General features: G+C 27.4%; 52 protein-coding genes (1 of these 52 running past the window's edge). 43 read left to right on the top strand and 9 right to left on the bottom strand.

Going from position 1 to position 57,671, the window contains the following annotated elements; all coding sequences use genetic code 11:
• A protein-coding gene (locus AC11VW_RS04765) for a flagellar brake protein (RefSeq protein WP_484300252.1) crosses the window boundary here: on the top strand, nt 1-21 show its 3' portion. It extends 687 nt beyond the left edge of the window; the window shows 21 of its 708 coding nt (coding positions 688-708); the start codon falls outside the window, past its left edge; the stop codon is at nt 19-21.
• Nucleotides 22-76: 55 nt separating this feature from the next.
• Here AC11VW_RS04765 and AC11VW_RS04760 read toward each other — a convergent pair whose 3' ends face one another.
• Nucleotides 77-1,327, bottom strand: coding sequence for an amidohydrolase family protein (locus tag AC11VW_RS04760; protein WP_484300251.1), 1,251 nt, complete (start codon nt 1,325-1,327; stop codon nt 77-79).
• A 461-nt stretch (nt 1,328-1,788) separates the two neighbouring features.
• Between AC11VW_RS04760 and AC11VW_RS04755 the strand changes: the two genes are divergently transcribed.
• A complete protein-coding gene (locus AC11VW_RS04755; RefSeq protein WP_484300250.1) occupies nt 1,789-2,643 on the top strand; it encodes a YitT family protein in 855 nt (284 codons plus the stop codon).
• 51 nt (nt 2,644-2,694) lie between these two features.
• Here the strand turns inward: AC11VW_RS04755 and AC11VW_RS04750 are convergent, their stop codons facing one another.
• Nucleotides 2,695-4,293 carry a peptide chain release factor 3 gene (locus tag AC11VW_RS04750; protein ID WP_484300249.1) on the bottom strand — a complete coding sequence of 533 codons (1,599 nt, stop codon included), beginning with the start codon at nt 4,291-4,293 and terminating at the stop codon, nt 2,695-2,697.
• Nucleotides 4,294-4,655: 362 nt separating this feature from the next.
• Between AC11VW_RS04750 and AC11VW_RS04745 the strand changes: the two genes are divergently transcribed.
• The 15 genes from AC11VW_RS04745 (at nt 4,656) to AC11VW_RS04675 (ending at nt 21,417) form a co-directional block, all read left to right on the top strand.
• Entirely contained in the window at nt 4,656-5,513 is an 858-nt protein-coding gene (locus AC11VW_RS04745) for an FAD binding domain-containing protein (RefSeq protein ID WP_484300248.1), read from the top strand.
• An 88-nt stretch (nt 5,514-5,601) separates the two neighbouring features.
• Nucleotides 5,602-6,060, top strand: coding sequence for a (2Fe-2S)-binding protein (locus AC11VW_RS04740; protein ID WP_484300247.1), 459 nt, complete (start codon nt 5,602-5,604; stop codon nt 6,058-6,060).
• Nucleotides 6,060-8,204: a xanthine dehydrogenase family protein molybdopterin-binding subunit gene (locus AC11VW_RS04735; RefSeq protein ID WP_484300246.1), complete on the top strand. Its 2,145-nt coding sequence runs from the start codon at nt 6,060-6,062 to the stop codon at nt 8,202-8,204. The genes AC11VW_RS04740 and AC11VW_RS04735 overlap by 1 nt, the downstream gene beginning before the upstream one ends.
• 188 nt (nt 8,205-8,392) lie before the next feature.
• The gene (locus AC11VW_RS04730) at nt 8,393-9,697 is read left to right on the top strand and encodes an NCS2 family permease (protein WP_484300245.1); all 1,305 of its coding nucleotides are present in this window, start codon (nt 8,393-8,395) and stop codon (nt 9,695-9,697) included.
• 178 nt (nt 9,698-9,875) lie between these two features.
• Nucleotides 9,876-10,304 carry a MarR family winged helix-turn-helix transcriptional regulator gene (locus tag AC11VW_RS04725; protein WP_484300244.1) on the top strand — a complete coding sequence of 143 codons (429 nt, stop codon included), beginning with the start codon at nt 9,876-9,878 and terminating at the stop codon, nt 10,302-10,304.
• A gap of 95 nt (nt 10,305-10,399) precedes the next feature.
• Nucleotides 10,400-10,762, top strand: coding sequence for a carboxymuconolactone decarboxylase family protein (locus AC11VW_RS04720; protein ID WP_484300243.1), 363 nt, complete (start codon nt 10,400-10,402; stop codon nt 10,760-10,762).
• 288 nt (nt 10,763-11,050) lie between these two features.
• On the top strand, nt 11,051-11,977 hold the full coding sequence (locus AC11VW_RS04715; protein ID WP_484300242.1) for a chemotaxis protein: 927 nt from the start codon (nt 11,051-11,053) through the stop codon (nt 11,975-11,977).
• Nucleotides 11,978-12,544: 567 nt separating this feature from the next.
• The gene (locus AC11VW_RS04710; protein WP_484300241.1) at nt 12,545-13,564 is read left to right on the top strand and encodes a threonine aldolase family protein; all 1,020 of its coding nucleotides are present in this window, start codon (nt 12,545-12,547) and stop codon (nt 13,562-13,564) included.
• A 280-nt stretch (nt 13,565-13,844) separates the two neighbouring features.
• Nucleotides 13,845-14,759: a DMT family transporter gene (locus AC11VW_RS04705; protein ID WP_484300240.1), complete on the top strand. Its 915-nt coding sequence runs from the start codon at nt 13,845-13,847 to the stop codon at nt 14,757-14,759.
• Between the two features lie 154 nt (nt 14,760-14,913).
• Nucleotides 14,914-15,144 (top strand): YgjV family protein, encoded by a 231-nt coding sequence (locus AC11VW_RS04700; RefSeq protein WP_484300239.1) that lies wholly within the window; start codon nt 14,914-14,916, stop codon nt 15,142-15,144.
• Nucleotides 15,145-15,499: 355 nt separating this feature from the next.
• The gene (locus AC11VW_RS04695) at nt 15,500-16,636 is read left to right on the top strand and encodes a betaine/proline/choline family ABC transporter ATP-binding protein (protein ID WP_484300238.1); all 1,137 of its coding nucleotides are present in this window, start codon (nt 15,500-15,502) and stop codon (nt 16,634-16,636) included.
• Nucleotides 16,637-16,661: 25 nt separating this feature from the next.
• Nucleotides 16,662-18,146: an ABC transporter permease/substrate-binding protein gene (locus tag AC11VW_RS04690; protein WP_484300269.1), complete on the top strand. Its 1,485-nt coding sequence runs from the start codon at nt 16,662-16,664 to the stop codon at nt 18,144-18,146.
• Nucleotides 18,147-18,347: 201 nt separating this feature from the next.
• On the top strand, nt 18,348-19,796 hold the full coding sequence (locus tag AC11VW_RS04685) for a DEAD/DEAH box helicase (RefSeq protein ID WP_484300237.1): 1,449 nt from the start codon (nt 18,348-18,350) through the stop codon (nt 19,794-19,796).
• Between the two features lie 181 nt (nt 19,797-19,977).
• Nucleotides 19,978-20,631, top strand: a complete 654-nt coding sequence (locus AC11VW_RS04680) for a hypothetical protein (protein WP_484300236.1) — start codon at nt 19,978-19,980, stop codon at nt 20,629-20,631.
• 189 nt (nt 20,632-20,820) lie between these two features.
• Nucleotides 20,821-21,417 carry a hypothetical protein gene (locus tag AC11VW_RS04675; protein WP_484300235.1) on the top strand — a complete coding sequence of 199 codons (597 nt, stop codon included), beginning with the start codon at nt 20,821-20,823 and terminating at the stop codon, nt 21,415-21,417.
• Nucleotides 21,418-21,521: 104 nt separating this feature from the next.
• Here the strand turns inward: AC11VW_RS04675 and AC11VW_RS04670 are convergent, their stop codons facing one another.
• The 5 genes from AC11VW_RS04670 to AC11VW_RS04650 form a co-directional block, all read right to left on the bottom strand.
• Nucleotides 21,522-23,837 carry a putative bifunctional diguanylate cyclase/phosphodiesterase gene (locus tag AC11VW_RS04670; RefSeq protein ID WP_484300234.1) on the bottom strand — a complete coding sequence of 772 codons (2,316 nt, stop codon included), beginning with the start codon at nt 23,835-23,837 and terminating at the stop codon, nt 21,522-21,524.
• 307 nt (nt 23,838-24,144) lie between these two features.
• Complete coding sequence (locus AC11VW_RS04665; RefSeq protein WP_484300233.1) at nt 24,145-24,786, bottom strand: hypothetical protein; 642 nt, start codon at nt 24,784-24,786, stop codon at nt 24,145-24,147.
• 44 nt (nt 24,787-24,830) lie between these two features.
• A complete protein-coding gene (locus tag AC11VW_RS04660) occupies nt 24,831-25,388 on the bottom strand; it encodes a hypothetical protein (protein WP_484300232.1) in 558 nt (185 codons plus the stop codon).
• A 240-nt stretch (nt 25,389-25,628) separates the two neighbouring features.
• Entirely contained in the window at nt 25,629-26,342 is a 714-nt protein-coding gene (locus tag AC11VW_RS04655) for a glycosyltransferase (RefSeq protein WP_484300231.1), read from the bottom strand.
• Between the two features lie 6 nt (nt 26,343-26,348).
• Nucleotides 26,349-28,013 (bottom strand): leucine-rich repeat domain-containing protein, encoded by a 1,665-nt coding sequence (locus tag AC11VW_RS04650; RefSeq protein ID WP_484300230.1) that lies wholly within the window; start codon nt 28,011-28,013, stop codon nt 26,349-26,351.
• 203 nt (nt 28,014-28,216) lie between these two features.
• Between AC11VW_RS04650 and AC11VW_RS04645 the strand changes: the two genes are divergently transcribed.
• From AC11VW_RS04645 to AC11VW_RS04580, 14 genes are all read left to right on the top strand, one after another.
• A complete protein-coding gene (locus AC11VW_RS04645) occupies nt 28,217-29,476 on the top strand; it encodes a nucleotide sugar dehydrogenase (RefSeq protein ID WP_484300229.1) in 1,260 nt (419 codons plus the stop codon).
• Between the two features lie 42 nt (nt 29,477-29,518).
• Nucleotides 29,519-31,174, top strand: coding sequence for a CgeB family protein (locus tag AC11VW_RS04640; protein WP_484300228.1), 1,656 nt, complete (start codon nt 29,519-29,521; stop codon nt 31,172-31,174).
• A 64-nt stretch (nt 31,175-31,238) separates the two neighbouring features.
• Nucleotides 31,239-34,931 (top strand): glycosyltransferase, encoded by a 3,693-nt coding sequence (locus AC11VW_RS04635; RefSeq protein ID WP_484300227.1) that lies wholly within the window; start codon nt 31,239-31,241, stop codon nt 34,929-34,931.
• Nucleotides 34,932-35,372: 441 nt separating this feature from the next.
• Nucleotides 35,373-36,158, top strand: coding sequence for a G5 domain-containing protein (locus tag AC11VW_RS04630; RefSeq protein WP_484300226.1), 786 nt, complete (start codon nt 35,373-35,375; stop codon nt 36,156-36,158).
• Nucleotides 36,159-36,400: 242 nt separating this feature from the next.
• Nucleotides 36,401-37,474: a uroporphyrinogen decarboxylase family protein gene (locus AC11VW_RS04625; protein ID WP_484300225.1), complete on the top strand. Its 1,074-nt coding sequence runs from the start codon at nt 36,401-36,403 to the stop codon at nt 37,472-37,474.
• Between the two features lie 12 nt (nt 37,475-37,486).
• The gene (locus AC11VW_RS04620; RefSeq protein WP_484300224.1) at nt 37,487-38,164 is read left to right on the top strand and encodes a corrinoid protein; all 678 of its coding nucleotides are present in this window, start codon (nt 37,487-37,489) and stop codon (nt 38,162-38,164) included.
• Nucleotides 38,165-39,184, top strand: coding sequence for a methylcobamide:CoM methyltransferase MtbA (locus AC11VW_RS04615; protein ID WP_484300223.1), 1,020 nt, complete (start codon nt 38,165-38,167; stop codon nt 39,182-39,184).
• Nucleotides 39,185-39,195: 11 nt separating this feature from the next.
• Entirely contained in the window at nt 39,196-40,992 is a 1,797-nt protein-coding gene (locus tag AC11VW_RS04610) for an ASKHA domain-containing protein (protein ID WP_484300222.1), read from the top strand.
• 12 nt (nt 40,993-41,004) lie between these two features.
• Nucleotides 41,005-41,910, top strand: coding sequence for a GTP-binding protein (locus AC11VW_RS04605; protein WP_484300221.1), 906 nt, complete (start codon nt 41,005-41,007; stop codon nt 41,908-41,910).
• Nucleotides 41,911-41,921: 11 nt separating this feature from the next.
• Nucleotides 41,922-42,806 (top strand): uroporphyrinogen decarboxylase family protein, encoded by an 885-nt coding sequence (locus tag AC11VW_RS04600; RefSeq protein ID WP_484300220.1) that lies wholly within the window; start codon nt 41,922-41,924, stop codon nt 42,804-42,806.
• Nucleotides 42,807-43,031: 225 nt separating this feature from the next.
• On the top strand, nt 43,032-44,729 hold the full coding sequence (locus AC11VW_RS04595) for a phospho-sugar mutase (protein WP_484300219.1): 1,698 nt from the start codon (nt 43,032-43,034) through the stop codon (nt 44,727-44,729).
• Nucleotides 44,730-44,918: 189 nt separating this feature from the next.
• Nucleotides 44,919-45,653 carry a YihY/virulence factor BrkB family protein gene (locus AC11VW_RS04590; protein WP_484300218.1) on the top strand — a complete coding sequence of 245 codons (735 nt, stop codon included), beginning with the start codon at nt 44,919-44,921 and terminating at the stop codon, nt 45,651-45,653.
• A 216-nt stretch (nt 45,654-45,869) separates the two neighbouring features.
• Nucleotides 45,870-46,511 carry a lactate utilization protein gene (locus tag AC11VW_RS04585; protein WP_484300217.1) on the top strand — a complete coding sequence of 214 codons (642 nt, stop codon included), beginning with the start codon at nt 45,870-45,872 and terminating at the stop codon, nt 46,509-46,511.
• Nucleotides 46,512-46,679: 168 nt separating this feature from the next.
• Nucleotides 46,680-47,594 carry a YegS/Rv2252/BmrU family lipid kinase gene (locus AC11VW_RS04580; RefSeq protein WP_484300216.1) on the top strand — a complete coding sequence of 305 codons (915 nt, stop codon included), beginning with the start codon at nt 46,680-46,682 and terminating at the stop codon, nt 47,592-47,594.
• Nucleotides 47,595-47,795: 201 nt separating this feature from the next.
• Here AC11VW_RS04580 and AC11VW_RS04575 read toward each other — a convergent pair whose 3' ends face one another.
• Both AC11VW_RS04575 and AC11VW_RS04570 read right to left on the bottom strand, forming a co-directional pair.
• Entirely contained in the window at nt 47,796-48,920 is a 1,125-nt protein-coding gene (locus AC11VW_RS04575; protein WP_484300215.1) for a site-specific integrase, read from the bottom strand.
• Nucleotides 48,921-48,931: 11 nt separating this feature from the next.
• Complete coding sequence (locus AC11VW_RS04570) at nt 48,932-49,609, bottom strand: helix-turn-helix domain-containing protein (protein WP_484300214.1); 678 nt, start codon at nt 49,607-49,609, stop codon at nt 48,932-48,934.
• Between the two features lie 165 nt (nt 49,610-49,774).
• Here AC11VW_RS04570 and AC11VW_RS04565 point away from each other — a divergent pair, with 165 nt between their 5' ends.
• The 12 genes from AC11VW_RS04565 to AC11VW_RS04510 form a co-directional block, all read left to right on the top strand.
• Nucleotides 49,775-49,978 carry a helix-turn-helix domain-containing protein gene (locus AC11VW_RS04565; RefSeq protein ID WP_484300213.1) on the top strand — a complete coding sequence of 68 codons (204 nt, stop codon included), beginning with the start codon at nt 49,775-49,777 and terminating at the stop codon, nt 49,976-49,978.
• A 68-nt stretch (nt 49,979-50,046) separates the two neighbouring features.
• The gene (locus tag AC11VW_RS04560) at nt 50,047-50,925 is read left to right on the top strand and encodes an ORF6N domain-containing protein (RefSeq protein WP_484300212.1); all 879 of its coding nucleotides are present in this window, start codon (nt 50,047-50,049) and stop codon (nt 50,923-50,925) included.
• 21 nt (nt 50,926-50,946) lie between these two features.
• Nucleotides 50,947-51,402, top strand: a complete 456-nt coding sequence (locus AC11VW_RS04555; RefSeq protein ID WP_484300211.1) for a hypothetical protein — start codon at nt 50,947-50,949, stop codon at nt 51,400-51,402.
• Nucleotides 51,403-51,412: 10 nt separating this feature from the next.
• Nucleotides 51,413-51,721, top strand: coding sequence for a helix-turn-helix domain-containing protein (locus AC11VW_RS04550; RefSeq protein ID WP_484300210.1), 309 nt, complete (start codon nt 51,413-51,415; stop codon nt 51,719-51,721).
• A 15-nt stretch (nt 51,722-51,736) separates the two neighbouring features.
• On the top strand, nt 51,737-51,889 hold the full coding sequence (locus AC11VW_RS04545) for a hypothetical protein (protein WP_484300209.1): 153 nt from the start codon (nt 51,737-51,739) through the stop codon (nt 51,887-51,889).
• 36 nt (nt 51,890-51,925) lie between these two features.
• Nucleotides 51,926-53,887, top strand: coding sequence for an AAA family ATPase (locus tag AC11VW_RS04540; protein ID WP_484300208.1), 1,962 nt, complete (start codon nt 51,926-51,928; stop codon nt 53,885-53,887).
• 1 nt (nt 53,888) lies between these two features.
• A complete protein-coding gene (locus tag AC11VW_RS04535) occupies nt 53,889-54,770 on the top strand; it encodes a recombinase RecT (RefSeq protein ID WP_484300207.1) in 882 nt (293 codons plus the stop codon).
• A 1-nt stretch (nt 54,771) separates the two neighbouring features.
• Nucleotides 54,772-55,494 carry an MBL fold metallo-hydrolase gene (locus AC11VW_RS04530; protein ID WP_484300206.1) on the top strand — a complete coding sequence of 241 codons (723 nt, stop codon included), beginning with the start codon at nt 54,772-54,774 and terminating at the stop codon, nt 55,492-55,494.
• A 115-nt stretch (nt 55,495-55,609) separates the two neighbouring features.
• The gene (locus tag AC11VW_RS04525; protein ID WP_484300205.1) at nt 55,610-56,461 is read left to right on the top strand and encodes a phage replisome organizer N-terminal domain-containing protein; all 852 of its coding nucleotides are present in this window, start codon (nt 55,610-55,612) and stop codon (nt 56,459-56,461) included.
• A gap of 202 nt (nt 56,462-56,663) precedes the next feature.
• Entirely contained in the window at nt 56,664-57,050 is a 387-nt protein-coding gene (locus AC11VW_RS04520; RefSeq protein ID WP_484300204.1) for a hypothetical protein, read from the top strand.
• Nucleotides 57,051-57,209, top strand: a complete 159-nt coding sequence (locus AC11VW_RS04515) for a hypothetical protein (protein ID WP_484300203.1) — start codon at nt 57,051-57,053, stop codon at nt 57,207-57,209.
• Nucleotides 57,199-57,671, top strand: a 473-nt coding sequence (locus AC11VW_RS04510) for a dUTP diphosphatase (protein WP_484300202.1), incomplete at its 3' end; no start/stop codon positions are given. The genes AC11VW_RS04515 and AC11VW_RS04510, both read left to right, overlap by 11 nt.

Raw genomic sequence — 57,671 nt, 5'->3', positions numbered from 1 at the left:
AGAAATGCTGGAATGTACTAAAATTATGCTAATATATAGCAAAGTAGTCTAGGAATATATTTCCTAGACTACTTTGCTATATCAATTTTCCACTTACATATCTATGGTAAATATGTCTATCATCCCCTAGATAAATAAATCTTTCTAATCTTTCAACTAGACTATAATTATCAAAATTAAGTTCAGAATCATCTATAACAAGAGCATCAAATTCATAATCTTTTTCAAAACTTCCAACATTTCCAAAGAAAGAACCGCCACCTTTAGTAGCTATATAAAATGCCTCACTAAGGCTTAAAAAATCATATTCTTTATTTTGTGCCCATAGAAGCTTAGAAAACTCTATAGCATAAACCATAGTTTTAAATATTGAAAAACTATGACCACCGCTTATATCACTACCAAAGCCTAGTTTAACATTATGGTTTATAAGTTTTCTTATAGGCATTATTCCACTAGCTAAGTTAGCATTTGAAGTAGGGCAATGAATGCCATATACATTTTTATTTTTCATAAGCTCGATTTCATCATTTGTCAAATGAATGCAATGAGCCATAAGTGTAGGAGTGTCTCCAAATAAATTACACTTATCATAAATATCGCCATAAAACTCAGAATTTGGATGAAGCTCTCTTACCCAATTTATTTCACCTATATTTTCTGATAAATGAGATTGTACAGGTAAATTAAATTTAAGTGCTAAGTTACCAAGAGATTTTAATAAATCCTCGCTACAAGTAGGTACAAATCTAGGTGTTATTATAGGCTTAACTAAATCGGATTTGTTTAGATATTCTTTAATTATTTCCAAAGTATCATTAACAGATTCATTAGTTTCTTCACAGAGGCTAGCACATGAATTTCTATCCATATTTACCTTACCAACATAAGCACCAAGACCATACTCTATAAAAAGGTCCATTAACTTCATTGTAGATTCTTTATGTATAGTTGCAAATGCAGCTACTCTAGTGGTTCCATTTTTATATATTTCTTTGACGAATCTAGAATACATCTTTTCGCCATAATTAACATCTTTATATTTAGATTCCTCAGGAAATGTATAATCATTAAGCCAAGGAAGTAATTCCTTGTCCATGGCTAGACCAATATTTCTAAATTGAGAGGCATGGCAATGCAAATCATTCATGCCAGGGATTATTAATTTGTCTGTATAATCTATTAATTCATAATTTTTGAATTTCCTAGGAAATTTTTTGGAAATATCAACTATTTTGTTATTTGATAAAACTATGTATCCATTTTCTATAATTTCAAAATTATCATATGTAGGGGTGAAAATTATATTTCCTTTAATAACCTTCATAAAACACCTCTCTAAAAATATTAATATATTTAACATTAATATATATATGAATAATGCTAAATATATATTCAATTAGTAAATTGGGAATAAAGTATTTATTTATCAATATAGACTTTATATTCTATAAATATTCATACAAATATGATATTTATGTTTGAAATATTCGTATGTAGACGAAGAAATATATTTACATAGGCTACAAAAAAACATAAAGATTAATTTATTAGAGGAGATTTTGGAAAATATATTTATGCCGTTAATGAATTAACATAAAGGGGGTGTATTAAAAAAAAGTATAAATTAGAAAAATTGAATATTTTAATATATAATATAAAATAAAGGTGTATACTCGCCTATTTCATACATTAAAATCTTATAAAGTTGACTAATTAAAAAAATATTAAAAAAATAGTCTAATATATATATACACATATATAAATATTAAATAAGGAATGATGAATATGAACAAACAAAAAAATACCGCACTCAATATTAGTAAAGTTTTTTTTATGATGTTAGGTGCAGCACTTGCATCAGTTGGACTTGAAATCTTTTTAATACCTAATAATGTAATAGATGGTGGAATAGTAGGAATCTCAATAATAACTAGTTACTTTACTAAACTTCCTCTTGGTTTATTTACATTTATACTCAATATACCTTTCTTTATAATAGGGTATAAGCAAATAGGAAAAACATTTGCTATTTCGACTCTATTTTCTGTAATATGTTTTTCAATAGGAGTATCTATACTACATCCAATTCCAGGGATAACTGAAGATATATTTTTAGCAACAGTTTTCGGAGGTATTATATTAGGAATAGGGGTAGGACTTATAATACGTAATGGTGGATCTATAGATGGAACTGAAATTGTTGCAATAATGTTGGATAGAAAATCACCTTTTTCTATAGGAGAAATAGTAATGTTTTTTAATGTATTTATATTAGGTGGATCAGGATTTGTTTTCGGATGGGATAGAGCTATGTATTCACTTATAGCATATTTTATAGCTTATAAGGCTATAGACGTTACGGTTGAAGGATTAGATGAATCAAAAGCTGTATTTGTAGTTTCAGAAAAATATACTGATATAGCTTCTGCTATATCATCAAGACTTGGAAGAGGAGTAACTTTACTTGATGGTCAAGGAGCTTACAAAGGTGAATTGACAAAGGTAATTTATATTGTTGTATCGAGACTTGAAATTGCCAAATTAAAATCTATAATACATGGATTTGATGAGGATGCTTTGGTAACTGTAGGAAGTGTAGAAGCATCAGGTAAGAGATATGGAAAAAAGGCAATACATTAATGCATAAAATAAACCACGATGTGATATCGTGGTTTATTTTTATAATTAATTTTATAAAGAAGTTTCTCTTAAGACTAAATTTTTGTTTCTCTCAGTTATATGTCCAATAGACCATTCATTTTGGAATAATAATACTGGATTTCTATTTTTATCTTCAACTAGTATTGTATCCATTGTCATTGAAAAGTTATCAGATTTAAAAGTATCAGCTTCAATCCAACGTATATAACGGTAAGGTAATGTGCTCATTAGCATATCAACTCCATATTCTTGTTTTAGACGATATTCTAGAACTTCGAATTGGAGAACTCCAACTACTCCTATAATAGGTTCTTCCATACCAAAATTAGGTTGTTTGTATATCTGTATAGCACCTTCTTCTGATAATTGTGTAAGTCCCTTTAAAAACTGTTTTCTTTTAAGAGCATTCTTTGTAGATACCCTTGCAAAATGTTCAGGAGCAAATTGTGGTATACCAGTGTATTCTAAATTTGATTGCTTTTCACTTAATGTATCACCAATATTGAATATTCCTGGATCGTGTATCCCTATAATATCACCAGGGTAAGCTGAATCTATTATAACACGGTCTTGCGCTACAAACTGTTGAGGTTGTGCAAGCTTAACCTTTTTATTTCTTTGTACATGAGTTACTGTCATACCTTTTTCGAATTTACCAGAGCAAATTCTCATAAATGCAATTCTATCTCTATGAGATTTATCCATATTGGCTTGAATTTTAAATATAAATCCTGAGAAATTATTTGATTCAGGATCAATATCACCTAAATTACTGCTACGAGGCTTTGGAGGTGGTGTTATTTCTAGGAATGACTCCAAAAATGGCTCTATACCAAAGTTAGTAAGGGCACTTCCAAAGAATACAGGTGTCAATTCACCATTTAGTATTTGATCTAAATCAAAATTATCCCCAGCAATATCTAAAAGTTCAATATCATTTAGTAGTTGTTCATGAAGAGCATCACCTAATAAAGTATTAAATTTTTCATCAGATATATCTCCAGTTGTAGACTTAGCAATAGCTTGTCCATGGTTACCATCATTAAATAGCTCAACTTGATTTTTGTGACGGTTAAACACACCTCTGAACTCTTTACCAGAACCAATTGGCCAGTTTACTGGACAAGAGCGAATTCCTAGAACATTTTCAATATCTTCAAGTAGCTCAAATGGATCCTTTCCTTGACGGTCCATTTTATTGATAAAAGTGAAAATTGGTATTCCTCTCATTTTACAAACATGGAATAGTTTTTTTGTTTGATCTTCAACACCTTTAGCCGAGTCAATAACCATTACTGCACTGTCCGCTGCCATAAGGGTTCTATAAGTGTCCTCACTGAAATCTTGATGCCCTGGAGTATCAAGAATATTTATACAAAAGTTATTGTATTCAAATTGAAGAACACTTGATGCAACAGATATTCCTCTTTGCTTTTCAATTTCCATCCAGTCAGACACTGCATGTTTTTGAGACCTTCTTGATTTAACAGATCCTGCTTCACGAATGGCACCACCATATAATAGAAACTTTTCAGTTAATGTAGTTTTTCCTGCATCGGGATGAGAAATGATTGCAAAGGTTCTTCTTCTTCGAATTTCATTAATCAAACTTAAGTTTTGTTCTGTCATTTTTTATCACCCTTTATTTTAATTTTATAATTATCCAAATATAAAAAAGTCTTCAATTTAAAATTTATAAGGAAGACTTTCTTGAAGCACATATACGAAGATTATATTTATTAAAAGTTTTAAAATGAATATAATTTCCTATGTGCTATAAAAAAGCTCTAACCTATTGATATTATAACTTTATTGAACAACTGTCAATATAGAAGCTAACTAAATTATAGATAACAATATTTGGATTTATATGGTTTATAGTATATTAGATAACTAATTATATCTAATAAATGTAATAGACAAATTTAAAAATTCATATTATTAATTAAGTGAAAATTTAAAAAATACCTTTTTTACCTTGGAGGAAAAATATGATTAAAGAAGTATATAAAGCAAAAAACTTCGATGAAGCACTGAATATACTTGAGATTAAAAAATCAAGGGCAAAAGTCATAGCTGGTGGAACTGACTTAATTGTTGAAATCAGAAATAATAAATTAGAAAAAGAAGTTTTGATTGATATTAGCGATATAGAAGAACTTAAGATCATAAAAGAAAAAGGAAATACTATAAAAATAGGTGCATGTACAACATTTAATGACATTATAAACTCTGATATAATTAGTAGCAATTTATATGGATTAAAAAAATCATCAAGCCTTGTAGGTTCTCCACAAATAAGAAGTAGAGCAACTATAGGTGGAAATATATGCAATGCCTCTCCTAGTGCTGATTTAATACCACCACTTTTAGCTTTAGAGGCTATAGTGTGTATACGAAGTAAGAATTACAAAAGAAAAGCATACTTAAAAGATATACTATTAGACAAAAATCATATTGATTTACATACAAATGAAATTTTAACGTATATAGAATTTGAAAAACCAAATCAAAATCAAGCCTTATCATTTATTAAACTAGGATTTAGAAAGTCACTATCCATATCTAAAATATCAAGTAGCGTTTTATTAGAAATAGAAGAAAATAAAATCAAAAATATAAACATAGCACTAGGTGCTTTAAGTAAAACTGGGATAAGAGAATATGAAGTTGAAAAGTATTTAACTGGAAAAACTGTTGAAGATAAAAATATAAACAAAGCTTTAGATATGTTACAAGATAATATAAGTGAAAACTTAAAAAATAGAAGTAGTGGGGAGTTTAAATCACAGGCTGTAAAAGGTGTGGTAAAAGAAGCTATATATGAAGGAATAAAATTATTAAGGTAACCACAATGAAATTATTGTTATAAGAGAAAATACAAGAAATATTAAGATTTAATTACAAAATTGAGTAAATATATTGAGGGGGAACGTTTTGAAAAATATAAGTTTAAATATAAATGATATTATATACAATGTTGATATAAAAGAAGATGACAGGCTTATAGATGTACTTAGAGATAAGCTTAAACTAACTGGAACAAAGGAAGGCTGTGGTGAAGGTGAGTGTGGAGCTTGTTCTGTCATTATGGATGGTGATTTAGTTAATTCTTGCCTGGTACTAGCATTTCAAACAGATGGTAAAAAAATAACAACTATTGAAGGTGTAAAAGAAGAATATCTAAAACAAGCATTTATTGATGTAGGGGCTGTTCAATGCGGATTTTGCACACCAGGTATGATACTTAGTGGAAAATCTATATTAGATAAAAAAGTTTCTCCAAGTAAACAAGAGATAAGGCAAAGTATATCTGGCAATTTATGTAGATGTACAGGATACAATAAGATTGTTGATGCTATACATTTAGCATCTAAGACAAGGGGAGAGAATTAGTGAAAGTCGTTGGTAAAAATATAAAAAGAATAGATGCTTATGATAAAGTAAATGGTAAAGCTATTTATCCGCAAGATATATACTTTGAAGATATGCTTTATGGAGAAACTTTAAGGTCTAGCAAAGCTCATGCGTATATAGATATTGATATAAATAAAGCTAAAGAAATAGAAGGCGTTGTAAAAATATTTACAGCAAAAGATGTACCATACAATCATCATGGTGTTGTATTTAAAGACCATGAAGTATTTTGTGATAAAAAGGTAAGAAGGATAGGAGACCCTATAGCGTTTGTAGTAGCTAACTCTAAGGAAGCTGCAAAAGAAGCTATAAATCATATAAAAGTAAACTATCAAGAAATAGAGGGAGTGTTTGACCCTATAAAAGCAATGGAAAAAAATTCAATAAAAGTACACGACAATGATAGTAATATAGTACATCATTTTAAACTTAGAAATGGAGATGTAGATAGAGCATTTGAAGAATGTGATGTAATAGTTGAAAATGAATATAAAGTTCCTCAAGTTGACCATGTGTTTTTACAACCTGAAAGTGGAGTGGCAAAACTTGATGAAGAAGGCAATATTGTTTTATACACAGCAACTCAATATCCACACTTTGATCAAATAGAAATAGCAGAAGCACTTAAGATAGATAAAGAAAAAGTAAGAATAATAAATTGTGCTGTTGGAGGTGCCTTTGGAGGAAGAGAAGATATTACAATGCAAATACATTTGTCCCTTGCAGCCTACACTTTAAAAAAGCCAATCAAAACAACCTATTCTAGAGAAGAATCATTTATAGCACACTCTAAAAGGCATTCAATGATTATGAAATATAAAACTGGAGCAACTAAAGACGGAAAATTAAAAGCATTAAAAGCTACTATTATAGGAGACACAGGAGCTTATGCATCTTGGGCAATAAATGTACTTAGAAAAGCAGGAGTACATGCAAGTGGACCATATGAAATAAAAAATGTATGGGTAGATAGTTATGCAGTATATACAAATAATCCATTTAGTGGAGCTATGAGAGGATTTGGAGCAACACAAGTTCCAATAGCTCATGAGAGGCAGATGGATATATTAGCGAGTAAACTAAACATGGATCCAGTACAATTTAGACTTAAAAATATATTCAAAAAGGGAAGCAAAACAGCTACTAATCAAGTATTAACAGAAAGCGTTCCACTTGAAAGATGTATAGAAGCAGTTAATAAAAATATGGATCTTAGCAAAAAAGGATGCGGTATAGGAATAATGTTTTATGGAACGGGATATGGAAATGGATTCCCAGATGTTTCAAATTCAAAAGTTAAAATAAATAAAGATGGGAAGCTAGAAATATATGTTGGAGCAACGGAAGTAGGTCAAGGTGCAAAAACTATAATGAGCCAAATAGGAGCGCAAGTGTTAAGTATTAATGTAGAAGATGTAATATTTATAAATGAAGATACATCAATAACACCAGATTCTGGAACAGCTGCTGCAAGCCGTCAAACATACAATACAGGAAATGCTATAAAAATAGCTTGTGAAAAATTAAGAGATGAAATAAGCAAAGTATACGATATAAAAAATTGTGATTTAAGAGAAGTTTATAAAGCTATGGATAAAAAACTTTTAATGAAAGAAGCATCATTTACAGCATACTCAACAATGATGGATGAAGAAACTGGAATTGGAAATCCATACTGGCCATACACTTTTGGCGCATGTGGAGTACAAGTAGACGTAAATGAAGAAACAGGCGAAGTCAATATATTAAATGCAGTAGTAGCACAAGATGTAGGAAAAGCAATAAATCCTAATTTAATAGAAGGTCAGATAGATGGAGGATTTGCTATGGGTGTTGGATATGCTTTAATGGAAGATTTAAATGTTGTGAATGGAGCTATAAAACACAACAAGCTATCAAAATACCTTATACCAACATCACTAGATACAATTGATTTTAAAAAGATAATAGTAGAAGATGAAGAAAGCTCTGCACCTTTTGGAGCTAAAGGAATAGGAGAACCTGTTATGGTGTATGTAGCCCCTGCAATTTTAAATGCAATATACAATGCAATTGGAGTTAGAATAAACGAATTACCTGCAACACCTGATAAAATACTTAAAGCAATAAAATCTTCTATATAGATTTGACGGAAGTTTATGGATCCTAAAAAATTAATATTTATAGTTTCTTAGGATTATAAATAAAATACAAGTTGTTTAGTTAAATTTAAAAAAAGGAATCATATATATAAGTAAGCTAACTTAAATAATTCGTTTATAGGGGTTCAATAGAAGTATAGCAAAATAAAATGAGGAGGAATCTTGTGTATATGGAGCTTCTAGAGAAAAGATTTAAACTCACAGAATACAATACTAATGTAAAAACTGAAATACTAGCAGGAATTACAACTTTTATGACTATGGCTTACATACTTGTTGTAAATGCTAATATTTTAGGTGATGCAGGAATGGATAAAAGTGCAGTATTTGCAGCAACGGCAATCGCTGCATTTATAGGAACTATGCTTATGGGATTGCTTGCAAATTACCCAATAGCACTAGCACCAGGTATGGGACTAAATGCATTCTTCGCTTATACTGTAGTTATATCTATGGGACATAGCTGGCAATTTGCTTTATGTGCTGTATTTATTGAAGGTATAATCTTTATATTACTAACACTTACAAACATACGTGAAGAAATAATAAACTGCATACCTTCACTTTTAAAACATGCAGTTACAGCAGGTATAGGATTATTTATTGCATTTATAGGGCTTGTTAATACAGGAATAGTAACATCAGGTGGAGCAATATTAACTCTTGGAAGCATGAAAACACCTTTAGTACTACTTTCAGTATTTGGTCTTATAATAGCAGCAGTACTTATGTGTAAAAATGTTAAAGGTGCATTTTTACTATCTATGATAGTAACAGCAGCTGTGGGAATGTTTTTTGGATTAGTAGAACTTCCAAAAGCTGTAGTATCAAGCATCCCATCTTTAGAACCAGTATTTTTAAAGGCATTTTCAGTTGAAAAATCACAAATATTTAGTTTAGATATGTTTGTAGTGGTATTTACCTTCTTATTTGTTGACTTATTTGATACAGTAGGATGTTTAGTTGGAGTTGCATCAAAGGGAAATCTTTTAAATGAAGATGGAACATTGCCTCGTGCTAAGCAAGCTTTACTTGCAGATGCAATAGGAACAACAGTAGGAGCACTTCTTGGAACTTCTACAGTTACTTCTTATGTTGAAAGTTCAGCAGGAATAGCAGAAGGAGGAAGAACAGGACTTACTGCAGTTACTACTGGATTTTTATTCTTGATGTCTTTATTCTTTGCACCAATATTTACAGCAATACCTCCTCAAGCAACAGGACCAGTTTTAATATTAGTTGGGGTATTAATGGCAAGTTCAGTTCTTGAAATAAACTTTAAAGATCCAACAGATGCAATACCTGCATTTTTGACATTTACTATGATGCCACTTGCTTATAGTATAGCTGATGGTATTATATTTGGTATAATATCTTATACTATACTTAAGCTTATTTGTGGGCAAAGAGAAAAAGTAAATTTATCACTTATAATTTTAAGCATATTATTTGTACTAAAATTTGTATTCTTATAAGATAAATAAGTCTCCTTTAATATGATTTATATTGAAGGGGACTTTATTTATTTAATACAAATATAGAAAAAAATATCTTTATACAATATAATTAAATTATAAATTTAAAAAATAAGTTGATAAAAAATGCAAATACTTTTACATACATATAGTGAAGTTATAATAGGAAGGTGAACTTATGTTTAATTTAAATTATTGTGTGGGATTTATAACAAATAAATATAATAAAGAGATTACAGAAGCTTTTAATGAAAGAGTTTTAAATCATGGTATAACTAGAGTACAATGGATAGCTCTATATTATATAGGAGAAAATGAAGGTATTACTCAAAAACAATTAGCTCAAATAGTAGACTCAAAAGAATCTTCAATTGTTAGATTAATAGATAGAATGGAAAAAGAAGATATAGTTAAAAGAGAAAAAGATTGTAGTGATAGAAGAATTACAAAGCTATATTTAACTGAAAAAGGAGTACAAAAAAGAGAAGAAATACTTCCTATAGGAAAGAAATTTTCAGATGATAGCATAAAAGGAATAAAAGAAGAAGATTTAGAAATTTTGAAAAATGTATTAAATAAAATAGTAAAAAATTTAAAAAATAATTAAAAATAAGTTTACATAAGCACTGTAAGGTGCTACACTTTAATTAAATAGTTGCTATGCTAATTATATGTATAGCATATAATTAAGGGGGATTAATCATGAAAAAAGATGTAAGAGGAATGTTAAACGAATTTACACAGGGATTAGAAGCTGTAAGTGAAACTAATAAGGCGAATGTTAATGCATTTATGCGCCTTTTAAGCACTGGATATAAAGAAGGAGCTTTAACTACTAAGACTAAAGAGCTTATGAGTGTTGCAATAGGAGTATACAACCGTTGTGAATACTGTATAGTTTATCATGTTTATAAATCTTTAGAATTAGGGGCTACAAGAGAAGAAATAATGGAAGCAGCTATGGTTGCAGTTGGATTTGGGGGAGGTCCTTCCATGGCATATAGCGTAACTTTATTAAAAGACAGTATAGATGAATTTGAAAATGATTTCAAAGAAACTAATTAATATTATAATAAAAAAAACAATCAAGTAATGATAAAGCTAGGCAATTTGCCTAGCTATTTTTGTTTGTAAACATTAGACCAACGGAAATCCTGTAGGTATTATATGAATTAGTATAGGTTTTGGACATATCTAGTGTACTTACTGAAACAGGAATATTAATATGTCAGTAAATATAAATAAAAAATAACTAATTAAAAAGAATCCTATAGGTTTATCAAGATGGTCCGTATATATAAATAAGTAAGGACATTTTGATATTTATAAAATTTATAGCACAGGAGGACGATTATGGAAATTTCAGAAAGTACAAGTCAGACAAAAATACTTTTAGAATCGGGAACTAATGAACTTGAAATTATGGAATTTACCATTTCAGGTGAATTGTTTGGTATAAATGTAGCAAAAGTTCGTGAGATTATGAGAGCTGAAACGGTAAAAAAAATGCCTAATTCACATGATGTTGTAGAAGGGGTATTTAAGCCGAGAAATGAAATTACTACTGTAATAGATCTAGGAAAATATTTAAATCTTCCTAAATCTGAGAATTCGGGTAATGATATCTTTATTGTTACTCACTTTAACAAGTTAAACGTTGCTTTTCATGTGGAAACAGTCGTTGGTATTGACCGAGTTTCGTGGGAGGCAATAAAGAAACCTGATAGAGTTATTTATGGCGGAGAAGAAGGAGTTGCAACAGGTATTGCAGAATATAAAGATAGGCTTATAACCATTTTAGATTTTGAAAAAATTGTTGCAGAAATCAGTCCTGAATCAAGTATTCAATTTGAATCTATAGAAAAATTGGGTGAACGTAAAATCAATGATAAAACTATTTTAATTGTAGAAGATTCAATGTTACTTTCAAAAATGATTGTTGAGTGTTTACACAAAGCTGGTTATAAAAATACGGTTAAAGTAGACAATGGTCAAGAAGCATGGGATTATTTAGAGGAAGTAAAAGCTTCTCGTGATCCAATTAAAAAGCATGTTTCGTGTATAGTATCAGATATTGAAATGCCGCTAATGGACGGACATCGATTAACAAAACTTGTTAAAGAAGATAGTGTTCTTAAAGAGATTCCACTAATTTTATTCTCTTCTTTAATAAGTGAAGAAATACGTATTAAAGGTAACTCAATTGGGGCAGATGAACAAATAACTAAACCTGAAATAGCCAATCTTGTTAGTATAATTGATAGATTAACAGATAATTAAAACAAAAAAGCCACTCTTTCTAAGAATTAAAGCGTCCCCTTTGTCAAGGGCGTTTAAAAAAAATAACTAGCTAGCAAGATGATTTCTGTATTTAACATGAGTCATCTTGTTTAAATTTCATCTATATTTATAATTATTATAGTAGTCCATGTAACTATCTATTTCTGACTTAACTTCATCAAGAGCATAACCAGATTTAAAATTAACCCTATCTTTAAAATGACCAAAGAAGCCTAATTCTTTTACTTTCTAGTATCCTTAAACCTAACCGTTCTACCATCTTTATAAGAAGTACACCATATATTTTCGGCAAATCCACTCTCTTTGTTTCTAGAATATCTATATTAAATCTACATTCTTCAAATATCTATCTTGGAACTTTACCTGTTTTATTTTGCTTAGCTTTTTTGTTTATGATAAAGCATTTATAATTTGTAGATTTAAATATGATTTTGATAATATCAGAAAAAATTAAAATTTTATAGAAATAAACATAGCAAAAGTGATACCATTAGTTTAAATATAATATTAAAAAGTATAATTATTAGTTAATATGGAGGAAAGTAAATGTATAGCTTAAAAAATGATTATAGTGAAGGAGCTCATCCACAAATACTTGAAGCTTTGTTAAAAACAAATTTAGAACAAAGTGAAGGATACGGAGAAGATAAATACTGTAAAGAAGCTAAAAAATTAATAAAAGAAAAGTTACAAAACGACAATGTGGACATTCATTTTATTCCAGGTGGTACTCAAACAAACTTGACTTCTATATCTGCATTTTTAAGACCACATCAAGCATCTATTGCTGCAAATACTGGTCATATACTTGTTCATGAAACAGGTGCAATAGAAGCCACGGGTCATAAGGTTATTTCTGTAAATGTAGAAGATGGAAAATTAAGAAAAGAGCATGTACTATTTGTTCTTAAGGAACATACTGATGAACATATGGTAAAACCAAAGCTAGTGTATATTTCTAACTCAACAGAAATCGGAACTATATACAAAAAAAGTGAGTTAGAAGAATTAAGTCAAGTATGTAGAGAAAATAACTTATTATTATATATGGATGGTGCTAGACTTGGATCTGCTTTATGTTGTAGAGAAAATGATTTAAACCTTTCTGATTTTGTAAATCTTACAGATGCGTTTTACATAGGTGGAACTAAAAATGGAGCTTTTATGGGAGAAGCACTTGTAATTTGTAATGATAACCTTAAAGAAGATTTTAGATATCATATAAAACAAAGAGGGGCACTACTTGCTAAGGGAAGATTATTAGGAATACAGTTTATGGAGTTATTTAGAGATGACTTATTCTTTGAAATAGGTCAACATGCAAATGATATGGCTGATATTTTAAGAAATGGAATAAGTGAACTAGGGTATAAATATTTGGTAGATTCACCTTCTAATCAAATTTTCCCAATATTGCCTAACATAGTGATTGGAAAATTACAAGAAAAATATTCATTTATTATATGGGGAAGTGAAGATGAAGATAATTCATCTATTAGACTTGTAACTTCTTGGGCGACAAGTAAGGAAGCTGTTTTAGGGTTTATAGAAGATTTAGAAATTTAGTTATTTGATGATATTAGGGAACTATAGAAAATAATAAGCACATTACTTTAAAATATTTAAGTAATGTGCTTATTACTTTAAAATGTTTAAAAAATAAATCATTAATTTATCTTTTTCTAAGATTTGGCGAAAGTTAGCATACATTGTGGGAGAGTGTACTTAAACTATAGTATAATAATATCATAGATGATAAAAATTAAAAAACAAAAAGTGGGAAAAGGTTTATTTAAAATCTATATATAGTATCATAAACCTAATTATAAAAAAGGGGGACAGAAGAATGAAAGAAAAACTTAATAAATACATAATGCTATTAGCAACCATATTTTGGGCGGGTGCATTTATAGCTGGTAAATTTTCAATATCAGAATTTCCAATATTCTCTTTAGTATTTTTCAGATTCTTAATAGCAACAATAATAGTATTTACAATAATGATTAAAGTAGAAGAAAATTGGAAAATAACTAAAAAAGATTTAAAAATGTTTTTAACACTAGGTATTGTAGGGATGGTAGGTTATCATGTGTTTTTCTTTTTAGCACTTAAATATACAACAGCTACAAATGCATCATTAATAGGTGCAACAAACCCTATAGTAACTACAGTACTAGCATGTATATTTTTAAGAGAAAAGATAACATACAAAAGTATAATTGGTATAATGATATCATTATTTGGAGTCATGCTTATCACTACTAGTGGAAACGTTAATATATTACTTGATTTTAAATTTAATGTAGGTGATATACTAATGATCATAGCAGTTGTGTGTTGGGCAACATATGGTATAATATCAAAAAAAGCTTTGGAAATATACTCACCTATAAAAATAACTAGTTATGCATTTTTAACTTGTGTAATAATTTTGTTACCTTTAGTCATAATGGAAAAGCCATGGGTATACCTTCCTAATACAAGTATTAATGGTTGGATAGCTGTAATTTATATGGCAATTTTCCCATCTGTATGTGGATATTTAATTCAACAAATATCTATAAAAAAAATTGGTCCAACTAAAACATCTTTGTATATAAATTTAGTGCCTGTATTTTCTATGATATTAGCATTTTTTATATTAGGTGAATCAATATCTTTTATAAAAATATTAGCAGGATTACTTATAATCATTGGTATATGTATAAATATAATGAATAAAGATGTAAAAAATAAAGAAGAAGCAAAAACTGATAACTAAAACATACTTTAACCTAAAACCTTTAGCATAAGGTATTAGTATCTTTTATGTATTATTAGAAAAACCTTTGAACTATTTATAAAAAAATATCATAAAGTACTCAAAATATCAAATACTAAACATAACAAAATATAAAAAAAGGAGAAATTGTATTATGTTTGGTATCGAACCTATTGAATGGATAGGATATGCGGCATCTATTGTTATTGCAATATCACTAACTATGACAGCTATTGTACCACTTAGAATAATCAATTCTATAGGATGTTTATTATTTGTTGTATATGGGTTATATTTGAAAGCTTATCCAGTGGCTTTAGCTAATGCTGTAATTGTTTTAATTAATATATATAATTTATATAAACTTCGAAGTAGCAATAAATAGAAATATACTATTAATTTTGATGTTAAACTTGGAAGCGATAAATATAAGGTATACTAATATTCCAATACAAAAAAGCACCTAACTATGCATCAAAAAATGAATATGCGAAGCTTTTAGATGGATAGTATAATTGGTATTACTTATATAGATTAATGACTAGAGAGAGCCTATCTAAAAAGATAAAATAATAAAAGAAAAAACATCAATAGCATCGTAATTTACGATGCTATTATTTTATGCAAAATGAAGAAGAAATGAATTGAATTTTGCATTTTTCTGAATATATGTTATAATGAGTTGTAGCAACTTCAGATATTAAAGTTAAGTTGTTCGAAAATTAAGGGGATGATTATACATGATAGAAATAAAAAATGTAACAAAACAAATCGGAAATAAGGTAATACTAGATGATATAACCTTACAAATAGAAAAAGGTACATTAGTAGTTTTAATAGGACCCAGTGGATGTGGAAAAACAACCACACTTAAGCTTATCAATAAGCTAATAAAACCCACTTCCGGAGAGATTTATATAGATAACAAGCCTATATCAAAAGAAAACACCATTGAACTTAGAAGAAAAATCGGATATGTTATCCAAAACACAGGTCTATTCCCACATTTAACGATAAAAGAAAATATCGAATTAATTCCAAGATTAAAAAAAGAAAAATCAGTAGAAGAAATAGAAAAAGCAACGCTAGAGCTTTTACAAATGGTAGGTCTAGAATACGAAGATTATATAGACAAATACCCATCAGAACTTAGTGGAGGCCAACAACAAAGAATCGGTGTTGCAAGAGCTATAGCCACAGGTGCAGAAATAATATTAATGGATGAACCATTTAGTGCACTAGATCCGATCACTCGAACTTCTCTTCAAGAACAATTATTCACACTTCAAGATGAGCTAAAGAAAACAATAATATTTGTAACTCATGATATGGATGAAGCTTTAAAAATAGCTGATAAGATTTGTATTATGAACAATGGCGAAATAGCTCAATATGATACTCCTGAAAATATTTTAAGAAATCCAGCAAATGAATTCGTCCAAAATTTTATAGGTTTAGATAGGGTTTGGAATAATCCCGAATATATAAAAGCAAAAGATATTATGATAAAGGACCCAGTTTCTGCTAAACAATCAAGAACAATAATCCAAGGAATTGAAATAATGAGATCTAGCAAAGTAGATAGTTTATTAGTCATAGATAAAGAAAATAAATTAGAAGGAATTGTTACCGTAAAAGATATGAAGTCAAATATTAATAAAGGTACATCAATAGGAAAAATAATGTCAACAGAAGTATTATTTGTAAATGAAGAGGATAATTTAGTAGAGATACTAAGTGTTATGAATGAACATTCAGTAGGATATATACCAGTAGTATCAAATAATAATAAATTAGCAGGACTAATTACAAGAAGTAGCTTAATTTCAGTTTTAAGTGAGCAATTCTTAGAAATGGAGGTGAGTGTTCTTGGATAAAATAATACAATTATCAATACAACATATGAGTCTTACAATAACAGCAATATCAATAGCTATCCTAGTAGGAGTACCACTAGGAATAATTATATCTAGAGTAGAGTCATTTAGAAAAATAATATTAGGCTTTGTAAATTTAGTGCAAGCAGTACCATCAATGGCTCTACTTGGATTGCTTGTACCAATACTTGGAATAGGAAGTAGACCAGCAATATTTATGGTTGTTGTTTATTCATTACTACCAATAGTAAAAAACACATATATAGGAATTTCAACCATTGACCCAGTTATACTAGAATCATCAAAAGGAATTGGTCTTACTAAAAATCAAACCTTATTTAAAATACAATTACCACTAGCTTTACCGATGATAATGGGTGGAGTTAGGATATCAGCAGTTACAGCTGTTGGACTTATGACACTAGCTGCATTTATTGGAGCTGGAGGCTTAGGATATTTAGTATTTTCAGGAGTACAAACAGTTAATAATACTATGATATTACAAGGTGCAATACCAGCATGTATACTTGCATTAGCAGTAGATTATATATTTAGTAAAATTGAATTAGCAGTTACACCAAAAGGATTAGATCCTAAAGCTGTTAAAAAGAATTCTACAGGACTTAAAGTAATGGGAGCAATAGTTATAGTTGCACTATTATTTACAACTTTAAAACCAATGTTTACAAACAAAAAAGATACAATAACTATAGGTTCTAAAAACTTTACAGAACAACTTATACTTGGAAATATGTATGCAGAATTAGTAGAAGAACATACCGATTTAGAGGTAGATAAAAGATTAAACTTAGGTGGTACAACAGTTGCATTTAATGCAATTAAAACTAACGAATTAGATATGTATGTTGATTATACAGGAACTCTTTTAGTAAACATAATGGATGAGAAGCCAATGAAAGATGCAAAAAAAGTTTATGATTATACAAAAGAAAATATGAAAAATAAATATAATTTATCAGTGCTAGACCAAATAGGATTTAATAATACTTATACCTTAGCAATGATGCCAGATATAGCTGAAAAATATAACATAAACACTATATCAGATTTACAAAAACATACAGATGAATTAGTTTTATCTCCAACTCTAGAATTTGAAAATAGAGAAGATGGGCTAATAGGATTAAATAGACATTACAATATGAAATTTAAAAACGTTAAGGCAATGGATGGAGCTATTAGATACACTGCATTAGACAACAATGAATCTCAAGTTGTAGATGCATTTGCAACAGATGGGCTTATCAAAAAATTTGATCTTAAAGTGTTAGAAGATGATAAAAACTTTTTTGTTCCTTACTATGCAGTACCTTTAGTAAATAATGAAACTTTAAATAAGTATCCTGAGTTAAAAGGTGTATTTAATATGTTATCAGGAAAAATTGATGAAGATATTATGCTAGACCTTAATTATCAAGTAGATGAACTGGGTAAATCCCCAGAAGAAGTTGCACATAAATTCTTAGTAGACTTAAAGCTTATAAAATAATAAAGCTAGGCAATTTGCCTAGCTATTTTAAATTATAATGCAAACTACTAAATGGAGCAACAAAGCGGGTTTATAGATTGTTGTAAACACGAGCTAAAAGAAATTTTTTATAAAGGTAAACTTATAGTAGTAGTAAAACTAGTATTGCCTACTGTGGTATAATAGATAATACTATAATGAAGCAAAGAAAGAGATGACTAAATGACAAAAGTAAATTTTAAGGATTACAAATTAAACAGCGAGATATTAAAAGCAATTGATATATTAAACTTTAAAAGCCCAACGAATGTACAAGAACAAGTTATACCAGTTGCACTAGAGAACAAGGATATACTTGTTAAATCGCAAACTGGAAGTGGTAAAACAGCAGCCTTTGCAATTCCTGTATGTGAATTAGTTGATTGGGATGAAAATAAGCCACAAGCTCTAATACTTGCACCAACTAGAGAACTTGCAATTCAAGTTAAAGAAGATGTATTTAATATAGGAAGATTTAAAAGAATAAAAGTGTCTGCACTTTATGGTAAATCATCTTTTGCTCAGCAGGAAAAAGAGCTTAAGCAAAAAACTCATGTAGCAGTTGGAACTCCAGGTAGAGTAATTGATCATATTAAGCAAGGTACGCTTATAACAGAGAACATTAAATATCTTGTAATAGATGAAGCTGATGAAATGCTTAACATGGGATTTATAGAACAGATAGAAGAAATTATAAGTAGTTTACCAAAAGAACGTGTGACAATGTTATTTTCAGCTACTATGCCAGAAGATATAGACATGTTATCTAAAAAATACATGAACAATCCTCATAAAATAGAAATTCAAGCAAAAACTTTAACAGTAGATAAAATACAACAAGATGGGTATAAGGTAGAAGAAACTGGTAAATTAAACTTATTGAAAGATATAACAATAATAGAAAATCCAGATAGCTGTGTAATATTTTGTAACACTCAAGAGAAGGTAGATAATGTTTGCAGTGAACTAAATAAATCTAAATACCCATGTGATAAAATTCATGGAGGTATGGAACAAGATGATAGAATAAAGGTAATGTCTAACTTTAAAAAAGGATACTTTAGATATTTAATAGCTACAGATGTAGCGGCTAGAGGAATAGATATAGATAACATAACTCATGTAATTAACTACGATGTGCCAAAAGGAAAAGAAAACTATGTTCATAGAATAGGCAGAACTGGCCGTGGTGGTAAGAGTGGTAGAGCCATTACTTTTGTAACACGTAGGGATGATAGTCGTTTAGAAGATATACATGAATATATAGGTAAAGAACTTACTTTAAAAAGAAATCCAAGCAAAAGATTAGTAGATGATTTAAGGGAAGCTTTTGAAGCTAAACTAAGAGTTAAGCCAGAAGTTAAGCAGGACAAAGGTTCTAAGCTTAGTGAAGAGATTATTAAACTTCACATAAATGCAGGAAAGAAAACAAAGATGAGACCTGTTGATATAGTTGGAACTCTTTGTAGTATTGATGGTATTACTGCAGATGATATAGGTGTTATTAATGTACTTGATGTATCTACTTTTGTAGAAGTATTAAACAATAAAGGTGAAATGGTACTTAAGGAACTACAAACAAAGAATATAAAGGGGAGACCTCGTAAAGTTACAAAGTCAGATGTTCAATAAAGTAATAACATTACAAAATATAACACACATAAAGTAACTAAATCTAAAATGTAATTAATGCATACAAATAAGAAGATAAGTTTATAATAAATTCTATATAAGTAACTACAAGAGAATAAAAGTTATTAGCTTTTATTCTCTTACTCTGTTATAATTAAATAGCTTTAATTTAAAGAAAGAGGTGTTTATCATAATCAATTATAAAACAACAGAAAATAAGTATGAAACTCAAGGTTCAGTTACCCTTATAACAATACTTAAAAAAAATAATACTGAACTTATTGCTAAAATAGATACGGAAGATTTAGAAAAAGTTCAAGCAATGGGAACTTGGTTTGCTGAATGGAACAAAGATTTCAATAGTTACTTAGTTCAAAATTTAACTGTAACTAAAGTAGACAAAAAACTGAAAAGTGAAAAGAGAAATATTCAATCGGTAATATTAGATACTGCATCTGGTGCACCAATCAAACATATCAATGGAGACACATTAGATAATAGAAAATGTAACTTAGATATAGTTGATAGAAAAGCTAAAAATGAATATGAAGTTATAGATGATGAAACTATAGCAGTAATATTAAATGATAGATATGGTAAAGCTCAAGCAAAAGCTTTAGTATCATTTAAAGACTTAGACAGAGTAATAAATAAGAGATATACATGGATTTACCACAAGGGTTATAAGCAACCTCAAGTAATAGCTCATACTCCTGCTGGAAAAGTTCATTTAGAAGACGTTATCATGAAGCCAGGTGAAAATATGAGAGTACATCATATAAACCTAAACCCATTAGATAACAGAAGAAATAATTTAGAAAATAAACAAAAATAAATTTAATAAATAAAATAGCAAAAGCATCGTAATATACGGTGCTTTTATTTTACCAAAAATGAAATTAATGAAGTATATTTTGAATATCCTTTTTACCAAAAACTATATAAATAAATGACAAATAAGTATATAATTAGAGTATAATAAGGAAATTGTTTATATGAAGGTAATATTTTAAGGAGGGTACATATGAAATTCAAATTTAGTATATTAGTAATGACACTTAGTTTAATGTTAGTGGGATGTTCAAGTAAATCTATAGAAAATGATAATCTACAGAATAATTCATCTAAAAATAATGAGGTTCAAGAAAGTATAGATTCAGATAAGAAGGAAATAGATAAAGATAATAAAGTAGATGAAAGTAATAATTTAAAAGAAGAAAAAATTATAGAACTTAAGATTTATACAGTAGATGAGGATGACACTGAAAAAATAGTAGAATTAAAAAATATCAACATAAAAGAAGATAGCACTTTAGAGCAAAAGTTAAATGAATTATGTCTAATTTTACAAAAAGAATATTTCAAAGAGGAAGAAGCAACAATAGTATTAGAATCAATTGATTCTAATGGGATAGCTACTATAAACTTAGTAAACCAAGACGCTTGGAGACCACATTTCCAAGGCTCAACAGGAGGAATTGTATCTCAATCAACTATTATAGAAACTTTGCTTCAAAGAGGATATGAAGGCGAATGGATAAAAGGAATAAATGTACTAATAGATGGTGAAAGCCAAGAAGTTTTTGACCATGCATCATTTAATGATATTTTTTATAGATAATATAAATGAAATAGTTAATTTAGACTTAGGTTAACTATTTTTAATGACATAACTTAACCTACAAGTAAAATAAAGCTTCCGAAACTAAAATAGGAAGCTTTATTTTATATAAAGTATTTTTTTTCTAATTCGTCGACCGATATGGGTTTTTCATAATAGTATCCTTGGACAGTATTACATTTTAGATTTCTTAGCGTAGAGAGTTGACTTTCACTTTCTACTCCTTCAGCCACTATATTTAAGTCTAATCCTTTACCCATACTTATTATAGCATTAGCTATCTCATAATCTTCTTTAGTTTTATCTATTCCCTTAATTAGAGACATATCAATTTTCAAAGTATCTACAATGAAACTTTTTATATATTTAAAAGAAGAATATCCACTACCAAAGTCATCTATAGATATCTTTAGTCCTAAATCTCTTAGTTTTTTTATCTTTTTTATATTTTCTTCACTATTATTCATAGCACTTTCTTCAGTTAACTCTAAATTTATAATTGAAGGATCTATATTTGTTTGTTGTAAATTTAGAATTATCGTATCTAAAAAGTTTTCATTTGAAAGTTGTATAGGAGATATATTTATACCAATTTCTAAATCTAAATTGTATAAGTTATTCCATTTTTTCATTTGTAAGAATGCAGATTCTATTACCCAATTGCCTATATCAATAATCAAGCCAGTTTCTTCTGCTAAAGGTATAAATTCTGCAGGAGATACAAATCCCAATTCATCATTTATCCATCTTATAAGAGCTTCAACACCTACTATTTTATTATTTTCTATATTAAATTGAGGCTGATAATAAAGAACAAATTCTTTATTTTCTATTGCCTTTTTCATAAGCTCTTCCATCTTAAACCTGTTATAAACATTATCAGTTTCTTTGTATAATACAAATCTACTAGAGGTATTTTTCTTTGAAGTATACATAGCCATATCAGCTTTCTTCATAAGAGTTAATTTATCTTGTCCATCAGTTGGGTAAATTACACCTCCTATACTAAGATCAACTTTAAAAATGTGTTTTTTTACACAGATGGTTTCATTGAACCCATCCATTATTTTATTGGCTAATGAATTTAAGTCTTCTTCATTATTTACGTCTGTAGAAATTATTATAAATTCATCTCCACCTTGTCTTGTTACTATATTTTGTTCATTAGAATGTTTTTTTAATTCAGTAGCAATATTAATTAAAAGTAAATCTCCTACATCATGTCCATGTAAGTCATTTATGTTTTTAAATTTATTCAAATCTATAAATAGTAATCCAAACTTACTATTATTTTTAGAAGAAATTTCTATTACTTCATCTAACTTATTTAAAAGATATCGTCTATTATAAAGGTTTGTTAGAGTATCTTTATTAGATAAATAGTTTAATTGTTCATTTTTCAGAGTAAGTTCTTCAGTTCTTTTTAAAACCAAACTTTCAAGTTGGTCATTTATAAGTTTATATTTATTTACTAACGACCTGTTTTCATTTAATACTTTTATTTCTCTTATTATTATAATAGATATAAAAACACCTATTATAGTTTGATAGTTATTGTTAACATCTATTTTAAATAAAAGAATTATAGGTATTATAGATAAATAAAATATTAAATCGTTATTTTTACATTCATTATTATATTCTAATTTATTATCAATAATATATACATAATATACTGATGATAGTGCCATTAACAATAAAGCTATTATCCAAAATGAGTCTACAACTGTGTTTGAAGTATAGGTATTATATAATATATTATGTATATACACCAAATCGGCCAAAGTATAAAGTATTACTCCTAAAAAATTTATAATCAAAGCCTTACTTGTAGGTCTAAAGTTGTCAGTCCATATATATATAATACTTAAATTAATTAGAGAGATAAAATCAAGTATAACGGATAAAATCAAATAAGCTTGATTAATAGATGATAGAATTTTAAAAGCATTTGCTATAGGCTTAATAGATGTAAGAGCAAGTATTATATAAATAGTAAAGATTATAACAATATCCAAAAGTACTTTGTCTTTTAGCATTTTTTTAAAAATATTATGTTGCTTTATTAAAATTAAAGTTCCTAAAAAGAAGAAAAAGTTAGATGATAAATAAAATATAGAAGCTGATTTTTCAATAAAAAATATCTCTCCTAAAAATATTTCTTTTATAAACCAAATAATTTCACCAATTGTAAAACTTATTGAGGTTAATAGCATTAATAACCCATAAGATTTTAATCTGTTGGATTTACTAAATGATATATATATCAATAGTACAGAAGTAATACATCCACTTATACCCATAATATTAACTAGAATTTTATAATATATATTTGTAGAAGTATACATTAAAGAAATTACAAAAATTATTGAAAATAATATAATTCCGATACAAAGTCTGTTTAAACGTTTTTTGTTCATATTTTTCTCCGATTTTCTACATATTTTACCATATATAATTATACAACTTATTTTTATATTTTTAAACACTTTAGATAGACTATTAAAAAATACTAACGAATTTATTTAGAATTATTACTTCTTAGCAAATTGATTTCAATTGAAGATTATATCACTGAATATGTAGAATATCATTAACCTTAAAGACTTAAAAATACAGATGTAGTTTTAAAAAGAGCAAAAGTAATAGTCAGTTTAGTAAAAAATAAAGAAGGTTGTATTTTTACAACCACCTTTATTTTATATGGTTATACTATCAAAACTAACTCTATGTTGGTTCACTAGTATATTTTATTCTAACTTCAGGTACGACAGTAAAAATATAAGTTCCAGGACCATTAGAATCTCCAACAGGATTATCTAAGATAAATTGTAAGTCAGTATATCCTGTATAGTTAATGGACTCATAAGTACCATTTTTTAAGTCTATATCTATATCAAACTCTTCCGGAAGAGGAAGAATAGAATTAGTTGAAAAATAGTCTACAACTTGATCTAATCCTGAGAAATCATCAAGGATACGAAATGCTTGATTAAATTTAGGGGTATACACTACAACTTGAAATGGACCACCAGCTAGAACTCTGCATGCAGTTAATGAAGCAAAAGCAGGTACTCCTTTAGGTATATTTTCACAAGGATAAATTGTTATAGGTTTAAGTATCGTAGTTGGAATAACACTTACAAGTGCTGGAACAATATCATTACTAATTACGATTATCTCTTTTGCAATTGATTCGAAATCTAAAGGGTCAAGTGGATTTCCTATACCTTTATGAAGGAAATTTTCTCTTCTTACACTTAAATAAATAGGTGGTAATATCTCATACTTATTACAAATAAGACTATCTTCAATTCTAAATGCTGGAGCCATATTATTTAATGAATATGGCAATTTATTGTTATTCATAATTACATCTCCTTTTAAATATATCTTTTAAAATACATTATAAATTAGCCAACTAAAATAGGATCGATTCTAAAAGTACCAGTGATGGAGAAAGAATACTCACTATCACTTATATTTACTTCTGTAACTTGTAAATTAGTAACAGTAACTTTAATTTGTGGAACCGATTTATTTGAATCATCTAATATAACTAGTGGTTCATTTGATACAACTTCACAAGCGCCACCAGTAGTAATGTAGTTAAGTTGTAGTGCAGGTTTATTAATTATTACATCCTTGTTAGTATCTAATACATCTACTCCTACAGCGAAACCTATTATACCTGAAATAAATAATTCATTCAAAGTAACATAGTCAACTAAAATATCTTTACTAGAATCATCAGGAAAGCATGGATTACTAACTGAAATTGGATTCTCAGGACGATACTCCTCTTCACCAATGTGAGTAGAAAGTTTTGATGTATTAACAGCTATAGCCACAGGTATCTTTTCTAATTCTCTATTTTTTATATAATCTTGTATATCTTTTCTAACGTTTATAGTATTTCCAAGTACAAGATAACTTGCAAAATCAATTTCTAAATAACCATTACAATTCATTTATATTCCTCCAATGTATATAATTGTATAGAAGACTTAAATCTTCTAATATATTATATTGAAAAAAGTGCAAAAGGTTACTCAATTAAAAAATAATATTGAGTATAAATAAGTCATATTTAGAATTATTTTTTTAGTAAATGTTGAAAAAAATGAAAATCTAGAATACAAAAAAACTAGATATTAGTCACCTTTTCAAGTGTTCAATATCTAGGTTATAGTTTAGATTATGGATTATGGTTATTTTTTATTTACTAAACAAAAACACTCATCAAAAGAAATATTAGATTTTATTTCTTTTGATATTTTCATTAGAAAAGATAAATCACTTTTAAAAGTATGTTCATCAATATTTGAGTGTTTAAAAACTATATGATTATATTTAGAAGTAGAATATATTTTATAACCCTTTTTAATACAAGCATTATTAAAGAATCTATCTTCTGAGCATGTAACATCTCTAAACTTTATAGTATTAGAAACATATTTTTTAAAACATAAAGTAGAGCCTAGCACACTATCAACATAATCATTTTCAACTCCCTTATTTCTTACCATTAGCTTATTAAATTTTTCAAAGTAAGTAAATGTCTTACTTTTACCGACAATATCACAATTAGTAGATAAAAAAGTATTATAAGCTTCACTAAGATAATAAGGACCATAATAATCGTCATCATCAAATTTAGCTATAAAACTATAAAGACATTTACTTATTGCAAAATTCAAGCACATCCCAAGTGATACTTCTTCAGAAAATTTATATACATAAATATTAGAATAATAATCTGTATAAATATTGAATTTACTAATATCAATAGAGTTGTTATTTATAACAATTACTAGCTCCTTATTTTCTATATCCTGTCTTAAAAAATTATTTATTAAATTATCAACACAATTTATTCTTTTGGTTATAGTTATTACTGAAAAACCAGATTCGCTATATTTCATGAATTATTATTGTCCAGGAGTAGGTACTAAAGTTACATTAACAACACCTGAGAAAATGCCATCATGTGAGAAATTAAAATAAGCATCAGTAGAAACATCAATATTCTCCCATACGATAGTAGAACAGTCACAGCTTTCACCTTCATAGCATGAACCATTATCTGATATAAAATCTATACATGGGATAAATCCATGTAAATCTTTTAGGAAGTTAAGTTCAAGCATAAAAGTATTATCAACTGCAGGATTTATTATACCTAAATCTATAGTTTGACTAAGAGCATCAATTGTTGCATGTAGATTTTCAAGGTAAGATATATCAGAAATCTTATTAACTGAAATATTTAAGTAAGATAGGTGAATAAGATTAGAAAGTACTGATATATCAGAGATTAGATTATAAGATAAATCTAAATGATATAAATTTTTAAGATTATAAAGTGGTGATATATCAACTATTATATTTCCTGATAAATTTAAATATGATAATTCTGTTAAATCAGCCAAAGGACTAATATCAGAAATCATATTCTGAGAAGCAGCTTTTACACTAAATGTTGATACATTAGGATTTGATAAATCTAGCGTTTTTAATTTAAATAAATTAGAAAGAGCTGATATATCAGTTATATTATTTTCATTAGCTACTAAAACTTCTAAGTTTGGTAAATTACCGATATAGCTAATATCAGAATTATTAGCATTTGTTTTAGAGATATCTAAATACGTTAAATTTGGTGTGTATTGTAAAATGCTAAAATCTTCGGAAACGCCACCTGATAAATCTAGTGTAGTAATAGACTCAAGTTCCCCTCTTGTAAATGGTTCAGTAGATCCTTCGGGTCTACCAAGGGCTTTATTTAAAGCTTCTACAGTAGATTGGTCTGTAACCTCTACAGGAGGAGCAAGCTTTAATTTAAAATTAACATTTACTTCATAGAAATAATAATCACCTATTTCTCCTATAGGAGATACTTTATCTGGATTAGCTGCAGCTTCTACTAAAAAGTCAACAGATTTAAATGTTGGAGAATTCACAGGAAGACATATGTTAAATGAATCTCCTAAAAATGAATCATTTTCTAAAACATATATATCCAAACCATCTATATAATTATTTGATCTAGGTGGATTAGGTTTATTATTATATAAAGCTACTGAATATGATATATATGGTTTTAGAGTTACTTTCTTATATTCTATAACTACAGGAATAGGTTGAGTACATATGTTTTCAAGAGTACTGTTAAATTCAACTGTTTTTTCAGTTACATCTAAGTTTTGTAATAGAGGTAAGTTAGCATAAGAAAGTAAAGTAACTGACTTTAATACTGGATATTCAAATTTAGATTTTTCTACTTTGATTAATAAATTTCTACTACCTATAAAGTACTCAGTTCTAGGGTTAGGATCTTCTAAGATATTAACTTCATTTGTAGTTTCATTAAAGCTAGCTACCTTATCCATGTTAATATTTTCTAAAGTTTTTAAATCGTCTTTTTTATCAGTAGTATCGGTATTAACAGTTTCATTAATAGAATTGACATCATTAGTTTTGTAATTTTTAGTGATTTCTAGGTTGTCATTTTGGTTACTAGATTTACTGTTAAGCTTATTAAAGAAAAGTTTCAGTTTAGATATTTTAGGTTGCCAATTTGAAATTTTAATCACCCTCTTTATTAATATATAAGACTAACTAATAGTTATAAGTTAGTATATAACATATTATGTAGCTTGACATTAAAGGTGATATATTTAAAGAAGAATATAATAATAGTTAACAAAAAGCAATATATAAACATAATATAAATAAATTATAAACTATTCTATAGAAGACATAATATAATAAAATCTAAAATATAGGTGATATGAAAATGGGAAAAAAAATCTGCGTATTAGGATTAGGATATATAGGACTTCCAACAGCAGCAATATTAGCAGATAATGGCTATGATGTCGTTGGAGTAGATATAAATAAAGAAGTTATAGAGAATTTAAATAAAGGAAAAGTAATAATAGAAGAACCATATATTGACGAAATAGTAAAAGACGTTGTAAATAAGAAAAAACTCATAGGCAAAAATGAACCATGTAAAGCTGATGTATTTATAATATGTGTTCCAACGCCAATAAGAGAGGATAAAAAAGCAGACATGACTTATGTAATAGGTGCAATTAATAGTATATTACCATATATAAGAAAAAACAATATAGTTATTTTAGAGTCAACATCACCAGTAGGAACAACTGAAAAAATTATAAAACCTATCCTTGAAAAAACTAACCTAAAAGTAGGGCAAGAGATATACTTAGGCTACTGTCCAGAAAGAGTAATCCCAGGAAAAATAATAGAAGAACTATCAAACAATAACAGAATAATAGGAGGAATAAATGAAATATCTGCGTTAAAGATAAAAGAGATTTATAAAAATTTTGTAAAAGGTCAATTATATACAACTGATACAAATACTGCAGAAATGGTAAAACTTACAGAAAATACTTTTAGAGATGTTAACATAGCTTTAGCGAATGAATTATTAAAAGTATGTGATGATTTAGAAATAAATGTATGGGAGTTAATAAAATATTGCAATAAACATCCAAGAGTAGATATTTTAAATCCAGGGCCAGGGGTTGGAGGGCATTGTTTAGCTGTTGATCCATGGTTTATAGTAGAAGCTTCAGAAAATTTAGCTAATATAGTAAAACTTTCAAGACAGACAAATGACTCTATGCCACAGTATGTTTTTGATAAAATAGAAAAGTTAACTAAAGATATAGAAGGAAGTAAGAAAATATCAATACTAGGTATGACATATAAAAAGGATATAGATGATATGAGAGAAAGTCCTATCGTACATTTAGTAGATATTTTAAAAGAAAACAATTATAAAGTATGCATATATGATCCATATGTAAGAGAGTATGAAAATTTAGAAAAAGATTTACTAAGCTGTGTTAAAGATAGTGATTTATTAGTATTAGGAGTAGATCATTGTGCATTTGAAAATATACACTATGAAGAAATTTATAAAGCTATGAAAGGAAAAATAATACTAGATACTAGGAAATTTTTAGATGAAGATGAAATGAAGGAAATAGGATTTATCTATAAATTATTAGGAAGAAATTAATAAAAATAGCGATAATTTATCAAAGGAGGTGAATGATTATTTGTGAATACAGAGTATACAAATAAAGGAAATTATATTTTAAATGAAGATTTAAACAAACTAGATTTATCAAATCAGATGTCAATTGATGAACTTAAAATTGCATGTATATTTGATTCTTTTACAATGAGTTGTTATGAAAATATGTGTAAATTAATAAAAATAAGTTCAAAAAACTGGAAATATGAGTTAGAAATTAATAGACCACATATGTTGTTAGTGGAATCTGCTTGGCATGGAAATGATGGACAATGGAGCAGAAAAATACAGAATATAAATAATCATAATATAAAAGAGTTGCAAGAATTGGTAACTTGGTGTAAAACAAATAAAATACCAACTGTATTTTGGAATAAAGAAGACCCTGTTCATTATGAACATTTTGTTGAAACTGCTAAATTATTTGACTATATATTTACAACTGACGAGGATATTATACCAAGATATAAAAATGAATTAAATCATGGTACAGTATATCCACTACCGTTTGGAGCTCAACCTAAAATACACAATCCAATAAAGATATATGATAAGAAAATAGAAAAAGCTTGTTTTGCAGGTAGTTTTTATAACAATAAATATCCAGATCGAAGAAAAAATTTAGAAAATATTTTAAGACTAGCTATAGAACAAATAGGACTTGATATATATGATAGAAATTATAATCTTAAAAATCCACTATATAAATATCCTAAACAATTTAGTCCATATATAAAAGGATATCTTGAAACAAATGAATTAGAAAAGTGCAACAAAGGATATAAAATTGTGTTAAATGTAAATTCTGTAACAAATTCACCAACAATGTTTTCAAGAAGGGTATTCGAAGGTTTAGCATGTGGGACGCCAGTAATTAGTTCATATTCATTGGGGATAAAAAAAATATTTAAAGATATAGTAACATCTAGTGATGATATAGCAGAACTTAAAGATGAATTTATAAAATTAAAAGATGATAATTATTATGAAAAAAAGGCAATAAAAGGTATTAGAGAGGTATTAAGCAATCATACTTATAAAGATAGATTAATGTTTATATTAGATAAGATACGCATAAAAATAGATGATAAAAAGCCGACAGTATGTGCTTTAAGTATTATAAATACTGTTGATGATTTTATAAAAATAAAATCAATGTATGATAAACAAATATATAAACACAAAAAATTATGTGTATTAGTAAAATATTCTGAAGTTTATGATTATATTAAAAAAAATGATGATATAACAATAATATTAAATATTGATAAAAATAAAAGACAATGCATAAGTAACTTATTAGATGCAAGCTATATAGGTATTATGAATGTTAATAACTATTATGGTAAGTATTACTTTAAAGATTTAATTAATGCAACTTTATATGCTGATGCAGAATTTATAGGAAAGAAATCATTTTTTAAATTTAAAGAAAGTAAATTAAATGTAGAAAATGAAAATATGGAAATTCAGTATGTAGATTCGTTAGACTTAGACAAATGCATAATTAAAAGTAGAATACTAAGCCAATACAATATAGAAGAATTATTAAAATTTATAGATATAAATTATATAGATAGATTTGAATTTGGATGTAGGTATTTTTCTGTAGATAAATATAATTTTATAGAATCTGTAAGTAAAATAAATACTACTTATTGTCATTATATAGAAATATAAAAATTTGTCACCTATAAAATTTTTGGAACATACAATAAATAAGACAAATTGAGGTGATAAAATCATGTTAGAAAATGAATATATATTTAAAGATAAAAGAGAAATAAATTATCTGTTTTTTAAGGAAAGCTCAGACTACTTAATAATAGTATTTAGTGGATATCCAGTTGATACTCCTAAATATCAATATATTAATTATTTAAGTGATATAAAAAGTAATAGACTATATATATTAGATAATTTTGGTTTTATGAAAAGAGGTTGCTGGTATTTGTGCGAAAAAATGGACTTTACTGTAGAGGAATCAATTATAAATTTAATCAGATATATTCAAGAAACTAATAATATTCAAGATGAAAATGTAATATTAGGAGGATCTTCAAAAGGAGGATTTGCAAGTTTATACTATGGAATTAAGTATAAATTTGGTCATATAATAGCAGCTGCACCACAAGTATTTTTAGGTGATTATCTTACAACTAATAAATATTTCGAAAAAATTCTTGAAGAAATTGGTACAAATGATACACTTTTCAATAAGAAATTTTTCAACGATATATTAATAAATTTACCTATATGTAATAAAAGTAAATTTTACTTTTATTGTGGAATAGATGATTTTCATTTGCAAGAACATTTAACACCTTTAATTAGAAAAATAAATAAAAATCATAATCTAATGTATATAGATATATTTAAAGGAGGTCATTCTGTGGGACCTATATTTGGACCGAAGCTTAATGAAATTGTAAAAAGTATAATAAAAAACTCAGTAAATTTCACATCTCAGAAAAAAACAGATTTATTCATAAATGAAAATATAGATATAGATAAAATAGAAAATGAATTTGATGTAAAACGTACACAAAAGAATTTAGACATTAAAAAAGATGATAATAACCTAAAATTTTCTATAATAGTAGCAATTTATAACAATGGGCAATTATTATTAAATAGATGTTTTAGAAGTTTAAAAGAAAGCAGTATGTTTGAAAATATAGAGATAATATTAGTTGATGATGGTTCTAGTGATAATGAAACTATAGATATAATGAAAAATTTACAACAAAAATATAGCAATGTAAAAACATATTTTTTTGAAACTGGTGGAAGTGGAAGTGCGGCAAGGCCTAGAAATAAGGGTGTTAAAATTGCAACCACAAATTATATATCATATTTAGATCCAGACAATGAGGCAGCAAATGATGGATATACAAAGTTATACACTACCATAATAGATGGAACCTATGATATGGTAGTAGGAAATATAATATTTGACGATGGTAAGAAAAAAACTATAAATAATTATTATAGCAAGTTTTTAAAAGCTAATGATGAAAAAGATGAGAGTAACGATGGTAAAAACACACTAATTAAAACCTTTTTTATGGCTGAGAGTATACAGGCAGCATTAATTAAAAAAGATTTAGTAATTTCTAATAATTTAACTATGGTAAATGGAGCAATAGGAGAAGATACGTTATTCTTTTATGAATTAGTTTTAAACTCAAAAGAAACTAAAGTTATAAATGAAGTGATTCATATTTATTACAACAAAGAAGAAGGATCCGTAACTAATGTAGTTGATAAAAAATTCTTCGAAAAATATTTAATTATAGAGCCTATAAAAAAACAAACACTTGAAAAATATGGATTATTAAAACAGTACTTAGAAAAAAGATATGAACCATATTTTTTAGCTTGGTACATTCAAAGATTAAGAAAAGTTAAAATAGAAGAAAAAGAAGAATGTGAAAAAATACTTGATAAAATATATGATATTTATAAAGATGTTTGGGACGTAAAAAATAAAGACTTAAAAAATTACTTTATACAAAGAAATATATATGATGAAAAACAATTTAAATTTACTATTATAATAGCGTCATATAATAATGGAAATTATCTTAAAGATAGATGTATAAAAAGTCTTAAACGAAGCAGCATGTTTAAAGAAATAGAAATTATAATTGTAGATGATGGATCGAGTGATAAAAATACTTTAGATATAATAAATACTTTAGAAAAAGAACATAAAAATATAAGAACCTATTTCTTTGAAAGTGGAGGAAGTGGAAGTGCTTCAAGACCAAGGAACAAAGGTGTAGAGTTGGCAACAACAGAGTATATAACATATTTAGATCCAGACAATGAAGCTTTTGGTGATTCATATAAAAAGCTTTACGATGAAATTATAGATACAGGTGCAGATATAGTTATTGGAAATATATTATTTGTAGACTCAAAAGGTAAAAAAATAAATGATTATTACAATACATTTTTAAAAGTTAACGATAATAACTATGTATCTTATGATGGTAAAAAAATACTATGTGATACTAACTTTATGGCACAAAGCATACAGGCATCACTAATTAAAAAAAGAGTCCTAACTGATAATAATTTAGCTATGGTAAATGGATCAATAGGAGAAGATACATTATTTTTTTATCAATTATTAATTTTTTCTAAAAAAATAAAAGTAATAAAGGATATAGTTCACAGTTACTATACATCAGTAGAAGGTTCAACAACTAATACAATAGATATAAATTATTTTTACAAACATCTATTATTAGAAAAAGAAAAAAGAAAGTTTTTGCAAAATAGTGGATTATTAAATATATTTTTACAAACAAAACATGAAAATTATTTTAAAGCATGGATTTTCAATAAATTAAAAGATACTAATAGAGAAGAACTTCTAAAAGCGCAGGATATTTTAGACGAAATATATACATTATATGAAGATGTATGGATTATAAAAAATAATGTTTTATTAAATTATTTTAAAACTAGAAAAGTTTATAATGAAAGAAGTATGAAAATGTCTATAATAGTTCCTATATATAATAATGGAAGTTATTTAATAGAAAGATGTATAAATAGTTTAAGAAGAAGTAGTATGTTTGATGATATGGAAATAATATTAGTTGATGATGGTTCAACTGATAATTATACAATTGATATAGTTAAACAATTAGAAAGAGAACACAAAAATATAAAAACATATTTCTTTGAAAGAGGAGGCAGTGGGAGTGCTTCAAGACCAAGAAATTATGGAATAAAATTAGCAACTACAAATTATATATCATATTTAGATCCAGACAATGAAGCTGTAGGTGATGGATATTTTGAATTATTTACAAATATTTTAGGAACTGATTATGATATGGTTATAGGAAATATATTATTCAAGCTAGAAGATTTTAAATGTAATGATTATTATAATAAATTTTTAGCTGTTACTAATCAAGTAAGTGAAGGTAATAACTGTAAAGATATTTTACTAAAAACAGATTTTATAGCTCAAAGCATACAAGCATGTATAATAAGAACAGATTTAATAATTAATAATAACTTAAATATGGTAGAAGGTGCTATAGGTCAAGATACACTATTTTTCTATGAGTTAATGCTAACTAGCAAAAAAGTTAAGGTTATAAATGATAATATTCATATATACTATACAAAGGTGAAAGATTCAGTAACAAATACTATTGATGTAAATTATTTTAAAAAACATTTATTGCTAGAACAAGAAAAAAGAAAAAGATTAGAAAAATACAACGTATTAGAAGAATATTTAGATAAAAGACAAGACACTCATTTTGCAGGATATATATTTGAAAAACTAAAAAATGTTAAAGAAGAAGATTATAAAGAATCAGAGAAAATAGTAAACCAAATATATAATCTTTATGCCGATAAATGGCAATTAAAATATAGAGTACTAAAAAGCTATTTTAATAAATAAAAGAAAAATCTCTTAAAGTGGCATAAATCTTAAATATGTATATAGGTTTGTACAAAACCTAACTTATGTCACTTTAATTTATAAATATTAATCCATAAAAACCTATACGAAAATTTAATTTCTAAAAATTAAATAACACAAATAGATAATATAAGAGATTATAAAACATGACGATTCAAGTCTGTTTATATCTCTTTTTTGTATTGCAAGAATATAAAAAACTAAAGAAATAACTATATTTTTACTAAGTTTTACATTAGTACCGTCTTCTTCAAAATTATTATTAAGATTATTATTTTCAGAAGAAAAATCAATATTACAAAGTCAACTAAAAAGAATAAATATAAAAGTTACAAATTAGTTACATATTTTATAATCTATATTAATATATATATTTATAAGCAAATTTAAAGTTAGTTTGCAAAATAAAGGGGGACTGTTATGAAAGAATGTAAAATAATAATAGCCAGTATAATAGGAGTATGCATAATGTCGATTTTGTTAGGTGGATATTGGACTTTAAAAAAAGAACAACTAAGTATCGTAGTCAAAGGGAAAGAACAAAATATTTCAACTTTCAAAAAAACGGTTAAAGAACTATTAGATGAATCCGAAATAACATATGATAAAGATGATAAAATAACACCTAGTTTAGATACCAAATTAGTTGATTATATGGATATAAAAGTTACAGAAGTAAAAAAATTAACACAAAAAGAATATGAAAATATTCCTTTTGAAGTTAATTTAGTAGAAGATAAAAACATAGAAAAAGGAAATACGAAAATAGAACAAGAAGGAAAAGAAGGTAAAAAAGAATTAGTTTATGAACTTACATATAATGATGGAGATTTGGTAGATAAAAAATTAGTTAAAGAAGTTATATCACAAGAACCAATAGATAAGATTGTAAAAAAAGGTATAAAAGAAGAAGTAATAGTTGCATCAAGAAGTTCTAATTCAAGAAATATGAAAGTAGTAGCAACAGCATATGCAGGAGATGGTATAACATCTACAGGAACAAGACCTAAATGGGGAACTATTGCAGTTGATCCAAGAGTTATACCATATGGTTCAAAAGTATATATACCTCAATTTGGGATGACCTTTACAGCTGAAGATTGTGGTGGAGCAATAAAAGGAAACATAATAGATATTTTTATGGGAAGTGAAAGTCAAGCATATAGTTGGGGAAGACGAAGTATAGATATATATATTACAAAGTAAATTTAATATTTAGTGCGTAATTCTTCTTCTTCATTGAGTTGGAAGAATTATGCCCTATTGTAGGTTATAATTTAAAAAATATACAAATTAAGAAATATAAATATCTATAAAGTTGATCTATAAATAAATTCAATACAAACGAAGTAAGCTATTGATATTATCGATTTGTAGAAAATTAGTTAATAATGTAGAATATGAACTGATACTAAGTATAATTAGAAAATGTTAAAGGGGAAAAATTTATGAATTATACAATAAGAAAAGATCAAATGACTCCAAAAGAAAGAATGAAAGCGTTTGGAGATGGAAAAGCAATAGATAGAATACCATGTTCTCCTTTTCTTGGAGAGAGCGTTTCTCCTGTTTTTGGACATACAATATATGAATATAATCATTCAGTAGATGCATTAGTAGATGTAGCAGTGGGAAGCTTTGAAAAGTTTCGTCCAGACAGTATAGGATTTGGACCAGGTCTTCAAGGTATACCTGAAGCGATGGGAAGTGGAGTTACATTTCCAACAAACAATACACCATATATAAGTAAACCAGCTATAAGTGATTACAGTGAAATAGGTAAGTTAAGTCCTATAGATCCTTATAAGGATGGAAGAATACATTACTTTTTAGAAGCGCTTAAAATAACTAATGAAAAATTAAATCATGTAGTAGGTGTAGGAACTTCTGTAGGAGGACCTTTCACTACAGCATCTTTTTTAAGAGGAACTGATAAATTTTTAAGAGATTTAAGTAAAAATAAAGAGATGGCACATCAACTTTTAGAAATATCAACACAAAGTGTTATAAATTATATAGATGCGGCATGTGATATAGGTTTAGCACCAAGTTTAGCAGAACCAAATGCATCTTGTACTATGATTAGTGAAAAAAACTTTGTAGAATTTGCAAAACCATATCTAAAAAGATGTATGGATAGAATAATAGAAAGAACAGGTGGAGGAACAACACTTCATATTTGTGGAAAAACAAAAAAAGTTTGGGGTCATATGGTTGACATTGGAATAGCTAACCTAAGTTTAGATAATATAGAAGATATTGGAGAACTAAAAGATGCGTATGGTGACAAAGTATGCGTAATAGGAAATGTAGACCCTGTTGAAACAATAATGAGGGGAACTAAAGAAGATATATATAATGAAGCTAGAGAATGTATACGTAAAGCACATGATAGTAAAAAGGGATTTGTATTAAGTACAGGTTGTGATGTTCCTATAGGAACAGATCCGGAGAAAATAATAGCCCTTATGGATGCTGCAAGAATATTTGGAGCGTACCCAATTAATATAGATGAGTTGTAGGAGGTAGAGATTATGGCAAATTCAAAAGAAGCTTTATTAAATAGATTAGCGCAGTGTGTTGTAGAAATGGAAGACGAAATAGTTGTAGATATAGCAAGAGAATATATAGAAAATGATTTTGATGCTTATGAAGGTATAGCTAAAGGATTAGCTTGTGGAATGGAAGAAGCAGGTAAGTTATACGAAGAAGAAGAGTACTATATACCTGAACTTCTACTATGCTCAGATGCTATGTATGAAGGAATAGATATATTAAAGCCACATTTAAAAAAAGATGACACTAAAGAAAGTTATAAGGCAGTAGTAGGTGTTGTTGAAGGTGATACACACGATATTGGTAAGAATTTATTTAGAATAATGTTAGAAACCTCGGGATTTGAAGTTTATGACTTAGGAAGAGATGTAGCACCAATTGATTTTATAAATAAAGCTAAAGAAGTAAATGCAGATGTAGTAGGTTTATCAACTCTTATGACAACTACTATGGATAATATGGAAGTAGTTATAGATTTACTAAAAAAAGAAAATATGCGTGAAAATGTAATAGTAATGGTCGGTGGAGGACCTATATCACAAAGTTTTGCAGATAAAATTGGTGCAGATGGATATGCTTATGAAGCTTCAAAATCAGTAAAACTTGCGAAGGAATTAGTTATTAAAAAAAGAGCTAAGCATAAAGAGGTGGTATAGGTGAACCCAAAGGAAAGACTATATAAAGTTTTAAAAGGGGAAAAAGTAGATAGACCTCCTTGCATTTGCCCTGGTGGAATGATGAATATGATAGTTGAAGATGTTATGGATATAGAAGGTGTCAAATGGCCTAAAGCTCATAGTGACGCTGAAATGATGGCTGATTTAACACAAGGGATGTATAAAAATAATGGATTTGAAAATTTTGGAGTTCCATTTTGTATGACTGTAGAAGCAGAAGGAATGGGTGCAGATGTATATATGGGAACTAAAAATACAGAACCTAGGGTAACTCAGTATCCAATTGAGTCTGTTGTTGATTGGAAAAATTTAAGTAAAATAGATGTTAACAAAGGTAGAGCAAAAATAGTTATAGATGCTATAAAAATTTTAAAGGAAAGAAATGAAGAAGTTCCAATAATAGCGAATTTAACAGGGCCTATAAGTTTAGCATCATCACTTTTAGAGCCTATGATATATTACAAAGAAATTAGAAGAAAAAACCAACAAGCTCACGAATTTATGGAATTTGTTACAGATAATCTTATAGAATTTGGTAAAGCTCAGTTACAAGCAGGAGCAGATGTTCTTACTATATCAGACCCTAGTGGTACAGGAGAAATACTAGGTGCTAAAACTTTTAATGAATTTGCAATTCCATATTTAAATAAGATAATAGATACATTAAAAAGTTATGCTCCTGGAGGAACTATTATACATATATGTGGAAGATTAAAGAGCATATATCAAGAATTAAATACTTTGAATAGTGATGCTATTAGTTTCGATTCTATAACAAGTGCTAAACAGGTTATTGAAAACGTACCTAATAAAGTTATTATGGGAAATATTAGTACATTTGCACTTGAAAATAGTGATAAAGAAAGTATAGGAGCTATGTGTAATTCTTGTTTAAATAGTGGTGTGGATATATTATCTCCTGCTTGTGGAATCGGGGTAAGAACTAAACTTGAAAATATTAATATTTTAGTAGAATGTGCTAAGAATCATAAGAGATAAAGAGGTATCATATGAGTTATTTATACGTTAATGATAAAAGTTATGAATTTAAAACAGGTAAAAACCTTTTAGATATAATTCAAATGAATCACCTAGGGATGGAAAGTCCATGTGGTGGAAAAGGTATTTGTGGTAAATGTAAGATTAAAATATTAAATGGTGATATAAATAATCTAACAAATGAGGAATTAAAGTTTTTAACAAATGAAGAAATAGACAGTAATATAAGACTTAGTTGCTTGGTTTATCCAAAGGGAGATATAAGTATAGATTTTTTAGATAATGATAAAAAAAATCATAAAATCTTAACTGATGGATATATGCCAAAATTTAATAAATCTCCATTTCTTTCAAAAAATGTTTATAAGATAAATAAACCTACTTTAGAAAAAAATTTATCTTATGAAGATATTTTGATAAACACTATAGAAGGTAAAATAAAAGATAAATATACAATATTAAAACATCTACCAGAGATATTTGAAAAAGATGAGTTTACAGCAGTTTACTTAGGCAATGAATTAATAGGAATAGAAATTGATGATACTAGCGATAAATTATACTCTTTAGCGATAGACATAGGGACTACAACAGTAGTTGCATCATTAATAGATATAAATAGTGGATATGAAGTAAGTTGTGAAAGTGAAATAAATCCTCAAAAAGAATATGGTTTAGATGTATTATCACGTATTAATTTTACAAAAACAAAAGAAACTGGAGTAGATATATTACATAAAAGTATTATAAATTGCATTAATAAATTGATTAAAAATTTATGTCAAAAAAATAATATTAATGAAGAAAACATATATGAAGTTGCAGTAGCTGCAAACACAACAATGATGCATCTACTGTTAGGGGTTAGTCCAAGCTCAATAGGAAAATCACCGTATTCTCCAGTATTTATAAGTAGTAAAAATATAAGTTCTTCATCTTTAGGAATTAATATATCATCATTTGGTAGAGTTTACTTATTACCAGGGGTATCAAGCTATATTGGAGCTGATATTGTAGCTGGAGTTTGTGTATGTGACTTACATAAAGCTGATAAGAATATATTATTTATTGATATAGGAACTAATGGAGAAATTGTCTTATCTAAAAAAGGAGAGTTAACTTCATGTTCTTGTGCAGCAGGACCAGCATTAGAGGGGATGAATATAAGCTGTGGAATGAGAGCAGGAGAAGGAGCAATAGAAAATATAAAAATAAAAGATACTATACAAACTAAAGTTATAGAGGATAAAGATCCAACTGGGATTTGTGGAAGTGGAATTGTAGATGCTATAAGTGAATTAGCTAGATTAAAACTTATAGGAAAGACAGGAAGAATAAATAAAAAAAGTTCAGTTGAATCTGATGAAAATTTAAAACACTTAAGTGAGTGCATAGTAGATGAGGATAAAAAAAGAAAATTTGTACTAATCAAAGAACCTAAAGAAATATCTATAACTCAAGAAGATATACGCCAAGTACAATTGGCAAAAGGAGCTATATTATCTGGGTTTTATGCATTAGTTAATGAAATGAATATGGAAATTAATGACTTAGATGAAGTTATTATTGCAGGGCAATTTGGAAAACATCTTAGTGTAGAGAGTTTAGTTGGAGTTGGAATTATTCCAAAAGAACTTAAAGAAAAAATAAGGTATATAGGAAATTCTTCAAAGACAGGAGCTGTTATGACATTACTTTCTAAAGATATTAGAAATAGTATGGAGAATATAGCAAAGGATATAACTTACTTTGAACTATCTACAAAAGAAGGTTATGAAAGACTGTTTACAGATTGTTTGAAATTTTAAGAGGGTGAAGACATGATAAAGGTAGATATAATTTCAGGTTTTTTAGGATCTGGGAAAACAACATTAATAAAAAAACTTCTATATTCATTTAACAATGAAAGAGTAGTGATAATAGAAAATGAATTTGGAAAAATAGGAATTGATGGAGATATTATAAAAAAAGATGGATTTGAAGTAATAGAACTTCAAAATGGATGTATTTGTTGTAGTATAAAGTTAAACTTTAAAGATACTATCTTATCAATAATTAAAGAATTAAACCCAGATCGTATAATTATAGAACCAACAGGGATAGGACTATTAAGTGAGATAATAGCAATGTTAAATGATTCTAAGATAAAAGAAAGTTGTGTTATAAACTCTTTAATTACTGTAGTTGATGGTGTTAATTATTTTGATTATATAGATAACTTTGGAGATTTTTTTGAAGACCAAATATTAAATGCATCTATGCTTATAATAAGTAAAAGTCAATTTATAGATGATAATACATTAAATGATATAATAAATTCTTTAAAAAAACTAAATAAAAGAGCATATATAGTATCAGAAAACTGGGAAGACTTATCTTCTAAAAGTATAATAAATTTATTGAATGGAAATATACTTTCTGATTTAAATTGTTTACATAAAAAAGAAATAAATGAAACTATGAAAGGCATAACTTCTATATCTATTGAACCATCAAATACGTACAATGTAGATGAATTAGAAGATATATTTAAAAGTTTAAATAGTGGAAAATTTGGTAAAGTAATAAGAGGTAAGGGATTTTTAAATAGTAATAATAAATTTTTAGAATTTAATTATATAAATGGACATTATACTATAAATGAAAGTGAAATAAAAACTAATCCTAAGCTATGTATTATAGGAATAAATCTAAAAAAAGATAAGATAGTTAATATTTTTAGCTAGAGGTGTATATTATGAAAAGTATTTTTAAATGTAATCAAAATGATAATGAAGCTATACCTATGGAGATTATATATAATAATAATTTGAAATTTCCTAATCTACATAAAAACTCAAAAGATATTGCATATATATCTAAAAAATTGAAAGAATACAGAAGTGATAGTATATGTAAGCTTCCATTTTGTACAACTGTTGAAGCTGAATCTATGGGTGCTAATATAAATCTTGGAGATGAAAAAAATTGTCCGAGAATCAAATCTTATGCATATAATAACCTAGAAGAATTAAAAAATATAAAAGAAATAGATTTGTACAATGGAAGAATAAAGGAAGTACTAGATTCTATTGACATATTAAATAAGCAAGGTGAAATAGTAACTTTAAATGTATGCGGACCATTTACGATTATGTCTTTACTAATAGATTTAAAATATTTTTATAAGGGAATTAAAAAAAATAGAGATTTAGTAAATGATATTATGAAAATTATTGAGGATAATATAGTCAGATATACATTAGAAGGATTAAAAAAAGGAGCTAAAATAATATCTTATAGTGACCCTGTAGGAGATATTGATATAGTAGGTCCTAAAGTATATAAAGATGTACTCGCAGAAACGACTATCAACATAATAAAAAGAATAGAACATGAGCTAGACGATATTGTGATTCACTTATGTGGAAAAACATCTACAGCATTATATAATCTTGGATTTTGCGAATTGCAAGAAGTAAAATATGATGAAAAACTTACCTATGGAGAAGCTATATGTAGTTTACTAGATGATAAAGATGTGAAAATTATAGGTCATAACTGTATGAAAAGAACACCATACAAGATAAGTAACTCATTAATTTATAATATAAATTTAGCAAGTTATGATTTCAATAAATAATAATGAAACTTAGAAGCTTATTGAATAAAAAAGGGATGAAATTTTCATCCCTTTTTTGTTGATAATTTGTCGCAGAATGTATATATAAAGGTTATTTTTTTTATTGAAGTAAAATATTAATTATGCTTTCTTTACTTACATAGAAAAACAGTATAGAATAAATATTTATAAGCTTTTAGTAAAAAGTGGAATAATATCATACTAATTAGGGAAGGGAGATTAAATATGGATTATATGAAAAAATATGAAGAGTGGGCAAGTAATACATACTTCGATAATGAAACTAAAGCAGAACTTTTAGAATTGAAAAATAATGAAAAAGAGATAGAGGATAGATTTTATAAAGATTTAGAGTTTGGGACAGCGGGGCTTAGAGGGGTGATAGCAGCTGGAACTAATAGAATAAATAAATATACGGTAAGAAGAGCTACTTTTGGGCTTGCTAACTACATAATAAAAAATACTACAGAAGAAGAAAAAAACAGAGGAGTAGTTATAGCACATGATAATAGACATATGTCTAGAGAGTTTTGTATGGAAACTGCTAACACGTTAGCTGCATGTGGTATAAAAGCATACATATTTGATGATCTAAGAACTACACCAGAATTATCTTTTGCAGTTAGAAATTTAAATGCTATAGCAGGTGTTGTAATAACAGCAAGTCATAACCCAACAGAATACAACGGATATAAAGTATACTGGGAAGATGGAGCACAAGTTATGCCTCACATTGCAAATGCTATTACAGAAGAAATAAATAGAATACATGATTACAGTAAAATACCAACTATAACTGAAGAAAATAAAGACTTAGTTATAATGTTAGGTGCAGATGCAGATACAGAATTTATAGAAGCTGTTAAGAAGCAAGTTCTAAGAAAAAAATTAATACAAGAAGTAGCTAAGGACTTTAAGATAGTATTTACTCCACTTTGTGGAACTGGTAATGTTCCAATAAGACGTGCTTTATCTGAAGTTGGATTTGAAAATGTAATCGTAGTTAAAGAAGAAGAAAAGCCAGATCCTAACTTTGCTGGAATAGACTATCCAAATCCAGAAGATAAAAAGGCTTTAAATAGAGGGATAAATCTTGCTAAGGAAGTAGGAGCTGACCTTGTTATAGCAACTGATCCAGACTGTGATAGAGTTGGCGTTGCAGTAAAAACTACAAGCAAGGAATATGTTCTTTTAACAGGAAATCAAATAGGTGGAATGTTAACTAATTATATAATCGAAGGATTAAAAGAAAAGAATGAATTAAAAGAAAACTCAGCATTAATAAAGACAATAGTTACTTCTGAATTTGGTGCAGATATAGCAAAAGCAAATAATGTAGATGTATTAAATGTGCTTACAGGATTTAAATTTATAGGAGAAAAAATAAAGTTATTCGAACAAAGTAATGAAAAATCTTATGTATTTGGCTATGAAGAAAGTTATGGATACTTAGTTGGAACTCATGCTAGAGATAAAGATGGTGTAGTTGCATCTGTATTAATAGCTGAGATGGCAGCTTTTTATTATTCTAAAGGATTAAGTTTATATGAAGGTTTAGTAAAACTTTACAATAAATATGGATTCTTTAAAGAAGAAACTATTTCTTTAACTTTAAAAGGAATAGAAGGATTAGCTAAAATAAAAGATATAATATCTTACTTTAGAGAAAATGATATAAAATCAATAAATAATACTAAGGTATTAGATGTTAAGGATTACAGTAAGGGAATAGATAATCTTCCTAAGGCTGATGTTTTAAAATACTTCTTAGAAGATGGTTCTTGGGTAGCTATAAGACCTTCAGGAACAGAGCCAAAACTTAAGTTTTATATAGCTGTAAAAGGAGAAACTGAAGAAAACTCTAATGAAAAAATTAAAGGAATAAAGGTTGATATAAATAAGACTATAGAAAAATTAATATAATAAATTAAGGATGTAGCTAAAGTTACATCCTTAATTTATTATATGCATATATATAAATAGTATATAAATATAATAAATTTTGGAAGGAGGTTTTACATGGTAAAAGTAGATAGGCTAAACATTATAAATATGATAAATAATTCTAATTATGTTGACATAAATTCAAAAGCAGCTGAAATGTCTTTTTAATTGCTATTATCCTTTTTCCCATTTTTAATGTTTACTATAAGCAGCATAGTATATATACCTATGCTTCATTTAAGTAAATATATAGCGGTAATTCAAAGTATGATGCCACAAAGTGCATTTGAAATAACAGCATCTATAATTAATTCAGCAATGGAAAATAAAAGTTTAAGTTTTATAATAACAAGTTTTTTTATTACTTTATGGACATCATCTAGGGCTTTGAGAGCAATAATAACGGGGGCTAACAAATCGTATAGGGTAAAAGAAACAAGATCCTATATAAAGGTAATGTTTATAGGACTTTTTTTTACGGTAATATTACTGTTATTAATTTTTTCATCTATGATATTTTTAGTATATGGTGAAAAAATAGGATATTTGATATTTGAATTTATAGGGTTTGATAATATATTTATGAATATTTGGAATGTATGTAGATATACTATTGGGGTATCTACAGTCATTATAATACTTATAAGTTTATATAAATATACACCTAACAAAAAAATAAAAATAAAAGACGTTATACCAGGAGCTGTTATTGCAACATTTGGATGGATAATAGTATCACTTTTTTATTCTTATTATTCAAATAACTATGCAAATTATGAAATTATATATGGAAGTATAGGGGGAATAATAGTACTTATGACGTGGATTTATCTAAGTAGTTGGGCAATACTTATAGGAGCAGAAGTTAATGTTAAGTTACACTTTAGAAGATTGAGAAAATAATTTCATTATATACTCAAAATAGAAAAATTTAAATCATAGATTAAATTAAGATATATGTATCTATATTTTATAAAATAACATATAAATTTTATAAAATATAGATAATTGTGGTAAAATAAAAATAATAGCACTATACATAAATCATAAAATAAAATAAGTTTAAAAATGATAGAATCATAAAAATAAAAGAAATATTTTTTAGGAGGAATAGATAAGATGGATAAGAATGTGGTTTGGGTTAATGAACAAAAAATAGAAAGAACTATAAAAGCATTAGAAAAAAATAATATGAATGGTTACTTAGTACAAAATAAAGAACAACTTTTAGAAAAAATACAAGAAATAGTTCAAGAAGGTTCTTTAGTTAGTTGTGGTGGATCTATGACATTATTTGAAACTGGAGTAATAGACTTTTTAAAAAGTGGAAAATATAAATTATTAGATAGATACGAGGCAAATCTTACGCCAGAGGATTTAAAAGAAATTTATAGAAAAACATTTTCTGCAGATTCATACTTTACTAGTACAAATGCAATAACAGAAAATGGTGAACTTTATAATGTAGATGGAAATGGAAACAGAGTAGCAGCTATGCTTTATGGTCCAGATAAAGTTATTGTTATAACAGGAGTAAATAAGGTGGTAAAAAATGTAGAGGAAGCAATTAATAGAAATAAAGAAATATGTGCACCAGCAAATGCGAAGAGAATAGGAACAAATACACCATGTAAAACTACTGGATATTGTATGGATTGTTATAGTCCTGATAGAATATGTTGTGAATACACTCTTATAAAAAGACAAAGAATAGCTAATAGAATACATGTAATATTTATAAATGAAAATTTTGGATATTAATTTTTAAAAGAGTGCATTAAGTAATTTCAAATGTGCTCTTTATTACATATGCAAATATCTACTAACTATGTAATATTGATGAATTTATTGATAAATAAGATTTTGCTATTAATCATATACTATACTGTATGATTAATGTAACTTCCCCAAGGGTAGCAAGGAGGAAATATGAAAAAGGTAAAATTTATATACAATCCAAATTCAGGTGAAAAAAGAATAATTAGCGTATTAGACGATATTATAAAATTATACCAGCAAAATAATTATATACTTATACCTTATAGATTAAATAAAGAAGAGCATATAAGTAAAGCCTTTTTAGGGATAGATGATACATATGATCATTTATTATTAGCAGGTGGGGATGGTACAGTAGATATAGTATTAAATTCTATGAAGGAATTTGATATAAATATACCAATTGGAATTTTACCAACTGGAACAGCTAATGATTTTGCTAATGCTTTAAAAATTCCTTGGGATGTTAAAGATGCTATAAAGGATATAATCAATTTTACTCCTAAAAAAATAGATATTGGAAAAATAAATGATAAATACTTTATAAATGTAGCAAGCGCAGGAATGTTTACGGATGTATCTCAAAAAATAAATCCAGATTTGAAAAACTATATGGGGAGAGTGTCTTATTATATAACAGGAATAGAAGAAGCACTTCGTTTAAGAAAATTTAAGATAAATGTTCATTCAGAAGAGGTGAATTATGAAGGGGATATGTATCTTATGTTAGTTTTTAATGGTAAAACTGCTGGAAACATAAACTTAGCATATAAAGCCGAAGTTGATGATGGATATTTAGATGTTATAATATTTAAAGCTATGCCTATACCAAAGTCTATTCCTATACTTATTAATATATTAAAAGGAGAACATTTAGATCATTACAATGAAAATGAATTATTATATTTTAAAACTAAAAAGGTTTTAATAGAGTGTGATGATGATTTAACAACTGATATAGATGGAGAAAAAGGACCTAATTTTCCGCTTAATATAGAATGTATAAAAGATGGAATAGAAATACTAGGATTTAATAAGGATCAATATATAAATAAAAGGGAATGACATTTATCATTCCCTTTTAAAATACTATTTTCCAGGTTTAAAAGAGCTCTTAAGAGGAGTAAACACTAACTATCTTAGATTAACTTCAACTGCCACGAATGAGTTTATAACTGGATTTTAATATTACCAGTTAGCACCAATTACACTGACATACTAACTGACATTTTTAAAATCATCAGTGGAACTGACTTTGTGCTGACATTATTTAAATAATAAATTACTAAGATTTTCTGTTGCTTTTTTATCCATTTCTTCTAATACATGGCTATAACGATTCATGGATAAAGTTATATCTGTATGGCCTAATCTTTCAGATACTACTTTCATGTTAGTTCCAGATAATAGCATCAAAGTTGCATTAGTATGCCTTAAATCATGTAATCTAACATTTCTAATATTGTTATTGTTACAAAATCTACGATAACAATCATTTAAAAAAGTATGTTTCCAAGGATTTAAAGCTGCATTTAAACAAACCAAATCATATTCATTTTTTAATATGCTTTGTAACTTTAGTTTGTTTTGTCTTAACTTTTCCTGCTTTAATTTTTCCATAAGTTCATATGGAGCAGATAAAGATCTTTTAGATTTAGCTGTTTTGGGAGCTTTAAAAGAAATTATACCTTCATCTGTAATTAAAATTTGATTAATATTTATTATATTATTTTCAAAATCTACATCTGACCATCTAAGCCCTGCAGCTTCTCCTTTTCTAAGACCTAATAAAAGCATTAATAATATAGGTATTTCTATAACTTGATCATTTAGCTTTTTTATAAGATCTAGTACTTCTTCTTTAGTATAAGAATCTGCTATGTTTTCACTTTCTTTTCTAGGAAGTTTGACATAATCACAAGGATCTTCTTTTATTTCTCTAAATCTGTAACATTCTTTAAGTACACATTTTAAAAAATTATATCTTACCTTACTACTTTCAGCTGTATATTTAGAAAAAAGATAATTTGCAAATTGTTGAACTTGATATACACTCACATCATTCAATAATGTATCTTTAAAAAAAGGTTTAATTTGATTTTTTATAACTTTTTCTCTATTTCTTATAGTATAAGGTGACCAATCACTTTTATTATCATGAATATATTTGCAACATCTATCGACTAAAGTAATATCTTTTGATATAATAAATTTATTATTATTAATCGAATGTTTTATTTCAATTAGGTGCTTTTCAGCATCTTTTTTTGTTTTATAACAACCTTGGCTCTTTTGTTTAATTTTTCCAGTATCATCAATAAATTCAATATATACATTATAGTTATCATTTCTTTTTCTTATAAAGGCTGATTTTATATTTATGTCATTCACCTCACATTGATTTATGGCTTGAATTTAACTTCTACAGCTTTACCTATAATTTCAACATAGTTATTTTCTATTTCTTTAGCTGCATGAAACATAGGTGCATATTTAGGGTTTTCTGATATAAGTAAAATACCATTATCTTGTAAATATACTCTTTTTAGAGTAGCTTCATCGCCATTAACTCTAATTGCCATTATATCCCCATTAGTATCCATATAATTTTGTTTTCTTATTCTTACTCTGTCTCCCTCGTGTATCCTAGCATTTATCATGCTATCTCCTTTTATTTCTAGGAAAAATGTTTCCTCCCCCATTATTAACTCCTCCTGATGTACATACTCATAGTCTACAATGTTTTCTTCCGCAAACATTGGTATGCCTGCTTTAATAACCCCTAGAACTGGTATTTTCACCATTTCATCTTCATTTACTTTTTTTAGGAATCTAACGTCCCCTTTTAAATTAAATAAGTCAGTATCATCAGTTTTTTTGTTTTCATTTCCTAATAAATAATCCACACTTACATTAAAATAGTTTGCTATCTTAAGTAACATTTCGCTATCTGGGGTTCTTCTCCCAGTTTCCCAATTAGACAAAGATCCTCTATGTATATTTAAATCTTCACTAAACTTAACAGCAGAAATATTGCGACTATTTCTTAGATTTTTCAATACTTTACCAAAATTATCCACGGTATACACCTCCATCTTAATTATATGTTTTTTTCGTCAATTTGAAAATAATTATTGTCAATATGAATAAAATTTTAAGAAAAATGTAAAAATAACATTGATATTATTCATAGTGACGGATATACTTAACTTATAAATCGTCACTACGACAAAAGAGGTGATAAAATGAAACAAAACAAATTAGTAGGTTACAGAAAAATGTTTGGTATTAATCAATCTGACATAGCTAAAGTTCTTAAAATAGGTTTAAATACGTACTCTTTTAAAGAGAATGGCAAAACTGAGTTTAATATAAGAGAAATTAGAGAAATAACCAATCTTTTAAAAGAGCATAATCCTAAGTTGACGATGGATGAAATTTTTTTATAGACGATTCGTCATATTGACAAATATAGCTTAACCAATATTTAAAACAAAAATTCATAGGAGAAGAAAAAATGACAAGTTTAGCAGTAGTTCAAACTCAAATTAAAGTAATAGGAGTTCAAGAGTTCCTAGGTAAAGAGATACCAGTCATCGAAGGTGGATTTGGAGAAGGTGAAAAAGTTGTTTTAGCTAAAATAATAGCTGAAATACATGACATGGATTTAAGAAAAGTTAATGAGTTAATAAATAACAATATAGATGAATTTGAGGAAGGAATAGATATTTTAGATTTAAAAGATAATGAAAATTTCGCTATCCTTGCTAAGGATAACGGATTTTATACTCAAAATGCTTTGAATGCAAGTTCAAATATATATTTACTTTCAGAACAAGGATATATGGCATTAATTGGATTAATGAGAACTGATAAAGCAAAAGAATTAAGAAAAAAATTTAGAAGAGAATATTTCGCAATGAGAAAAGTTGTAAAAAAAGAACAAGCATCAAATATAAATAATTTATCACCACAGCTACAGTTACTGATAAATATGGAGCTAGAGCAGAAGAAATTAAGACAACAAGTGAATGAAGCTAATTATAATGCACTATCAGCAAAGGCAGAAATAAAAGAGATAAAAGAAGTTGTTAGCTTAGACACAACAAATTGGAGAAGTGACACAAGAACGCTAATAGGAAAAATAGCAAGAAAAGCAGGAGACTTAAAATATATAAGAGATTTTACAAATGAAAGTTATGAACTTTTGAATAAAAGATTTGGGGTTAGTTTAGAAACTAGGCTTACAAATAAATGTAGAAGAATGGCAGAAGAAGGAGTTTCTAAAAGTAAGAGAGATAAACTTAACAACTTAGATGTAATAGCAGAAGATAAGAAACTTATAGAAGGTTATGTAGCTATAGTAAAAGATATGGCTATAAAATATGGAATCTAATTTAGACTGGGGGAATTTCAAATGAAACAAAATATGATAAAGCATTTTTTAAGTTTGCATAAAAATGGAGGAAAAATATTAAAGTATGTTCTGAATGAAAATGAAATAATTCTATGTGATGGATATTTCTTCTTTATTCAAGATAGAAATAAGATGGTTTTAAATGAAAAAATGTTTTTTGCACTAGATAAAGATATATTTAGTGAATGGATAAATGCTGATGAATATATAGAAGGGAAGATAGCTTGTTATTTACCTACTTATAGGAAAAATAAGTTCAATATTCTTATTAAAAATACGTCAGAAGATAGATTAGACAATAGAGTAATAGTAAATGGAGACAAATTGGGATTATTTGATTATCACAAGATAGAAATTAAGGGGCCAATAGACATAGTTAAGGCTTATGATGCTAAAGACAAGCTATTAGGTGGAGTGTTACCGATTAGATGTAGTGAAGAAACTTACAAGATATAAGGAGGGCATCATGGCAACAGAAATGCAAAGACTAATCGTTCGTAACATAGATAGGGATTCACTTTTATTAGCAATAGCAGACAGAGAAGATGTAGTAGAAGTTATGAGGATGTTTAGAGATCATAAGGATTATGCTCCAAAAGACTATATGACAATAAAGGAATTTGCTAAATACTTAAAAGCATCAGAAAGCCATATAAGGAATTTAGCAAGATATGCAGATTTAAACAACCTATTCAGCATAGTTAAAGTGGGTAGAGAATATAGAGTTGATAGATTATCTTATGAAAAATGGGTAAATAATGGCGGTGAATTTTAAAAGGGGGTGAGCTGATTGGAGCTAACCAGAAAATTAAACGACATTAAGAATATAACATTAGATGAAGTATTAGAACTTCATAAAGTAAGTGGATGGTGCTTTAAAATAGCAAATGGGAAAATAGGATCTGTATCAATAAAAAAGAGCCAATGCAATGGCCCTAATTAAAAACAAAATACACTTGAATTATATAGGAGAAAAAATATGAAATCAATACTTTTAAAGAAATTAATAATTGAAAATTTCAAAGGAATAAAAGAATTAAATATAGACTTTGAAAAAGTAACTAACATATATGGTGAAAATGCACTTGGAAAAACAAGCATATTTGATGCATTTACATGGCTTATGTTTGATAAAGATAGCAAAAACAGAACTACGTTTGATATAAAACCACTTGATGAAGTTAATGTAGTAATAAGAGGGCTCAATCCAATAGTTACAGGAGTTTTAGAAGTAAATGGATTTGAATTTAAGCTAACTAAAACATATAAAGAAAAGTGGACTAAAAAACGTGGAGAAGCAGAAAAAACATTTACTGGAAATGAAACTATATATGAAATTAATGATGTTCCAGTAAAAAAAACGGAGTACCAAAAGAAAATATCAGAAATAGCAGAAGAGGATCAGTTTAAATTACTAACTAATCCATACTACTTTAGTGATTCACTTAACTGGAAAGAAGCTAGAAATTTAATACTTGAAGTTGCTGGTGATGTAACAACAGGACAAGTTATAGATAACAATAAAGAACTAGAACTTTTAAGAATAGAGTTAGAAAAGGGAAGTGTAGATGAATTATTAAAATCTAAGAAAGCTAGTATAAAGAAGCTCTCAGATAAGAAAAAAGAAATACCGACACGAATAAATGAATGTGATAGAAGTGTAGTAACTATAGACTTTGAATCAGTTGATAAGGAGCTAGAAGCAAGTAATTCACTATTAGAAAGAATAGAACTAGATTTACTAAATAGCAATAGAGCAAATGAACAAACTCTAAAAGATAGAGAACGAGTATTTGAAATAAGGAAGCAGAAACAAGATATAGATCAGAAAGCTATTAACAGATCCAGTGCTGAAAAATTTGAATTAATGAATCAAATAAGAAGCCTTGAAAATGAAGTTAATGATTTAAGGATGAATTTAATAAGCCTTGAAAATGATAAAAAAAATAAATTGTTCAGTAAAGAAAATATTGAAAATAAAATGGGCGATTTGAGAAGTGATTATACTGAAAGAGTTCAAGAAACTTTAGATTTAAGCATTATAGAAACAGAATGTCCAACTTGTAAAAGGGAATTTGAAACAAATGATATAGAATCTAAAAAGCAAGAATTATTATCTAATTTTAACTTAAATAAAGCTGCAGTGATGAAAAATATACAAGAAAAAGGTATGACATTAAAAAAAGAAGTTGAGTCTTTAGACTTACTAATACAAGATTTAAGCAATAAAATAACAGGACTACTTTCAATGATTCAAGAAAAAAACATGTCCTTAATAACTCTAAGAGAAAAATTAGAAGGTGTCGAAGTTAAAGTTAATTATACTGATGAAGATAATTCAAGTATTGAAAAACTTAATAATGAATTAAATGTACTTGAAGCTATAATAAACAACCCAAGCGAAACCAACTCAGGTGAGTTAAGAGCAGAAAAGAACCTAATTTCAAGCAAGATAAATGAACTTAATAAAACATTAGCTAAAAAAGAATTAAATAAAGAGTTATCAATAAGAAAAGAGCAATTGCTAAATGAAGAAAAAGAGCTCGGAATTGATATAGCTAAGCAAGAGAGAGTGGTCATGCTGTGCGAAGAATTTATAAAAGCTAGAGTTAACATGCTTGAAAGTAACATAAATAGTAAGTTTGAAAGTGTTAAATTCAAGTTATTTAAAGAGCAAGTAAATGGCGGAATAGATGAAACTTGTGAAGCTTTAGTAAATGGTGTTCCTTTTGGTAATGCAAATACAGCAGGTCAAATAAATGCAGGATTAGATATTATAAGTACTTTAAGTAAGCACTTTAGTGTATCAGCTCCAATATTTATAGACAACAGAGAATCTATTAATCAATTGATTGAAATTGATAGCCAAGTGATAAACTTGGTAGTTACTAAAGATAATCCACTAAAAATAGAAAAATTATCAGTACAAGGGGTGATGTAATATGTCAAATCAAATACAAACACAAGAACAAAATAAGGTAATGCCTGTTAAGGACCTATTAAAGCAAGATAGTTACAAGAAAAGATTCAATGAATTAATGGGAAAAAAAGCACCTGCTTTTATATCTTCAATAATGAATGCATCTAATACACCAGCTTTAAAAGATGCAGAACCAAACTCAATAATATCTTCGGCTGTAGTAGCTGCTACATTAGACTTACCTATAGATCAGAATTTAGGATTTGCTTATTTAGTTCCATATAACACTAAGGAAAATGGAAACTTTATAAAAAAAGCTCAATTCCAAATGGGATATAAAGGATATATACAGTTAGCAATGCGTACAGGACAATACAAAACTATAAATGCAATAGAGATTTATGAAGGAGAAATTGAGAAAGTTAATAGGTTAACAGGAGAAATTGAATTTAATAAAGATGAAAGTTTTATAAATAGAGATATTGTAGTTGGATATATAGCATATTTCAAACTATTAAATGGATTTGAAAAGACTATATACATGAGTAAAGAAGAAATGGAAAGACATGCAAAGAAATATTCTCAGAGCTATAGTAGTGCTAAAAAGTGGGTTGCAGATAATAGTTTATGGGCTACAGATTTTGATGGTATGGCGATAAAAACTGTAATGAAAAGGTTACTTAGTAAATACGGAATATTGTCTATAGAAATGCAAAGTGCAATAACCAATGATCAAGCAGTTGTTAATAATCAAGGTAATCCACAATATGTTGATAATCAAGTTAATGAAGAAATAACTCAAAATGCCAATAAGAAAACAATAGAAATTCCTGGTGATGTTGTAAATGCAGATTTCAAAGAAGTTGAAGCAGATAATCCTACATTTGAAGGGCCAGGTTTCTAAAATGAAACTTAAGGTATTAGCAAGTGGTAGTAAAGGTAACTGCTACTTGCTCCAATCAAAAGATGAAACATTAATACTAGAGTGTGGAATAAGCTATAAGCAAATATTAGAAGGTTTAAATTTTGACCTAGAGGGTGTTGTAGGATGTTTAGTGACACATGAACACAAAGACCATAGTAAAGCTATTGAAAAACTAAATGAGAATGGTATAGACGTATATGCAAGTAAAGGAACATTTGAAAGTTTAACAATAAAAAATCATAGAACTAAAGTAATAAAAAGTGAAGAAGTGTTTAAAGTTGGTAATTTTACTATATTACCATTTGAAGCTAAACATGATGCAAAAGAACCACTTGGATTTTTAATAAATCACAAAGATATAGGAAACTTACTTTTTATAACGGATAGTTACTATTGTGAATATAACTTTAACGATTTAAATCATATATTGATTGAATGTAATTACAGTAAAAATATATTAGATGAAAACATAGAAAATGGAGTTATTCCAATATCTCTAAGAAATAGAATAGTTAAAAGTCACTTTGAATTAAGTACTGTAATAGAATTTTTAAAATCAAATAACTTAAGTAAATTAAGTACTCTAATGCTCTTGCACTTAAGTAGTTCAAATAGCGATGTAGCTTACTTTGTAAATGAAATACAAAAAGCTACAGGAGTACCAGTTGATATAGCTCAAAAAGGATTAGAGATATATTTATAGGAGGATTATCCTAATGCAATTAATATACATGGTTCTAACTGCTGATGCTTCAATATTATTCGGAGCATGGCAAGGAATTAAATTTTTATACTACAGATAAAGAGCAGGTGAGGTAATGGCAAATAAAAAGTACTATTGGCTAAAATTAAAAGATGATTTTTTTAGACAAAAAGAAATAAAAAAACTTAGAAAAATAGCAGGTGGAGATACTTACACAGTTATATATTTAAAAATGTTACTTGTAGCTATGAAACATGATAATAAAATTTATTTTGATGGAGTAGAAGATAGTTTTTCAGAAGAATTAGCTCTAGAACTAGATGAAGATACAGACAATGTAAAAATGACGTTAGCTTTCTTACAAAATCAGAATTTAATAGAAATGGTTAATGAAGATGAATATATATTACCTCAATGTAAAAGTATGATAGGTATTGAAAGTGCTAGTGCAGAGAGAGTTCGCAAGCATAGACTTAAAAATAAAGAAGACCAAAAAACGTTACATTGTAACACGGATGTAACCGAGTGTAACTCTAATGTAATAAAAGGTAACACAGAGATAGAGAAAGAGAAAGAGATAGAGTTAGAGAAACAACAACAAGAAGAAAAAAAAATGGTGGTGGTTGTGGATAAAATTAAATCTTATTTCAATTTGAAAGAAAAAGACATGAAAAAAGTAGCTAATGCTTATTTAGCTACTTGTAAAGAAATTGGTTATCTAATTGAAAAACTAGATTTAGCAAAAAATACACCTAGAGTTGAAAATCTAGTAGGATTCTTAATTAAAGCGATAGAGGATGATTATCCACCAGCCATAACAAGAACTAATACTAGTATGAACAAGACTACTAAATATATACCAAGAGTAAAAACTAGATTTCATAACGTAAATGAGACTTTTAGTAAGTTTGCTCCTGATGAATTGGAGCGAATCTTACAAGAAAGCCAAAAGGATAAATTTAAATAAACTATTGGGAGCTGATATGCTCCCAAAGATAAAATGATTTTGATATATGGGGAGATTAAACAAGAAACAGTATTTAATATGGTATTGAAATAGTGAAAATACTTCACAGTAGCAACGCAGAGAAGAAAAATAGACTTAATAATATAAATGCACTACTAAACATGCAGAAAGGAAATAAACAGATTTCAAGGGGGAATATGAAATGTTAGTAAAGAGTAGAAAAGATATAGCTACAGATATAGCAAGAGAATTGTTACAAGCTGGTGTGTTATTTGGAGAAGAACTTGAGCAGTACATAAAAAAAGGTACTGTAGCAGATATAACATTCAAGGATCAAGAAGATTATTTAGAATTTGAAGATTACATAATTGATTATATAGAAGATTACAAAAGTAAATTTATAGAAGTTATAGATTTACAAACAAATGAAAAAAGAAGATTTTTAAAAATGCATGATGCTTCAAGAGGAATGAATATTACAGAAAATACATTATGGAATGGTATTTATAGAAATGCATTAGTAAAAAAGAGATATAAAGTGAGGTATTGCAAACTTACAATAAAAGAACTATTAGCAGGGGTGAGTTAAATGGAGATACCACTACACGAAAGAAAAACAGCTATAAAAAGAGCTGGAGAAATTATGAAGAAACAAAATCTTCAACATGATCCATTAAAGGCTTTGATTATTGCAGAAAATGAACTTGAAGAAAAAAAGAAAATGGGGGAAATAGAAATTGAAAAGTAAAATTGATTTAGGATATGTACAGGAAGAACAAAAAAGCTTCCTAGAACATTTAAAAAGTGTTGAAGGTATAAATTATCAAGATGCAACTTACAATGTTCCTATGTGGCTTACATTAGCTTTAATAAGTGAATTAGTAGAAGTATTAAATGCTAGTAAAGTTCATAAGTGGTGGGATAAAACGCCAGTAGATAAAAATCATGTTTTAGAAGAGTTATCAGATTTATTAAGTCACATTGGGAATTTAGCAAATATGTTAGATGTGGAATTAGTAGGAACGTTGGAAGAGATACAAGTTACAATACCAGAAACTATATTTATAAAAATGGTTTATAGATTTACAACATTGCCATGGAGCAAAAGACATGCTAGAAATGCACTAAAGAATAATATAATACCTTCATTTGTTGAATTAGTATATAGCTTAGGATTTAGTTTAGAAGAATTAGAAGAAGCTTATAAAGC

This window comes from Romboutsia sp., assembly GCF_056995035.1.
This window is presented reverse-complemented; position numbering and strand designations above follow the sequence as displayed.

Coding starts and splice junctions, on each gene's coding strand:
- AC11VW_RS04760 (WP_484300251.1), bottom strand. CDS start 1,327: ATGAAGGTTATTAAAGGAAATATAATTTTCACCCCTACATATGATAAT.
- AC11VW_RS04755 (WP_484300250.1), top strand. CDS start 1,789: ATGAACAAACAAAAAAATACCGCACTCAATATTAGTAAAGTTTTTTTT.
- AC11VW_RS04750 (WP_484300249.1), bottom strand. CDS start 4,293: ATGACAGAACAAAACTTAAGTTTGATTAATGAAATTCGAAGAAGAAGA.
- AC11VW_RS04745 (WP_484300248.1), top strand. CDS start 4,656: ATGATTAAAGAAGTATATAAAGCAAAAAACTTCGATGAAGCACTGAAT.
- AC11VW_RS04730 (WP_484300245.1), top strand. CDS start 8,393: ATGGAGCTTCTAGAGAAAAGATTTAAACTCACAGAATACAATACTAAT.
- AC11VW_RS04725 (WP_484300244.1), top strand. CDS start 9,876: ATGTTTAATTTAAATTATTGTGTGGGATTTATAACAAATAAATATAAT.
- AC11VW_RS04720 (WP_484300243.1), top strand. CDS start 10,400: ATGAAAAAAGATGTAAGAGGAATGTTAAACGAATTTACACAGGGATTA.
- AC11VW_RS04715 (WP_484300242.1), top strand. CDS start 11,051: ATGGAAATTTCAGAAAGTACAAGTCAGACAAAAATACTTTTAGAATCG.
- AC11VW_RS04710 (WP_484300241.1), top strand. CDS start 12,545: ATGTATAGCTTAAAAAATGATTATAGTGAAGGAGCTCATCCACAAATA.
- AC11VW_RS04705 (WP_484300240.1), top strand. CDS start 13,845: ATGAAAGAAAAACTTAATAAATACATAATGCTATTAGCAACCATATTT.
- AC11VW_RS04700 (WP_484300239.1), top strand. CDS start 14,914: ATGTTTGGTATCGAACCTATTGAATGGATAGGATATGCGGCATCTATT.
- AC11VW_RS04695 (WP_484300238.1), top strand. CDS start 15,500: ATGATAGAAATAAAAAATGTAACAAAACAAATCGGAAATAAGGTAATA.
- AC11VW_RS04690 (WP_484300269.1), top strand. CDS start 16,662: ATGAGTCTTACAATAACAGCAATATCAATAGCTATCCTAGTAGGAGTA.
- AC11VW_RS04685 (WP_484300237.1), top strand. CDS start 18,348: ATGACAAAAGTAAATTTTAAGGATTACAAATTAAACAGCGAGATATTA.
- AC11VW_RS04675 (WP_484300235.1), top strand. CDS start 20,821: ATGAAATTCAAATTTAGTATATTAGTAATGACACTTAGTTTAATGTTA.
- AC11VW_RS04670 (WP_484300234.1), bottom strand. CDS start 23,837: ATGAACAAAAAACGTTTAAACAGACTTTGTATCGGAATTATATTATTT.
- AC11VW_RS04665 (WP_484300233.1), bottom strand. CDS start 24,786: ATGAATAACAATAAATTGCCATATTCATTAAATAATATGGCTCCAGCA.
- AC11VW_RS04660 (WP_484300232.1), bottom strand. CDS start 25,388: ATGAATTGTAATGGTTATTTAGAAATTGATTTTGCAAGTTATCTTGTA.
- AC11VW_RS04655 (WP_484300231.1), bottom strand. CDS start 26,342: ATGAAATATAGCGAATCTGGTTTTTCAGTAATAACTATAACCAAAAGA.
- AC11VW_RS04645 (WP_484300229.1), top strand. CDS start 28,217: ATGGGAAAAAAAATCTGCGTATTAGGATTAGGATATATAGGACTTCCA.
- AC11VW_RS04635 (WP_484300227.1), top strand. CDS start 31,239: ATGTTAGAAAATGAATATATATTTAAAGATAAAAGAGAAATAAATTAT.
- AC11VW_RS04630 (WP_484300226.1), top strand. CDS start 35,373: ATGAAAGAATGTAAAATAATAATAGCCAGTATAATAGGAGTATGCATA.
- AC11VW_RS04625 (WP_484300225.1), top strand. CDS start 36,401: ATGAATTATACAATAAGAAAAGATCAAATGACTCCAAAAGAAAGAATG.
- AC11VW_RS04620 (WP_484300224.1), top strand. CDS start 37,487: ATGGCAAATTCAAAAGAAGCTTTATTAAATAGATTAGCGCAGTGTGTT.
- AC11VW_RS04610 (WP_484300222.1), top strand. CDS start 39,196: ATGAGTTATTTATACGTTAATGATAAAAGTTATGAATTTAAAACAGGT.
- AC11VW_RS04605 (WP_484300221.1), top strand. CDS start 41,005: ATGATAAAGGTAGATATAATTTCAGGTTTTTTAGGATCTGGGAAAACA.
- AC11VW_RS04600 (WP_484300220.1), top strand. CDS start 41,922: ATGAAAAGTATTTTTAAATGTAATCAAAATGATAATGAAGCTATACCT.
- AC11VW_RS04595 (WP_484300219.1), top strand. CDS start 43,032: ATGGATTATATGAAAAAATATGAAGAGTGGGCAAGTAATACATACTTC.
- AC11VW_RS04585 (WP_484300217.1), top strand. CDS start 45,870: ATGGATAAGAATGTGGTTTGGGTTAATGAACAAAAAATAGAAAGAACT.
- AC11VW_RS04580 (WP_484300216.1), top strand. CDS start 46,680: ATGAAAAAGGTAAAATTTATATACAATCCAAATTCAGGTGAAAAAAGA.
- AC11VW_RS04565 (WP_484300213.1), top strand. CDS start 49,775: ATGAAACAAAACAAATTAGTAGGTTACAGAAAAATGTTTGGTATTAAT.
- AC11VW_RS04560 (WP_484300212.1), top strand. CDS start 50,047: ATGACAAGTTTAGCAGTAGTTCAAACTCAAATTAAAGTAATAGGAGTT.
- AC11VW_RS04555 (WP_484300211.1), top strand. CDS start 50,947: ATGAAACAAAATATGATAAAGCATTTTTTAAGTTTGCATAAAAATGGA.
- AC11VW_RS04550 (WP_484300210.1), top strand. CDS start 51,413: ATGGCAACAGAAATGCAAAGACTAATCGTTCGTAACATAGATAGGGAT.
- AC11VW_RS04540 (WP_484300208.1), top strand. CDS start 51,926: ATGAAATCAATACTTTTAAAGAAATTAATAATTGAAAATTTCAAAGGA.
- AC11VW_RS04535 (WP_484300207.1), top strand. CDS start 53,889: ATGTCAAATCAAATACAAACACAAGAACAAAATAAGGTAATGCCTGTT.
- AC11VW_RS04530 (WP_484300206.1), top strand. CDS start 54,772: ATGAAACTTAAGGTATTAGCAAGTGGTAGTAAAGGTAACTGCTACTTG.
- AC11VW_RS04525 (WP_484300205.1), top strand. CDS start 55,610: ATGGCAAATAAAAAGTACTATTGGCTAAAATTAAAAGATGATTTTTTT.
- AC11VW_RS04520 (WP_484300204.1), top strand. CDS start 56,664: ATGTTAGTAAAGAGTAGAAAAGATATAGCTACAGATATAGCAAGAGAA.
- AC11VW_RS04515 (WP_484300203.1), top strand. CDS start 57,051: ATGGAGATACCACTACACGAAAGAAAAACAGCTATAAAAAGAGCTGGA.